General features: G+C 51.6%; 53 protein-coding genes, 1 tRNA gene and 2 pseudogenes (1 of these 56 cut by a window edge). 28 read left to right on the forward strand and 28 right to left on the reverse strand.

Translation table 11 applies throughout. From position 1 onward, the window contains the following. From PsW74_RS12495 to PsW74_RS12515, 5 genes are all read right to left on the reverse strand, one after another. Positions 1-46, reverse strand: the beginning of a protein-coding gene (locus tag PsW74_RS12495) for a nicotinate-nucleotide adenylyltransferase (protein ID WP_082830550.1). Its footprint begins 620 nt before the window's first position; 46 of the gene's 666 nt are visible here — the first part of the coding sequence; the start codon lies at positions 44-46; its stop codon lies beyond the left edge, outside the window. Continuing rightward, positions 43-1,338 carry a glutamate-5-semialdehyde dehydrogenase gene (locus tag PsW74_RS12500; RefSeq protein WP_063286533.1) on the reverse strand — a complete coding sequence of 432 codons (1,296 nt, stop codon included), beginning with the start codon at positions 1,336-1,338 and terminating at the stop codon, positions 43-45. The genes PsW74_RS12495 and PsW74_RS12500 overlap by 4 nt, the downstream gene beginning before the upstream one ends. A 52-nt stretch (positions 1,339-1,390) precedes the next feature. Beyond that, the gene (proB, locus tag PsW74_RS12505) at positions 1,391-2,521 is read right to left on the reverse strand and encodes a glutamate 5-kinase (RefSeq protein WP_063286534.1); all 1,131 of its coding nucleotides are present in this window, start codon (positions 2,519-2,521) and stop codon (positions 1,391-1,393) included. Beyond that, entirely contained in the window at positions 2,521-3,567 is a 1,047-nt protein-coding gene (gene obgE / locus PsW74_RS12510; protein ID WP_057461561.1) for a GTPase ObgE, read from the reverse strand. The genes proB and obgE overlap by 1 nt, the downstream gene beginning before the upstream one ends. Positions 3,568-3,843: 276 nt before the next feature. Continuing rightward, positions 3,844-4,389 carry a GNAT family protein gene (locus PsW74_RS12515; RefSeq protein WP_063286535.1) on the reverse strand — a complete coding sequence of 182 codons (546 nt, stop codon included), beginning with the start codon at positions 4,387-4,389 and terminating at the stop codon, positions 3,844-3,846. A gap of 857 nt (positions 4,390-5,246) precedes the next feature. Between PsW74_RS12515 and PsW74_RS12520 the strand changes: the two genes are divergently transcribed. The 4 genes from PsW74_RS12520 to PsW74_RS12535 all read left to right on the forward strand — a co-directional run bounded on the left by PsW74_RS12520 (position 5,247) and on the right by PsW74_RS12535 (position 7,902). After that, positions 5,247-5,453: a cold-shock protein gene (locus PsW74_RS12520; RefSeq protein WP_057461563.1), complete on the forward strand. Its 207-nt coding sequence runs from the start codon at positions 5,247-5,249 to the stop codon at positions 5,451-5,453. Positions 5,454-5,746: 293 nt separating this feature from the next. Next, the gene (locus tag PsW74_RS12525) at positions 5,747-6,379 is read left to right on the forward strand and encodes a TetR/AcrR family transcriptional regulator (RefSeq protein WP_057461564.1); all 633 of its coding nucleotides are present in this window, start codon (positions 5,747-5,749) and stop codon (positions 6,377-6,379) included. A gap of 100 nt (positions 6,380-6,479) precedes the next feature. Beyond that, a complete protein-coding gene (locus tag PsW74_RS12530) occupies positions 6,480-7,067 on the forward strand; it encodes an OsmC family protein (protein WP_063286536.1) in 588 nt (195 codons plus the stop codon). A 109-nt stretch (positions 7,068-7,176) separates the two neighbouring features. Next, positions 7,177-7,902 carry a hypothetical protein gene (locus PsW74_RS12535; RefSeq protein WP_063286537.1) on the forward strand — a complete coding sequence of 242 codons (726 nt, stop codon included), beginning with the start codon at positions 7,177-7,179 and terminating at the stop codon, positions 7,900-7,902. A 50-nt stretch (positions 7,903-7,952) separates the two neighbouring features. Here the strand turns inward: PsW74_RS12535 and PsW74_RS12540 are convergent, their stop codons facing one another. The 11 genes from PsW74_RS12540 to rplU form a co-directional block, all read right to left on the reverse strand. After that, positions 7,953-8,504: a GNAT family N-acetyltransferase gene (locus PsW74_RS12540; RefSeq protein ID WP_208987957.1), complete on the reverse strand. Its 552-nt coding sequence runs from the start codon at positions 8,502-8,504 to the stop codon at positions 7,953-7,955. A gap of 71 nt (positions 8,505-8,575) precedes the next feature. Next, positions 8,576-9,121: a GNAT family N-acetyltransferase gene (locus PsW74_RS12545; RefSeq protein ID WP_063286538.1), complete on the reverse strand. Its 546-nt coding sequence runs from the start codon at positions 9,119-9,121 to the stop codon at positions 8,576-8,578. Positions 9,122-9,130: 9 nt separating this feature from the next. Further along, positions 9,131-9,697 (reverse strand): GNAT family N-acetyltransferase, encoded by a 567-nt coding sequence (locus PsW74_RS12550; RefSeq protein ID WP_063286539.1) that lies wholly within the window; start codon positions 9,695-9,697, stop codon positions 9,131-9,133. A gap of 5 nt (positions 9,698-9,702) precedes the next feature. After that, positions 9,703-10,251 carry a GNAT family protein gene (locus PsW74_RS12555; RefSeq protein ID WP_063286540.1) on the reverse strand — a complete coding sequence of 183 codons (549 nt, stop codon included), beginning with the start codon at positions 10,249-10,251 and terminating at the stop codon, positions 9,703-9,705. Between the two features lies 1 nt (position 10,252). Beyond that, entirely contained in the window at positions 10,253-10,813 is a 561-nt protein-coding gene (locus PsW74_RS12560; RefSeq protein WP_063286541.1) for a GNAT family N-acetyltransferase, read from the reverse strand. Further along, a complete protein-coding gene (locus PsW74_RS12565; RefSeq protein WP_063286542.1) occupies positions 10,810-11,376 on the reverse strand; it encodes a GNAT family N-acetyltransferase in 567 nt (188 codons plus the stop codon). The genes PsW74_RS12560 and PsW74_RS12565 overlap by 4 nt, the downstream gene beginning before the upstream one ends. Then, positions 11,373-11,939 carry a GNAT family N-acetyltransferase gene (locus tag PsW74_RS12570; protein WP_063286543.1) on the reverse strand — a complete coding sequence of 189 codons (567 nt, stop codon included), beginning with the start codon at positions 11,937-11,939 and terminating at the stop codon, positions 11,373-11,375. Before PsW74_RS12570 ends, PsW74_RS12565 begins: the two co-directional genes overlap by 4 nt. Then, positions 11,936-12,526 (reverse strand): GNAT family N-acetyltransferase, encoded by a 591-nt coding sequence (locus PsW74_RS12575; protein WP_082830551.1) that lies wholly within the window; start codon positions 12,524-12,526, stop codon positions 11,936-11,938. Before PsW74_RS12575 ends, PsW74_RS12570 begins: the two co-directional genes overlap by 4 nt. Before the next feature lie 234 nt (positions 12,527-12,760). Then, positions 12,761-13,366 carry a GNAT family N-acetyltransferase gene (locus PsW74_RS12580; RefSeq protein ID WP_063286544.1) on the reverse strand — a complete coding sequence of 202 codons (606 nt, stop codon included), beginning with the start codon at positions 13,364-13,366 and terminating at the stop codon, positions 12,761-12,763. A gap of 156 nt (positions 13,367-13,522) precedes the next feature. Further along, positions 13,523-13,792 (reverse strand): 50S ribosomal protein L27, encoded by a 270-nt coding sequence (rpmA, locus tag PsW74_RS12585; protein WP_057461576.1) that lies wholly within the window; start codon positions 13,790-13,792, stop codon positions 13,523-13,525. A gap of 46 nt (positions 13,793-13,838) precedes the next feature. Continuing rightward, a complete protein-coding gene (rplU, locus tag PsW74_RS12590) occupies positions 13,839-14,414 on the reverse strand; it encodes a 50S ribosomal protein L21 (protein WP_057461735.1) in 576 nt (191 codons plus the stop codon). Between the two features lie 584 nt (positions 14,415-14,998). On the opposite strand from rplU, the gene PsW74_RS12595 reads away from it, so the two are divergent. Both PsW74_RS12595 and PsW74_RS12600 read left to right on the forward strand, forming a co-directional pair. Further along, a complete protein-coding gene (locus PsW74_RS12595; protein WP_208981647.1) occupies positions 14,999-16,993 on the forward strand; it encodes a HAMP domain-containing methyl-accepting chemotaxis protein in 1,995 nt (664 codons plus the stop codon). A gap of 167 nt (positions 16,994-17,160) precedes the next feature. After that, positions 17,161-17,250 (forward strand) — tRNA-Ser (locus tag PsW74_RS12600). An 8-nt stretch (positions 17,251-17,258) separates the two neighbouring features. Here the strand turns inward: PsW74_RS12600 and PsW74_RS12605 are convergent. Next, positions 17,259-17,864: a class I SAM-dependent methyltransferase gene (locus tag PsW74_RS12605; protein WP_208987958.1), complete on the reverse strand. Its 606-nt coding sequence runs from the start codon at positions 17,862-17,864 to the stop codon at positions 17,259-17,261. 188 nt (positions 17,865-18,052) lie between these two features. Here PsW74_RS12605 and PsW74_RS12610 point away from each other — a divergent pair, with 188 nt between their 5' ends. Further along, complete coding sequence (locus PsW74_RS12610) at positions 18,053-19,249, forward strand: Gfo/Idh/MocA family oxidoreductase (RefSeq protein WP_063286545.1); 1,197 nt, start codon at positions 18,053-18,055, stop codon at positions 19,247-19,249. Between the two features lie 43 nt (positions 19,250-19,292). Here PsW74_RS12610 and PsW74_RS12615 read toward each other — a convergent pair whose 3' ends face one another. The 4 genes from PsW74_RS12615 to PsW74_RS12630 all read right to left on the reverse strand — a co-directional run bounded on the left by PsW74_RS12615 (position 19,293) and on the right by PsW74_RS12630 (position 23,419). Further along, a complete protein-coding gene (locus PsW74_RS12615) occupies positions 19,293-20,738 on the reverse strand; it encodes a nucleobase:cation symporter-2 family protein (RefSeq protein ID WP_063286546.1) in 1,446 nt (481 codons plus the stop codon). Between the two features lie 30 nt (positions 20,739-20,768). Next, positions 20,769-21,272, reverse strand: coding sequence for an ureidoglycolate lyase (locus PsW74_RS12620; RefSeq protein ID WP_063286547.1), 504 nt, complete (start codon positions 21,270-21,272; stop codon positions 20,769-20,771). A gap of 6 nt (positions 21,273-21,278) precedes the next feature. Beyond that, a complete protein-coding gene (locus tag PsW74_RS12625) occupies positions 21,279-22,112 on the reverse strand; it encodes a bifunctional allantoicase/(S)-ureidoglycine aminohydrolase (RefSeq protein WP_063286577.1) in 834 nt (277 codons plus the stop codon). A 365-nt stretch (positions 22,113-22,477) separates the two neighbouring features. After that, complete coding sequence (locus PsW74_RS12630) at positions 22,478-23,419, reverse strand: LysR family transcriptional regulator (RefSeq protein ID WP_063286548.1); 942 nt, start codon at positions 23,417-23,419, stop codon at positions 22,478-22,480. Positions 23,420-23,654: 235 nt separating this feature from the next. On the opposite strand from PsW74_RS12630, the gene PsW74_RS12635 reads away from it, so the two are divergent. The 15 genes and pseudogenes from PsW74_RS12635 to PsW74_RS12705 all read left to right on the forward strand — a co-directional run bounded on the left by PsW74_RS12635 (position 23,655) and on the right by PsW74_RS12705 (position 44,048). Next, entirely contained in the window at positions 23,655-25,001 is a 1,347-nt protein-coding gene (locus PsW74_RS12635) for a nitrate/nitrite transporter (protein ID WP_063286549.1), read from the forward strand. 95 nt (positions 25,002-25,096) lie between these two features. Further along, a pseudogene (locus PsW74_RS12640) lies at positions 25,097-26,449 on the forward strand (NarK family nitrate/nitrite MFS transporter); the annotation flags it as partial. A gap of 25 nt (positions 26,450-26,474) precedes the next feature. Next, positions 26,475-30,224 (forward strand): nitrate reductase subunit alpha, encoded by a 3,750-nt coding sequence (locus PsW74_RS12645; protein WP_063286551.1) that lies wholly within the window; start codon positions 26,475-26,477, stop codon positions 30,222-30,224. After that, positions 30,221-31,762: a nitrate reductase subunit beta gene (gene narH, locus PsW74_RS12650; RefSeq protein WP_057461585.1), complete on the forward strand. Its 1,542-nt coding sequence runs from the start codon at positions 30,221-30,223 to the stop codon at positions 31,760-31,762. The genes PsW74_RS12645 and narH overlap by 4 nt, the downstream gene beginning before the upstream one ends. Beyond that, the gene (gene narJ, locus PsW74_RS12655) at positions 31,759-32,481 is read left to right on the forward strand and encodes a nitrate reductase molybdenum cofactor assembly chaperone (RefSeq protein WP_063286552.1); all 723 of its coding nucleotides are present in this window, start codon (positions 31,759-31,761) and stop codon (positions 32,479-32,481) included. The genes narH and narJ overlap by 4 nt, the downstream gene beginning before the upstream one ends. A gap of 2 nt (positions 32,482-32,483) precedes the next feature. Beyond that, the gene (narI, locus tag PsW74_RS12660; RefSeq protein WP_063286553.1) at positions 32,484-33,197 is read left to right on the forward strand and encodes a respiratory nitrate reductase subunit gamma; all 714 of its coding nucleotides are present in this window, start codon (positions 32,484-32,486) and stop codon (positions 33,195-33,197) included. 6 nt (positions 33,198-33,203) lie between these two features. Then, entirely contained in the window at positions 33,204-34,091 is an 888-nt protein-coding gene (locus tag PsW74_RS12665) for a peptidylprolyl isomerase (RefSeq protein ID WP_063286554.1), read from the forward strand. A gap of 163 nt (positions 34,092-34,254) precedes the next feature. Then, positions 34,255-35,247 (forward strand): Gfo/Idh/MocA family oxidoreductase, encoded by a 993-nt coding sequence (locus tag PsW74_RS12670; RefSeq protein WP_082830553.1) that lies wholly within the window; start codon positions 34,255-34,257, stop codon positions 35,245-35,247. A 610-nt stretch (positions 35,248-35,857) separates the two neighbouring features. Further along, positions 35,858-36,868 carry a BMP family protein gene (locus PsW74_RS12675; protein ID WP_063286555.1) on the forward strand — a complete coding sequence of 337 codons (1,011 nt, stop codon included), beginning with the start codon at positions 35,858-35,860 and terminating at the stop codon, positions 36,866-36,868. An 80-nt stretch (positions 36,869-36,948) separates the two neighbouring features. After that, positions 36,949-38,496, forward strand: coding sequence for an ABC transporter ATP-binding protein (locus PsW74_RS12680; RefSeq protein ID WP_063286556.1), 1,548 nt, complete (start codon positions 36,949-36,951; stop codon positions 38,494-38,496). Further along, positions 38,493-39,584, forward strand: coding sequence for an ABC transporter permease (locus tag PsW74_RS12685; protein WP_063286557.1), 1,092 nt, complete (start codon positions 38,493-38,495; stop codon positions 39,582-39,584). The genes PsW74_RS12680 and PsW74_RS12685 overlap by 4 nt, the downstream gene beginning before the upstream one ends. A 3-nt stretch (positions 39,585-39,587) precedes the next feature. Then, positions 39,588-40,529, forward strand: coding sequence for an ABC transporter permease (locus tag PsW74_RS12690; RefSeq protein WP_063286558.1), 942 nt, complete (start codon positions 39,588-39,590; stop codon positions 40,527-40,529). A 27-nt stretch (positions 40,530-40,556) separates the two neighbouring features. Next, entirely contained in the window at positions 40,557-41,852 is a 1,296-nt protein-coding gene (locus PsW74_RS12695; RefSeq protein WP_063305833.1) for an amidohydrolase family protein, read from the forward strand. 191 nt (positions 41,853-42,043) lie between these two features. Then, positions 42,044-42,772, forward strand: a complete 729-nt coding sequence (locus tag PsW74_RS12700; protein ID WP_063286560.1) for an MBL fold metallo-hydrolase — start codon at positions 42,044-42,046, stop codon at positions 42,770-42,772. A gap of 136 nt (positions 42,773-42,908) precedes the next feature. Beyond that, entirely contained in the window at positions 42,909-44,048 is a 1,140-nt protein-coding gene (locus PsW74_RS12705; protein ID WP_082830554.1) for a hypothetical protein, read from the forward strand. Between the two features lie 10 nt (positions 44,049-44,058). On the opposite strand, the gene PsW74_RS12710 is transcribed toward PsW74_RS12705, so the two are convergent. Continuing rightward, the gene (locus PsW74_RS12710) at positions 44,059-45,222 is read right to left on the reverse strand and encodes a nitroreductase family protein (protein ID WP_063286561.1); all 1,164 of its coding nucleotides are present in this window, start codon (positions 45,220-45,222) and stop codon (positions 44,059-44,061) included. A 100-nt stretch (positions 45,223-45,322) separates the two neighbouring features. Next, positions 45,323-46,309 (reverse strand): nucleoside recognition protein, encoded by a 987-nt coding sequence (locus PsW74_RS12715; RefSeq protein ID WP_208980852.1) that lies wholly within the window; start codon positions 46,307-46,309, stop codon positions 45,323-45,325. A 372-nt stretch (positions 46,310-46,681) separates the two neighbouring features. On the opposite strand from PsW74_RS12715, the gene PsW74_RS12720 reads away from it, so the two are divergent. Further along, a complete protein-coding gene (locus PsW74_RS12720; protein ID WP_063286562.1) occupies positions 46,682-47,284 on the forward strand; it encodes a hypothetical protein in 603 nt (200 codons plus the stop codon). 27 nt (positions 47,285-47,311) lie between these two features. Here PsW74_RS12720 and PsW74_RS12725 read toward each other — a convergent pair. Beyond that, a pseudogene (locus tag PsW74_RS12725) lies at positions 47,312-47,617 on the reverse strand (NIPSNAP family protein). Between the two features lie 1,027 nt (positions 47,618-48,644). Between PsW74_RS12725 and PsW74_RS12735 the strand changes: the two are divergent. Beyond that, entirely contained in the window at positions 48,645-49,433 is a 789-nt protein-coding gene (locus PsW74_RS12735) for a hypothetical protein (RefSeq protein ID WP_063286580.1), read from the forward strand. A 139-nt stretch (positions 49,434-49,572) separates the two neighbouring features. Here PsW74_RS12735 and PsW74_RS12740 read toward each other — a convergent pair whose 3' ends face one another. Then, positions 49,573-50,601: an ornithine cyclodeaminase gene (locus PsW74_RS12740; protein WP_063286564.1), complete on the reverse strand. Its 1,029-nt coding sequence runs from the start codon at positions 50,599-50,601 to the stop codon at positions 49,573-49,575. Positions 50,602-50,638: 37 nt separating this feature from the next. Next, positions 50,639-51,565 carry an arginase gene (gene rocF, locus PsW74_RS12745; RefSeq protein ID WP_063286565.1) on the reverse strand — a complete coding sequence of 309 codons (927 nt, stop codon included), beginning with the start codon at positions 51,563-51,565 and terminating at the stop codon, positions 50,639-50,641. Between the two features lie 120 nt (positions 51,566-51,685). Between rocF and PsW74_RS12750 the strand changes: the two genes are divergently transcribed. After that, positions 51,686-52,138, forward strand: a complete 453-nt coding sequence (locus tag PsW74_RS12750; RefSeq protein ID WP_063286566.1) for an Lrp/AsnC family transcriptional regulator — start codon at positions 51,686-51,688, stop codon at positions 52,136-52,138. A gap of 65 nt (positions 52,139-52,203) precedes the next feature. Here the strand turns inward: PsW74_RS12750 and PsW74_RS12755 are convergent, their stop codons facing one another. Continuing rightward, a complete protein-coding gene (locus PsW74_RS12755) occupies positions 52,204-53,196 on the reverse strand; it encodes a zinc-dependent alcohol dehydrogenase family protein (protein ID WP_063286567.1) in 993 nt (330 codons plus the stop codon). 121 nt (positions 53,197-53,317) lie between these two features. Here PsW74_RS12755 and PsW74_RS12760 point away from each other — a divergent pair, with 121 nt between their 5' ends. From PsW74_RS12760 to PsW74_RS29715, 3 genes are all read left to right on the forward strand, one after another. Then, positions 53,318-54,208 (forward strand): LysR family transcriptional regulator, encoded by an 891-nt coding sequence (locus tag PsW74_RS12760; protein ID WP_063286568.1) that lies wholly within the window; start codon positions 53,318-53,320, stop codon positions 54,206-54,208. Between the two features lie 65 nt (positions 54,209-54,273). After that, entirely contained in the window at positions 54,274-54,789 is a 516-nt protein-coding gene (locus PsW74_RS12765; protein ID WP_063286569.1) for a hypothetical protein, read from the forward strand. Between the two features lie 227 nt (positions 54,790-55,016). After that, complete coding sequence (locus PsW74_RS29715) at positions 55,017-55,172, forward strand: hypothetical protein (protein WP_244271712.1); 156 nt, start codon at positions 55,017-55,019, stop codon at positions 55,170-55,172. Between the two features lie 240 nt (positions 55,173-55,412). Here the strand turns inward: PsW74_RS29715 and PsW74_RS12770 are convergent, their stop codons facing one another. Next, positions 55,413-56,897, reverse strand: a complete 1,485-nt coding sequence (locus PsW74_RS12770) for a hypothetical protein (RefSeq protein ID WP_063286570.1) — start codon at positions 56,895-56,897, stop codon at positions 55,413-55,415. Positions 56,898-57,671 lie beyond the last annotated feature (774 nt).

The raw sequence follows: 57,671 nt of genomic DNA on the forward strand, positions 1-57,671 counted from the left end.
CAAGCTTGCCGTGGCTATCGCACATTTTGGGGTCGGGGTTCGTCATGGACGCGTTTGGCCGTTCCCGCGAACCACGTATTTGAAGCTGGTCAGCTGTTCCACACCAACTGGTCCGCGCGCATGCATACGGCCAGTTGCGATGCCTATTTCGGCGCCCATGCCAAACTCACCACCATCCGCAAACTGTGTGGATGCATTGTGAAGAACGATAGCCGAGTCCACTTCTGCAAGGAATTTGCGGGCCGCAATCTGGTCTTCTGTGATGATGCAGTCCGTGTGATTGGAACCGTAGATCCCGATATGTTCAATCGCATTTTCCAAGCCGCCAACAATCTTCACAGAGATGATCGCATCCAGATATTCAGTCGACCAGTCGTCATCAGTCGCCTCAGAAGCGGTTGGGCAAAGCATCATGACGTCTTCATCACCGCGTATCTGGCAGCCCTTCTGTTGAAGAGCAGCAAGAATTGGCGGCAAAATGGTTGCTGCCACAGCTTCATCAACCAGCAGCGTCTCGGCAGCACCACAAATGCCCGTCCGGCGCATCTTGGAGTTGATGGTGATTTCAATCGCCTTATCCAGATCGGCCTTCTTATCGATGAAGATATGAACCAGACCCTCCAGATGCGCAAACACAGGCACACGTGCCTCATCCTGAACACGGGCAACAAGGCTCTTGCCACCACGTGGAATGATTACATCAAGATTACCGTCCAGGCCTTTCAGCATTTCACCAACAGCAGCACGGTCTTTCACCGGCACAATCTGTATGGCATCTACCGGCAATCCGGCGTCTGCAAGGCCAGCCTGCAAAGCTTTATAGATAGCAAGGTTGGAATTGATAGTGTCTGATCCGCCGCGCAGCACAACAGCATTACCAGCCTTCAGGCACAATGCTCCGGCATCCGCAGTCACGTTCGGGCGGCTCTCGTAGATTACGCCAATTACACCAAGAGGCGTGCGGACACGGGAGATGTCCAGACCGTTCGGGCGCTTCCAGTCTGCAATCGTAGAACCGACAGGGTCGTCCAGTTTGGCAATGTCTTCCAGCGCGCAGGCAATGGCTTCAATGCGCTCTTCGTTCAATGTGCCGCGATCAATAAAGGATGCCAGCTGACCATTGGCCTGCATGCTCTCAAGATCAATCGCATTCGCTTTGAGGATCTCAGGGGTTGCAGAGCGAACGGCAGCTGCCATCGCTTCTAGGCCTTTGTTCTTCTGGCTTGTGGGGGCAATGGCTAGAGTACGTGCAGCAGCGCGTGCCTTTTTGCCAAGAGTTGCCATCAGGTCGCGAACATCGGTGTTGTCCGCATTTGCCACTTCAGAAGTATTCAGCATCTGCAAAACCCTTAAGTCATCACTGGTTGAACTTGGTCAACCTAAACAGTTTCTATGAATTGTCCAAATCAGATGTAGAGAGCACAAGGTCGTCCGTATGGACCATTTCTGCCCGTCCCGGATAGCCGACAATGGCTTCAATTTCTTTGCTGTTGCGCCCGATGATGAGAGAGGCCTCACCGTAATCATAGGCCACAAGGCCGCGACCCACATCATGCCCGTCCGCATCTATAATACGCACAGCATCACCACGTGTGAATGTGCCATCCACTTTGGTCACCCCTGCTGGCAGCAGGCTCTTACCCGCCTTCACAGCTTTCAGTGCGCCTGCATCCAGCTGAATGGTGCCATGCGGCTTCAGGTGACCGCTGATCCACGTTTTGCGGGCACGGGCGGGTGAGGATGGAGCAGGGAACCATGTTGCCCGTGCGCCATTTTCAATTGCGTTAAGCGGGTTCATGGTCTTGCCACTGGCAATGATCATGGACGTACCTGCGCTCTGCGCAATCTTAGCCGCATCAATCTTGGTCTTCATGCCACCGGAGGAGAAGGCCGTTCCCGGCGCACCGGCCATAGCCTCAATCTCCTGCGTCACCTGAGGAACCTCAGGCAGGAAAATGGCATCAGGATCTGTCTGCGGAGCGGCGGTGTAAAGCCCGTCCACATCAGACAGCAGCACAAGAAGATCCGCACTCGCCATAGTCGCCACACGGGCGCCCAGACGGTCGTTATCGCCATAGCGGATCTCAGAGGTCGCAACGCTGTCATTCTCATTGATGATCGGGACAGCGCCCATCTTCAGCAGAGTGCCAATCGTCTCGCGCGCATTGAGGTAACGGCGACGCTCTTCCGTGTCGCCGAGCGTCAGCAGAATCTGGCCAGCCGTTAAACCACGCGCACCGAGAATTTCAGAATACGCCTGAGCAAGTGCAATCTGGCCCACAGAAGCGGCGGCTTGCGCCTGCTCCAGTTTGAGCGGACCAGCTGGCAGACCAAGCACACCACGACCAAGAGCAATGGAACCGGAAGAGACCACCAGCACTTCTTTCCCAGCTTCGGAAAGAGCCTGAAGGTCATCTGCCAGCGATTCCAGCCACTCACGCTTCAACCGGCCTTTTTCTACCAGAAGGGCAGAGCCGATTTTGACGGTGATGCGCTTATAGTCGCTCAGACTTCGAGCCATTACGGGCGCCACTCCTCAATTCCATCAGAAGGAATGGCATTGGCCTCGTCTTGCTTATCCTTGTCAATTGCACGAATGATCATGCGCTGAGCAGTGTCGATGTTTTCACCACTGGCAGACGAAATGATCAAAGGCTTCTGACCGCAGGCTTCTTCAAGAGACTTAAAGCGCTCTTCGCGCAGCTCTTCTGTCAGTGCATCTGCTTTGGAAAGACAAACAATCTCAGCCTTCTCATCCAAACCATGGCCATAAGCTTCCAGCTCACCGCGAATGGTGCGGTAAGAATCTGCCGGGTCTTCTTCGCCAGAGCCATCCACCAGATGCAACAGAACGCGCGTCCGCTCCACGTGGCCAAGGAAACGGTCGCCAAGACCATGACCTTCGTGTGCACCACGAATGAGGCCCGGAATGTCAGCGAGCACAAAGCCGCGGTTGTCGAGTTCACATACACCCAGGTTCGGGTGCAGCGTGGTGAACGGATAATCCGCAATTTTCGGGCGTGCTGCTGATACAGCGGAGAGGAAGGTGGATTTGCCAGCGTTTGGCAGACCCACAAGTCCAGCATCCGCAATCAGCTTCAGCCGCAGCCAGATCCACTTTTCTTCGCCTTCAAGACCAGGGTTCGCATGGCGCGGTGCCTGGTTGGTTGAGGATTTGAAGTGCGCGTTACCGAATCCGCCATTACCACCTTTCAGAAGCAACAAGCGCTGACCAATCTCGGTCATGTCCGCCTGAACGGTCTCGTTGTCTTCTTCAAGAATCTGAGTGCCTACAGGAACACGAAGCACAACATCGTCGCCCTTGGCGCCGGTTCTGTTGCGGCCCATGCCATGCATGCCGATTTTTGCTTTGTAGTGCTGTGCGTAGCGATAGTCGATCAGTGTGTTGAGGCCATCAACGCACTCAACCCATACATCACCACCACGGCCACCATCACCGCCGTCGGGTCCACCTTCGGCAACATATTTCTCACGGCGGAAGCTGACGCTGCCCGCGCCACCATCACCAGACTTTACAAAGATCTTTGCCTGATCGAGGAATTTCATTTTATTCTCTTTCGTCCACCTGTGACGTTCTTTGGAGGACGTCATAAAGCCCTATTGCGCTCCCGCCAAGGGCGGAACGGCAAATCTGGCTAATTTTATTGCTTAAGCGTGTTCCCGAAAAGTGTCTAGCGCTTTCCGGAAAAGAATAAGCAACCTGATTTATGGTTTACTGCCCTGAACAGCCAAAAGGCTCACGAACATCAATTCGCAAGCCTTTCAAAATTCAGATGCGCAAGAACAAATCTCTAAAGACAAGCTGCTTTAGAGACTGGACCGTCAGGCGGCGATCGCCTGCATCGATGTCCATCTGTCCCGGGTCAGCGTAACTGTAGTGTAATCCATTTCAAGATCACCACGTGCGCGGTTCTTCTCTTTAGTCTCGCCAGTCACCTCAAACCCGTTCTTCTGAAGCACATTCAGAGACTTCGGATTGATGGTGAACAGGCCAGTGTTCATCGCAGCCGCATTCAGCCGGTTGAACACGTAATCGCAAACCAGGTTGGTCGCTTCACTGGCATAACCTTTACCCCATTGGGATTTAGCCAGCCAGTAACCGAGGTGCGGTGTTGTCGAGACATTGCGGATGCCGATGACGCCGACAAGGCCTTCGCCATTGTCGATCACCCAGTTGATCTCTTCGCAGTGAGGTGTCGTGCGGCAATGGTCAAACCACCAGTCACCATCATCCTTTGTATAAGGATGCGGAACGACAGTCAGCATCTTGCTCACATCGAAATCGTTCAAAGACGCATTATGAATATCAAAATCACCCTCGCGAAAATCGCGTAGGATCAAGCGCTCGGATTGTAACTCCGGGAACATGACAATCTCTTTTTATTCTTCTTGGAGCGCTTGGCTTATTGTCGCTGGCGCTCTTTCTCTTAAGTACACGAAGATAGCGTCAAACCCGTCGAGCCATGTGCTCGCAACGCGCCGGTGCTATCCAACCCTTGCTTTTGGTTCCTGAGATCTCAAGTGAATCCCTGCCACGAGTGCTGGGTACGATCACAAAGGGACGAGGGAGCGAAAGGCTGTTGCCGCAACCTTGCTCAAAGACCCAATCCTGCCATCTGCTGAAAGTCGCGGAACGCATAAACAGTCGCGCCAGCCAGATCAGAAGAGCAGGACCCATCTTCAATTGTCCGATAAACACACACAGATCGGAGAATCAAAGGTGATCGACGCCTGCATCTTTATTCACAGGGGAACAAAGTAAGCAGACAACAGCATCTTGGAGGTTTCAAAATCCGAGAGGAACTTAAAAGCTTGGGGGCGGTCACTATCTCGGACCACTCCCTATTGCAAGCGCTTAGAGCATGTTCATGGAATTTTTTTCACATAGTGAGGAATATTTGCGCGAATATCGGCAAAACCCGCAATGCAACCACAAGGTGACCTAACATCGGGTTTTCCCTCAACTTTTATGCGTTTTGTGAAAACATCAGGGAATAAGTTAGGATTTGACTCAGTAAAAACACAGAGAATTTAAAAAAATTGGTTCTACAGGCATCAAATGGAAAGCTGGATCTTTACTTATCAGTCAATATGTGGAATGCCGTCTCTACGTTAAGACTATCGACACCCTGTCTCCTTTTTAGGCGTCAGTGCACTCGATTTCGCCCTGACGCAACCAAAGCCATCTGCATGTCGCAGCGGCACACTAACTAGGAGATATCACGATGGCTAAAGGCACCGTGAAATGGTTCAACAGCACTAAAGGTTTCGGTTTTATTGCACCTGAAGATGGAAGCAAAGACGTATTTGTTCACATCTCTGCAGTAGAGCGCTCCGGTCTGTCTACTCTGGCTGATGGCCAGGACGTAACTTACGAACTGGAAGCTGGTCGTGATGGCCGTCAGAGCGCTGTAAACCTCGAAACCGTATAATTCGAGCTGTTCAGTGAAAAAGAGCGCAGCAATGCGCTCTTTTTTTTGTCTGGAATTTGGCCCAGACATCAATAAACCAACAATGAGATAGCCATCAGGCGTCCATTCAGCCAAAACGCCCCTCTACAGAATACGACCCTCCCCAAATCCGGCTCTCAACATCATGCTTCGCCGTGATGTCAGCTGAACGCCTCCACATTCCATTCCCTTGCAATCTTGTTTCTCCTCACCAAACTCACTAGAGCTTAGTGTAAGATACGGTATCGTACCCACGTGAGAGACGGAAAACCTGCATGGAATCAGAGAAAAAGGTATCGCGCGGCGAAAAGCGGAAAAATGAGCTTTTAGAAATTGCAGCTGACGCGATCATCGAACTTGGCTATGCCAACACCTCGATGGATGAGATCGTCAGACGCGCCCGCGCCTCCAAAACCACAGTCTACAGACACTTCAAAAACAAAGAAGCAATGTTGGCAGAGATTGTCAGCAACCTGTCTGAAGGGCCTGTCCTCTCCATTAAACCTCTCGACTCAAACGAAGATGGTGGCTCCCGTCAGGAGCTTGAAGAGATTCTTTTTGTCTTTGGCAAGGCCGTTCTGACCCTCATCTATGATGACAGAACTCTGGGCCTTTGGCGCATGTTGATAGGTGAGGGCAGTCGCGCTCCTCATATTACCAAATCATTCTTCCAGCTTGGCCCCAAACGGGCAACCTCCAGCATTGCACAGCAGCTCCAACTGGCGAGCAGTCTGGGCATCGTCGCCATCGAACATCCTGAAAACGCAGCGGCCATCTTCATGGGTATGTTGCGCGAGGACACTCACCTCGCTCTTCTGCTGGGCGTTCAATCCGCACCGACTCTACAGGAAATCTCAGATCATGTTCGCCAATGTGTGCATGATTTCATGAAAGCATATGGCGCTTGATCTCAGCCAGCGCCGACCAGCTGAAAACAGTCATGCTTGACGAAAGTGATTTTTATCTGCTAAGTGTACGGTACAGTATCGTACACTTACGGAGGTAGAGATGCTTGATAATAACACTGTGACACATCCCATCGTGACCCGGGCAGCGGCCATGCCAACGCCCCAGCACATCAGCTTAAACAAAATCAAAAAGTCGAAAGACGGCATGGAGCTTGAGGTTGATTTCCTCGCAGAGCTCACAGGCGACGGCTTGGTCAAGACCGGTGTGGTCCAGCCCAACGTCCCTGGCTTTGGCGCTTTTGAAGTTCTCTGCGACGAAGGCTCATCCATTGGCGGCACGGATACAGCTCCCGCACCATTGTCTTACCTGGCCGCGGGTATTGGCTTCTGCCTGCTCACGCATGTGCATGGGTTGGCTCAGTCCCGGAAGCTGAACATCTCCTCCATCAAGCTGGAGCAGAAAATGAAGTTCCAGTCCAGAATTCCGGGAATGACCGCTGAAGAAGGCTCGGACATGCTTGGTGTTTCAAAAGGCGTCGAGACAGTCATCATCATCGAATCGCAAGAAGACCCATCTCTGATTGCCTCTTTGGTGGAGGCGAGTGAGAAAGCCTGCATGGCGCTTCAAACCGTCGTAAATGCAGTCCCGGCATCGACCACCATCATCAACAACGGCCAGAAACTCTGAGCCAGAATTGATGTGTAGGGCAGCCTCTCAAGCAAAATCGTTTGAGACGTTGCCCTCCTCTCCATTTCACCTTCTCAACAATGTCTCCGAGAAGGACGGAGGAAATACAATGACATCCTCTTCCCAACACAACTACTTCCCCACTACCTTTCGCAACCAGCTCATGGCAACAATCGTCTGGGCTCAGGCCTTTGTTCTCTATTGCATTGGCCTGTTGGTTTTCACCGAACAGGACACAAGTCAGATTTTCTGGGCAGATCCGTTCATCAAGATTGTGCCGATTTACGTCTCTACCTGGCTCATCATTTTCACCTCACTGCTTTTAGGCTGGTTTTGCTTTAACAAACTCGGCTGGGCAGGCTTGATAAAGCACACGCCCGGTTTGCAGATCGTGAGCGGTGTAAGCACAGCAATCATCATCACATGCATCATCTGGGCGTTTTTCGGGAGTGAACTGCCTGACTTTGTCCCGGCAGAAGAAAGCTCTCGTCCAGGCTATCTCTTTGGCATGGTTGCAGGTTACGGCGAAGAACTCGTCTTTCGCATGTTACTGAGTGCGCTGGTCTTCTTCGGAATGTTCAAACTGCTGTCAGGCGTTGAGTACAGGTATCGTGTGTTCTGGTCTGCTGGCACTGCAATCCTCATCGCAGCACTAGCTTTTGTCTTCCTTCATGAGCTTGGAGAACTGGATAGCATCTTATTGTGGAACCTGATCGCCACACGCATTCTCGTGCCCGGCATTATAATGGGGAGCCTGTTTTTTCTGGTCGGTCCGGGCTTTCTCATCTTCATGCACAGCACCATGCACATCATGATACCGCTGCTATTCGACTGATCCCAAAACTTGTCGCGCGCACCCATCAGCACGCGACAAGCAATTCACCTTCAAACCGTCACCGCCCGCATGGCTTCCCATAAAGGACGGGTGAGCTCCACGTTGATGAGAGTGACTTCTTCTTCTCCGCGAGCGCGACTTTTTTCTGGCTCCGAGCCGATTGTCTGGAAGCCGTTCTTCGCCAGCACATTCAGAGACCCGTCATTTTCTTCAAAGGCGCCGGAAGTCACTTTGCTCACACTCAGTTCCTCAAAACAGTAATTGACCACCGCCTCAGTTGCCTCGCTCATATAGCCTTTGCCCCAGAACGGTTTACCCAGCCAATAACCAATGCGCGGGAAGCCATCTTCTGGGATGCGTATTCCAATGACGCCTGAGAACCCATGTTCGGATTCAATAACCCAGTTCGTCTCTTCGCTTAGCGGTGTTCCCTTGATGTGGTTCAACCACCATTCCCCATCCGCTTTTGTGTAAGGGTGGGGCACCACAGTCAGCATCTTGCTGACTTCAAAGTTGCTGATGTACTCGCAGATTGGCTCCAGATCACCCTGCTGAAACTGGCGGAGTGTCAGGCGGTTTGTTTTGAGTTCAGGAAACATCATTAATCCAACTTGTTGCGTTTTGGAGTACTTGGTCGCTGTGCGGCAAGCACTCTGTAATTCCATAATGGTCGTTAGGCAGGGACATGTCGTGCAGCCCACTTTTCCCGCGTTAAACTGAGAGAAATATTCGGCAGCTTCTCTTCTGGCCGGGAGCGCGGTGTTGAAAAGCCTCTTCCAACCTCCTGAAAACCCAGTTTGGTCAGAACGCGCAGGCTTCCGGGGTTCTCTTCAAGCGCAGAGGTATAAATCGTGGGCAGGCCAAGTGTCTCAAAACCATATGCAGTAACGGCCTGAGCAGCCTCACTCATATAGCCTTTGCCCCACAGATGCTCAGCAAGCCAATACCCAAGAATTGGCTTGCCGCTTTGAAGCTTCATCAGAGTGATCGCGCCGGAAAAGCCAGCTGGCCCCTCAATCACCCAGGCGATTTTCTCTGAGAGTGGAGTGGTCAGGCAGTAGTTGATCCACCATTCTCCGTCTGCCTTGGAATAAGGGTAAGGCACTTCAGAGAGTGTTTTACTAACTGCGAAATTGTCGGTGAACTTGCAAAGTGGCTCCAGATCAGAATGCCTGAACTGGCGCAGTATCAGCCTGTCTGTTTTTAGGTCAGGAAACATCTTGAATACTCACGAATTCACGTCTGAATTAGTCAGTCGAAGAAAGTCATTTCGGGTTATCTGAAGCTGGGTCTCATCAAATTCCACATTGTCCCGCGCACGGCAGGCGTGTTTAGCCTCACCAGTAATCTTGAAACCCATCTTGGTCAGCACCCGCATGGAGGCCGGGTTCTCCTTGAACACGCCGGTCCGCACCACATGCAGCGCCCGCGCTTCAAACAGATAATCAAGAACAACACGCAAAGCCTCACTCATCAGCCCTTTGCCCCAATGCTCGCGCCCAAGCCAGTAGCCAACGCTCGCAGCTCCATGCAACTCCTTCGCTTTAAAACCACCACAAAACTGCCCATCAAGCTCAATTGCCCAGGTCACATTCTCAGCTGTGTTGTTGGCAAGCGCCTGCTCAATATAATCCCGCCCATCCGCTTCCAAAAACGGATGCGGTTGACTGCTCAGCGACTTGGAGACCTCAAAGTCCCCCAGGTATGAACAGAGCAGCGCAAGATCAGCTTCCCGCATCTCCCGTAAAACAAGCCGCTCGCTGCGTAGAACAGGAAAGGTGCTTTGGGTTGTCATGTCGCTCAACCTTCCGCTTCTGCGAGGTCCACAAAATCGGCTTTGGGCAATGTAAGCCGGAGATGTGGAACCATGATATCACCGCGTCCTTTAGAGGGGATAGTTTCTTCGCCCACTTTGCTGAAGCCCATCTTATCCAATAAGTGAGAGGAGGCGGGATTGTCGGCAAACACACCAGCCTCAAAGCTCGTCACAAAGCGCTGCTCAAACCCGAAACGCAGAACTGTGCGCAGCGCTTCGCTCATGTAACCACGCCCCCAATAAGGCTCACCCATCCAATAACCGGTCCAGCCAGTTACATCCTCAAACTTTGACCAGATGCAACCGACAAGGCCAGTTCCATCATCAATGGCCCATAACACAACACTGGCAGGATCATTGGTTTTGCCGCGATGGATGTAGAACCTGCCAGTCTCTTCTGTAAACGGATGCGGCATGCCAGAGAGCATGCTCGCAATCGCATAAGAGTTCGCCAGCTGGACAAGGCGATCCAGATCACCGTCTTCAATCATGCGCAATCGAAGACGGTCTGTTTTCAGCTCTGGAAAAGCCATTCTATCTTATCCCCGCCACGGCAAGCTGTGGTTGCTCAGCAGACTGTGCCAGCTTGAGTTCGAAATTTTGGGTCTCAATTTCGTCGGACTCTCTGGAAGCGCAGGAATGCGTGCAGACAGAGGTTGGAACGAAGCCGTTCTTCATAAGAACGCGGAATGACGCAGGATTCTCCAAAAAAACGCACGCATCAACGTTTTCAACGCTACGCTCATTTTGTAGATAGTTTACAACGGCTTGCACGGCTTCACTCATATAACCCCGCCGCCAGTAGTATTTTCCAAGCGCATAGCCCAAAGAAGCAGATTTGCCGATCCGGTGTGCACCAATGGACCCGATGAAGCCCGTACCATTATCAATCGCCCAAACCACATCCGAATTCAGATCATTAGAATGACTACGAGTGATAAACTCATGCGCCCACTCATTAGTGATCGGATGCGGAAAGCTGGCAGTCATCCGCGCCACATCAAAGTCAGAGAACAGGAACCGCAGCCGAGGATAATCATCCGGCTGAAGTGCTCTTAAAATCAAACGGTTGGTTTGTAATTCCGGAAAAATCATTGCGCTGCCTCCTGCGCTCTGGACTGCTGTGCACTGATGAAATCAAGCGGGGATATTAGGAACTCTTCTGTCGGATAATTGCCCGCGAGGCGGGCACGACTTCGTCCCTCATTCTGTCCGGTATGAACAAATCCAAGTTTTCGGATCAGTGCCTGAGATCCCGCATTGTCGCTAAAGGCATCGGCAAAGATGGAAGGCAGCTCACGTTCCAGCAGCAGGTAGCGAAGAACCTCACTAACTGCCTCATACATAATGCCTTTTTTCCAATGTTCTTCTGCAAGCCAAAAGGCGAGTTCAGGTTTTCTGGAAAGGTGGCCTGCACCAACGCCACCAACCACTTCACCCTGCAGCTCAACGGCCCAGTTCACTCCATGGCCAAGGTCTCTGGGCATAAACCTTTGCAGAAAGACCTCAGCATCCGCTTTGGTATAAGGATACGGAGCACTCGCCAGCATTCGAGTAACATTCTGATTTTGCAGCAGTTTAAGAATGCGAGGCGCATCCGTCTCTCTCCATTCCCGAAGTGTCAGACTGGCTGTTCTCAAACGAGGAAAAGTGGTCATTGTGCTGCCTCCTGCACTCTGAGCTGTTGTGCTGCGATGAAATCAAGCGGGGATATGGCGAACTCTTCTGTAGGATAAGTGCCAGCCAGACGAGCTAGACTGCTCCCCATTCCTTGCCCGGTATTAACAAAACCAAGCTTGCGCATCAGGGCTTGAGACCCTTTGTTATCGTTGAATGCATCCGCAATGATTTTGGGGAGTTCGCGTTCAAGAAGAAGGTAGCGCAAAGCTTCGCTAGCGGCCTCAAACATAATGCCTTTTTGCCAATGTTCTTCAGCAAGCCACCAACCCATGTCTGGTGTTTTATCAAGCGGCCCGGCACCAATACCACCAACCACTTCTCCTTTAAGCTCGACTGCCCAATTCAAAACTTCATTCAAATTGTGAGGCATAGCCTTATGCAAAAAGGCCTGGGCATCTGCCTTTGTAAAGGGATGTGGCTTGGAGGTTAGCATGCGTGTAATATTCTGATTTTGAAAGAGTTTTAGCGCGCGAGGTGCATCCGTTTCTCGCCATTCTCGCAGTGTCAGGCTGGTCGTTCTCAAACGAGGAAAAGTGGTCATAGTGCTGCTCCCATCATCACATGCGCATCACCATGCAACGCCTCAAACCGATCCCGCGGCAGATGCATGATGATATTCTCAACGTCTTGTTGCAGAGATTTGGAGTAACGGATGCAAACTCCAACAGGCTCAAAACCCAGCTTTTTCAGTAGTTTCTGAGAAGGGTAGTTCGTCGCAAACACACGGGCTGCGAAGGTGTCACAGGCATCGCGCGCAAAGCCCCAATGCAGCGCAGCAACACATGCTTCAAGCATAAGTCCATGACCCTGAGCTTTCTGGGAAAGCCAGTACCCAATGGTTGGTAGCTCCGGGAACTCATTGAGATCACCGGGTTTTTGAACATCAACACCACCAATAAGTAGGCCGTTATGTTCAATGGCAAACGGAAAAGTGTCAGTGAGAGGATTAGCGTTCAGTGCGAAGTCTGCCACTGCATTCAGCTCACTCCTCTGTGCAGGCCAGCTTGCACCGGTCAGCCAGCGAATGATTTCATAGTCAGAGTGACCAATCTCCCAATAAGGTTCAAGATCCTCAGGTTTGTAACGGCGAAGCCTCAGTCTTTGGGTATCTATAGTTGTAGTCAACATTGTAAAAGGCCTTGTAAATCAAACTCATATTTCTCTAATCGTTCGTTGGAGTAGGTAAGTGAGGGTAAAACGCAGCATGGCCTTGATGACCCGGATTGCAGACAGAGCGACTGCATCAGGATCAGGTAAAAGCCTGCTGGTTTTGTGTGGTTGAGGGTAAGCCGTTACAGCCAAACAACAATCACGCTGCCGAAAGCAGGTTGCTGTCACTGCAACCTGCTGATCTGGCATCACTTAACCAGCAGAGCCCCATCGCGTATTCGCGATCCATTGGCTGCGGGTCAGTGTAAAGCGTGTGGCATCCACCACGGCCATAGCGCCGAGAGAATGCAGCTTTGTCGTTCCGTCCTGCTTAAAGCCGCACTTTGACAGCACGCGGTGCGAGGCAGGATTGCTCACGCGACAAGAAGCGGAGAGCTCCTTAACGCCGTTAGCAAACGCGAATTCGATAACAGACTGAACAGCTTCTGTCGCATATCCCTGGTTCCAGAATGGCTCGCCCACCCAATAACCCAGGTGCACAGCACCAAAGTCTTCGGCAAGCGGGTTGAAACCGATAGCGCCAATAATACGGCCAGTGTTCTTCATGCGGATCGCGAACGTCGCCTGAGATGGCAACTGCACATCACACCGTTTCACGAGCGCTTTAGCGTCTTCATACGTGAAGGGATGCGGCATGTTCGTCAGTTTCTCAGCGATCCGACGGTTGTTGGCTAAAAACAGGATGTCAGCCAAATCATCCTTGCGCGCTCGGTCGATGACAAGACGCGCGGTGTCCTGCGGCGACCCGGCCGCAACGCAACTGCTTTCTTCTGGGATTTCTTCGTATTCAACTACCATGGTTTTAACTCCGGTCTACTGCCCATCCCACTGGACAAAGAAAAAGGGAAGATGGCGTCCCATCTCCCCTTTTTCTGATCTTTCGATCTGAACCGGATTTTTCCAAATCCGTCGGGGTCTGATGAGACGCCGACGATTTGGATTATCACGTCAGCGTTACTCGGCGGCGAGTGCCACCGGCATCACATTAATAAATGTTCGGCCATTGCGTTTTTCTTCGAATGCAACTTTGCCTTCGACGGTTGCAAAGATGGTGTGATCTTTACCAATGCCAACACCTGCGCCTGGGTGCCACTTAGTGCCACGCTGACGTGCAATGATGTTGCCAGGAATCACGGCTTCGCCACCGAATTTCTTGATACCAAGGCGACGACCAGCTGAGTCGCGACCGTTGCGGGATGAACCGCCAGCTTTTTTATGAGCCATAACGAAGTACTCCTCGTTTAATCTCTAGGACAGAAACTTGCGCGAATTACTTCGCTGCGAGTTCCTTAGCCTGTGCAACCCAGTTATCACGTTCGAAGCGGCCTTTAGTGCCAGTTTCTTCTTCAACGCGGGCGATGTCTTCAGCAGAAAGAGCTGCGATCTGTGCGTAGGTAGAGATACCTGCAGCATTCAGCTTTTTCTCAATTGCTGGGCCAAGACCCTGCAATTTTTTCAGATCGTCGGAGCCTTCAGCAGCTGGTGCGGCGGCAGCTTTCTTAGGAGCAGCGGCTTTTTTAGCTGGCTTAGCGCCACTGGTCAGGATGTCGGTGATTTTCACAGTAGTGAAAGCCTGACGGTGACCATTACGACGACGGGAGTTCTGACGACGACGTTTTTTGAAGATGATGATCTTACGATCACGACCCTGCTCAACAACCTCAGCTACAACAGAAGCGCCTTCAACGGTTGGTGCACCAATGGTGGTTTCAGCATCTGAACCAACCATGAGAACTTCGTCAAAAGTTACTGTTTCACCAGCTTCGGCAGAAACTTTTTCGATCTTCAGAAGATCGTCAGCAGCAACAGTGTACTGTTTACCGCCTGTTTTGATGACTGCGAACATGCGCATGTCCTTCTTATCTAAGCGCACCCTTTGGCGTCGCAGCAAACTGCGAACTTTGTCGACCGTTTCCTTTATGCTCTAGGAACGTCCCGTTTCGGGGAGATCGACCGCAAACTCTGGAAAAAACCAGAAGGCGGTTTCGATGTCTTGCCTCGGACAGCGCGAAAACACGGGTTTCCCCGCAATTTATGAGCTGCTGGAATATACGCAGGCATTCTGGAATGTCAACGCAGAATCTCGCCAATTATATTAGAAATACGAGAGGTGAGATTTATGTCACGAATACTCAACTGTCAAAGAACGCTCCTGCATCGGAGTGATTCGCGCTATGGTTGCGCTGTCAGATTTATACCTACGATCTAATTGTTACGTCCAAATACCTATTCCGCTGCGTTTTAAGGTTCATTCTATGATTGTTTTAAGGATCGATAAACCTTCGCCAGCCAACAATAGCGCAAAGAGATTTGTGCATGTTCCATACAAGTGCTTAGGGGAGAAATGAGCGCCGAATATGGAATGTATGTGACAATCTCGCGATCATTATCATCCAATGAATTAAACCGCATACGTGCGGGGGGCATAAAATGCGCATTCCAAAGTTCGCCTGGATATACTCCGTCGTAACTAGAGTTACAGCTCTTGGGTTGTTGCCGATACTTGTGCTGGGTGGGGCGTTGATTTCCCTCTCCCAAATGAACAGCCAGAATGCTGAGTTTCAAAAAAATACGCAGACCTATAACCAGCTGATGCAAAACGCTCAGGCGATTAGTGCAGCAGTAGATCGTATGCGCGCAATTGGTGGGGAGTTTTTGCTTCATCCAAAAGCAGAGGCATCTGACATTGCAGCAGATGCTCGTGAGCGCGTTGTTGTATTGGTAGAAGAAACACGTGAACTGAATGTTTCAGGCATTGAGGACGAACTCTACGATAACCTGGAAGGCTATGCCTACGGGTTCTCAGAGACGTTTGGCGCAGTGGTTGAAGCGACACTAGAGCGTGGAACCAGCTCAGATGGAGGTCTCATTTCAGTCCTTCAGGGGGCTAGTTCCACAATGCAGCTCGAAATTAATAAGGCACGCCGGAAACTGAACGTCAGCAAAGACACTCATCGTGTCGCTGGTTTGCTAAAAGATCTTCAGGCCATGGAATGGACCATTGGCGTTGACGGGTATGAAATTGAAAAGAGTACCTTCAAAAGCCGCATCGAGCAGTTTGGCATGGTCATTCAAACAGCGAAAATGCCAGAAGAAACATCTCAGGTAGTGAGCGAGCTCTGGGCAACCTACACAGAGACGCTGGAGCAGATTGAAACTCTGAATGCTGACATTCAGGAGGAGATGGTCTTCGCTCTGGAACAACTGGACGAGATGATCCCGGCTGCGCAACAGCTCAATGATTTTGGTGCGGCAGGCGAAGCGGAAGCAACTGCACTTCATAATGAGGCATCAGCGGCAAGCATGCAGCGCTTCTTGTTGCAAGCTGGCGCCATGGGCATTATCGGCCTGATGATTGCGGGCTACATTGCATGGCGCATCTCTCGCCCGCTGGCGAACCTGCATACGGCCATGGGCGTTCTGGCAAAAGGGGATGTCTCAATCAATATCGAAGGCACCAAAGGCCGGGATGAGTTCGCGAAAATGGCGAAGATCCTGGAAGTTTTCCGTGCCAACGCCATTGAACGAAATCAGCTGAACGATGAGCGCGATGAAGACAACAAGCGTCGTCAGGAACGTGAGCAGAAAGTTGCTCTCCTGGTGCGAGAGTTTGAAAAAGCAGCAACGGCCGCAGGCGATGGCTTTAACTCCGCGATCCAGTCTTTGCATGAAGCCTCCTTCGCTTTGAATGTCACTGTCGAAAGTGTCTCTGATAAAGCTGGCAAAGCAGGTGATGCGGTCAGCCATGCATCAACATCAGTGGCAACTGTGGCATCTGCCAGTGAGGAAATGTCTCTTTCCATTAAGGAAGTCGCGTCTGAAGCAGTGAACTCCAAAGACGTTGCCGATGAAGTCGGTGGGCTTGTCATCAACACGTCCAAGACAATTCAGGAGCTGGCTGAAACTGCATCCCGTATTGGAAAAGTTGTTAGCCTGATCAAGGATATCGCAGACCAGACCAACCTTCTTGCTCTCAACGCCACCATCGAGGCAGCGCGTGCTGGCGAGATGGGCAAAGGCTTTGCGGTTGTGGCCTCTGAGGTGAAACATCTGGCAAACCAGACCACCACAGCAACGGAAGAAATCTCGCAACAGATCCATGCGATCCAGCAGGTGTCTACTGATGCCGTTGGCTCCATCGAAAAAGTGACGAGCATGATGGAGAAGCTATCCACCAGCTCTTCAGCAGTGGCAGCAGCTGTAGAACAGCAGTCTGTAACTGTCGGCGAAATAGCGCGTTCTGTGACCGATGCTTCTGATCAGTCTCGTATTGGTGAGTCCGAAATGGGGGAAGTTGCCAGCACTATTGAAAACTCCACCAAAACGGCAGAAGACATCAACAATCAGGCAGACAGCATCTCTGAAGAAGCTGATCAGTTTAACCGCTCGATCAAAGCCTTCCTTGAAAACGTTCAAGCCGCATAACTCTCCAGAAATGGACAGTCATTTCAACGCAGTGGGTTCGCTCACTGCGTTTTTTATTGGCAGGTGATGCGTGAGCTGTGAGTTATCTGCGGCATAGCCGTCGCAGGGCTTGCCGAAGGGAAAGCTTCTTTATATGGTCCCGCAATCCTCACCACGAGGATCAATTAGGAGAGTTGCCGGAGTGGTCGAACGGGGCGGTCTCGAAAACCGTTGAGCACGCAAGTGTTCCGAGGGTTCGAATCCCTCACTCTCCGCCATTTGTTCTTTAGCCTACTTTTTCAATGATCATCGTAAGCCACTTCTCGTGAGGGCTGTAGGGCTTGTTGCTCAGCGTAATGCGGGCATCTCGAAGCTGTAGGTTCGGGACCTGCTGCAGGATGTTGCTGAAGCGGGCTTCGGTCATCATGGAAAAGCGACGCCCGTCATCGCGGTTTACTTCTCCTTCTCCCAATTTGAAAGAAGCAAACAAGGTCCCGCCATTCTTGAGGGCATTGCAGAGATTGGTGAGTGCGAGAGGAAGTTCAGAATAAGGAACGTGAAGCAAAGAGGCATAGGCCCAGATAGCATCGTAAAACTGCTCGCTGTTGAACTCCTGAAATGTGTTTTGCTGGACAGCTATACCGATCAGTTTACTAGCCGATTTCACCATTTCAGCAGATGCATCGAAGGCGTCTACTTCAAAGCCAAGCTGCTTGAAAGCGTAGGCATCACGCCCGGACCCACATCCCGCATCGAGCACTCGCCCACCTGGCGGTACTCTCATGAGGAACCGTTGGTAGTGCTCCTCCATGTCCAGATGTAGTGTGCGCTCGATAAAGCTCTCTGCATTCTTCTCGTAATAGGCTCGGGTGGTCTCTGATGAGTTCGGCATAAGACCTTCAACTCTCCCTTAAGTCAGTAATAAATCAGCCTGGATTTTGAAACAGTTTCTCTGAAATGACCAACACTTTTGCAAAAGAGCATTTGCAATTACCGATCTCAGACTTAATGATCCTACAGGTTCAGGTGGTGCTGTTGCGCTAACCGATATCTGCGCCTGAGAAATATGGAGAATGCATAATGACCGTCGAAGCTGCTGAGCCACAACAAGTGTTGGATATTCCGAAAAAATTGGGACGTAGGCTGCGTCTGGGAATGATCGGCGGCGGTCAGGGTGCATTCATCGGTGCAGTTCACCGCATCGCTTCGCGTTTAGATGATCGCTATGAGCTTGTTGCTGGTGCCCTTTCTTCTGATCCAACGCGGGCAAAAGCGTCAGCTGAAGAACTCTATATCTCATCTGATCGTGCCTATACCTCCTTCGAAGAAATGGCAGAAAAAGAACCGCTTCGGGATGATCCGGTTGATGTAGTTGCCATTGTGACGCCTAACCATATGCACTATCCGGCAGCTCGCGCGATGCTTGAGGCCGGTATCCATGTCATCTGCGATAAGCCGATGACAACGACGAGTGAAGAAAGCGAAAAGCTTGTTCAACTGGTCGAGGAAACTGGCAAACTGTTCCTGTTGACGCATAATTACACCGGCTACCCAATGGTCCGGCAGGCGAAAGCTATGATTGAGGCAGGCGAACTCGGGAGAATTCGTCTGATTCAAGTAGAGTACCCGCAAGACTGGCTGACTGAGCCGATTGAGCAATCAGGCCAAAAGCAAGCCAGCTGGCGTACTGATCCAAAACGATCCGGAGCAGGCGGCTGCATCGGAGATATCGGTACGCACGCCTACAACCTTGCCTCCTTCGTATCCGGCATGAAAGCAACGGAAGTTTTGGCGGAGCTGACAAGTTTCGTAGAGGGCAGAGCACTGGATGATGATGTGCAGATGCTGCTGCGCTACGAAAATGGTGCCAAAGGAATGCTGTGGGCGTCTCAGGTTGCTCCGGGTAACGAAAATGGACTGAAACTGCGCGTTTATGGAGACAAAGGCGGTGTTGAGTGGGTGCAAGCTGACCCGAACCATCTGGTTTACTCACCCTATGGAAAGTCAAGCTACCGCATCACACGCGGCGGCCCCGATGCAAGAGAAGCCGCAAATGCAGTCTCTCGCATTCCAGGTGGTCATCCGGAAGGGTATCTGGAAGCCTTCGCAACAATCTATAACGAGTTTGCTGATGTTTTGGCTGCGCGCATTTTAGGTCAGTCAGAACCCGAGTGCAGCAAACTGCTTCCGACTGTATCTGATGGGTTGGATGGGCTGAACTTCATTGAAACAGCCGTGAAAAGCTCTCAGAACGGCGGTGCATGGCAGAAACTATAAGAGAAGCTCCCCTCGCCATAGCAAAACGGCGAGGGGAGTTTCTTTAGGCTTGGGAGCCTGCTGGTTTTAGTGGTGCATCCTCTTGTGAGGCCATGCCGCCTGAAACTTCTTCCGTTGCTTCGGCAGTAAGCTCTTCTGGCAATACAAGATTGAGCACAATCGCGATCAGAGCTGCAGGAAGCAAGCCACTTGTCATCAATATGCGCAGCGTGTCAGGCAGATACTGAACAGCTTTTGGATCAAGCTGCAAACCAAGGCCGATTGATAACGCAATCGCGAAGATCACCATGTTTCGGCGGTTCCAGTTGACGTCGGAGAGCATGGAGACGCCAGCGGCAACCACCATTCCAAACATAACGATCACACCTCCGCCGAGCACTTCGATGGGAATTGTGCGAATGATCGCTCCAACCTTGGGTATCAGTCCGCACACGATGAGGAACAAGGCGCCTATCGTCACCACGTGGCGGCTCATCACACCTGTCATGGCAATCAGCCCCACATTCTGGCTGAAGGATGTGTTCGGCAAACCACCAAAAACACCGGCTATGGCTGTGCCAAAACCATCAGCGTAGGTTGCCCCCTGGATCTCCTTGTCGGTCGCCTCACGTCCTGCACCGCCTTTGGTGATGCCAGAGACATCGCCAACAGTTTCAACAGCACTCACAAACGCCATGAGACAAAAGCCAACCACAGCAGCAAGGCTGAAATCAAAACCATAGGCGAATGGCATCGGCAGGGCGAAAGATGCAGAGCGACCAATGCTTGTAGCAATCCCATCCACAGTCACCATGCCGACCATCATCGCGTAAAGATATCCTGCAAGGATGCCAATCACCACGGCAGATACTGCTAGGATTCCGCGGGCATAGAACTTCAAGCCAAGCGTGACGAGAATAACAATGAGCGCAGCAGACCAGTTGAGCATACTTCCATACTCAGGCTTGCTAATAGCAGGCACACCACCAGCAGCATACTGAATGCCCACTTTCACCAGCGCCAGACCGATCATGGTTACGACAAGACCAGTCACCAGCGGTGGTAAGGCAAAGCGAATGCGGCCAATGAACATCCCTAGAATGGCATGGAACAAACCACCAATAAGCACGCCTCCAAACAGAGCAGGCAAAGCTTCAACACCTTTACCTGCAACGAGTGGGATCATGATGGGGATGAAAGCAAAGCTGGTACCTTGCACAATCGGTAAGCGGGCTCCAACTGCTCCCATTCCAATTGTTTGAAAAAGCGTCGCTATTCCGGCAAACAGCATGGACATCTGGATCATGTATGTCATGTCCGGGAAGCCCTGCGCCCCTGCATCAGAGCCAAACCCAAATCCGGCAGCTCCGGCAATAATGATCGCCGGAGTAACGTTTGAGACGAACATGGCAAGCACATGCTGAATGCCAAGTGGTACCGCCTTATGTAAGGCAGGTGTGTAGTTCGGATCACGCAGTTGTTCTGGTGTCCCGATGGAATTGCTGGTCATTTAGTCCCCTCCTACTAATGACGCACAGTGTTATTCCGTTATTAAGTAGGCCTCCTTCAGCCAGTGTTCTTCTAGGTTATTTCCGTCCCCAATCCGGTCGACAACAGCGAACAGTCCTGACCCGTTGATGGGAGTCAGAACGCCGTGCCATGTGTTACGTTTGATATTGATGGACTGGGTTGAACTCGCCATAAACGCACGAGGTGATGAAGGCCGTCCAACTTCATCTTCGGCGACTATGACAAGATATTCTGATTGGTTCATTGGAATGAAGCATTGCGACCCCAATGGATGGCGTTCCAACATCGTCAGCGTGTGCGGCAGGCTGTGAAGCTCTGCCTGAAACAGGCTCACACCAGCGCGGCCACCAATAAACTCAACACCAGCCAGATCAGAAAAACGCTCACATCGGCCTTCGTTGATTAGGATAGGTGATGTCCCGCCGGTCTCAATCAGTTCACCAAACGGCATAAATACCGCAGAGGTGAGCTTCTCAATCCGTATGGTGCGCTCTGTTGTGACCTCATTACCCATATCTGATCACCTTTGAAACGAGCCGAGTTGGGCATGACGATTGACGTCTTTGTAAAGCAAGTACCGGAAACGGCCAGGGCCGCCTGCGTAGCAAGCTTGCGGACAAAAAGCGCGCAGCCACATAAAGTCACCGGCTTCCACTTCAACCCAATCGTTGTTCAGTCGGTAGACTGCTTTCCCTTCCAAAACATACAAACCGTGTTCCATTACGTGGGTCTCAGCAAACGGAATGCAGCCACCGGGCTCAAAGTTCACGATGTTCACGTGCATATCGTGGCGCATATCGCTGGGGTCTACAAAGCGCGTTGTCGTCCAGGCTCCATTGGTGTCTGGCATGGGAGCAACCACAGCATTCTTTTCATGAGTGAACAACGCGTCGGGCTTTGCAATGCCTTCGACAGCCTCATAGCGCTTTCGAACCCAATGGAAAGTGGCAGCTAGAGAGCTATTGTTGCGCACTTCATATCGGGCTCCGGCAGGCAGATAGGCGTAGCCACCTTCGGTAAGTGTGAAAGCCTCATTGCCCATTGTGATCGTAATTTCACCTTGCACAACGAACATCACGCCCTGCGCTTCAGGGTCTGGTTCAGGTTTAAGGGAGCCTCCATCTGGCTGAACTTCCATGATGTACTGCGAAAACGTCTCAGCAAACCCAGAGAGTGGTCGGGCAATAATCCAGGCACGCGTCTTTTCCCAGAAAGGCAGATTTGAGGTCACGATGTCCCGCATCACGCCTTTGGGAATAACGGCATATGCATTAGTAAACACTGCCCGGTCTGTCATGACTTGCGTTTGCGGAGGCAAGCCTCCCGAAGGTGCGTAGAAAGAAGAAGGCGACATGCCCTCAGAAGGGGCATCAAAGGTGCGGGGTGGCAGTGTTTGGGTACTCATATGTAAGTTTACTTCCTTGTACGACACTCACGCAATGCCAGTCCGCGTAAGTGCAGCAACCCGAATTATGTTGAATTCCTTGCCGGGGAGGTGCACTCGTCGAATTAGGGATCGACGAGGCACTGTTCGAAGCACTGGGCAAATGTGCCGGTATCAACCGTGTCCTTAAAGCTCGTCAGCTGGCAGGGCCGCCAAACTCCTCCCATCTATCAGTTTAGCCTAATAAATGAGTTGGATTATCAAAATTATTTTGAAAGTATTTCGCGAATAACTGAAAAAAGAAACAGATACATAAACGACTTTCCAGTCGGGAATTACTTGCTCTGAAGGTGATTAGAGTATTGAGAATTCTTGTCTTTTAGATACGCTTTCAATCGCTCACTGATGAAATTCAGAAAAAGCCGGATCTTAGGATCTTGATAGCGTTTGTGCGGAAATAGACATGCCAAATGCACATCAGCAGGAGGGGTGGCAGTACAGACGGCGATAAGGTCTCCGCTGAGCAAATGGTCGACAACATCAAACAAGGGTGCATTGATGAGGCCGTGATGGCCGAGTGCCCAGTTCACCAACACATCGCCGTCATCAGAGGTGAAAGGGCCACCAACTGTGAAGCTCTGTAAGCCCTCAGAAGTTTGAAGCGTCCATCGGCTTTCAGAGGAACCGGGAAACTGAAGCAGAAGACAATCATGCTTCCCATGCTGGAGGTCTGCCCCTTGCAGTGGCTCACCACGCTGTTCCAAATAGGTAGGGGATGCACACAGTACCCGAGGACAGTCCAGCAGGTTTTTCAGCCGCATTTCAGAGTTTGGTAACTGTCCCAGAATGAAAGCCAGATCCAACCCTTCTCCCGTAATGTTGAGAGGACGATCTGAAAGCCTGAGGCGAACATGAATTTTAGGATAAGCATCGTGGAATTCAGGAATAAGCAGCGCGATCAAACGCCGCCCTATCCCGAGTGGAGCAGAAACAAAGATTGAGCCGCGTGGAGTGTGCGTCACCTCCTGCACAGCCGCCTCAGCCTCTTCCATTGCTTCCAGCATCTTACGGGCTCCGGGGTAAAAAATGCAACCTTGCTCAGTGGGTTGGATGGTGCGGGTGGTCCGGTTAAACAAGCGAATGCCCAGGTGCTTCTCAAGCTCACCAATACGAGAGGAAGCAACTGCAGGAGAAACATGCATGTCTCTTGCCGCAGCAGACATGCTGCCAAGCTCAAACACGCGCACAAACATCCTGACGTTGTTGATGTAAGACATTGCTTTAACTTTGAAATCCCCGCCTCTAAACGAAATATACCAGCATCAACGTAGTCTGGATAGGTGTATCTCATTGTGTCGTGAGTTGGAAATAAAACATAATTTTACTCCAAGTTGTATTTCAATTTTACTCGTTTAATCCTGTTCTTTCTATGAGTTGCTCTACTTTTGGGTGCTAAAGCTCCTGAGATTCTATGTGGATTGTCTTACCTGCTAGAATTCAGGATCAAATACTATGCATTCACTTGAGGGTGTTACTCGCTCCGATCAATATAGGGCATTGGGTCTCAGTACCTTTGCTTTTACTATCTGTTTTGCAGTTTGGACTATTTTTTCCATCATTGGCGTGCGCATTAAAGGCGAACTGGGATTGTCCGACACTCAGTTCGGCTTATTGGTCGCCACACCAGTGCTCACCGGTTCTGTGAGCCGCATTTTCCTTGGAGTATGGACAGAGCAGTTTGGTGGACGAATTATGTTCCCGCTGCAGATGCTCCTTACAGCAGTCTGTGTCTGGTTGCTCACCTCAGTACAAACCTATGAAGTGTTTCTGTTAGCTGCCTTGGGCCTTGGATTGGCCGGCGGCTCTTTTATTATCGGCGTAGCCTATGTCTCCCAGTGGTTTGAAAAAGAGAAACAAGGCACTGCACTTGGCATTTTTGGTGCCGGTAATGTCGGCGCAGCAGTTACCAACTTCGTAGCACCATTTCTGGTAGTTGCAGTTGGCTGGGAAGGCACAGCCCGCGTTTACGCAATTGTTTTGGCAGTCACAGGCGTTCTGTTTTTTCTGCTCAGTAAAGATGATCCGTCTCAGCAGGAGCGCAAGAAAGAAGGCAAGCAAGCTGTATCTACAGCAGAGCAGCTTGCACCTTTAAAGAACCTGCAAGTCTGGCGTTTTGCGACCTACTACTTTTTCGTCTTTGGTGCCTTTGTCGCGCTCGCGTCATTTCTCCCGCGGTACTACACCGGGGCTTACGGATTGGAGCTGACGACGGCTGGCGTTTTCGCTGGTCTCTATTCATTACCCGGGTCAGTATTTCGAGCGCTTGGTGGATGGATGTCAGATAAGTGGGGGGCACGTTTTGTCATGTACTTCACCTTCATAGTCTCCCTCTTTTGCCTCTTCCTGCTGAGCTATCCAGAAACCTCATATGTTGTCAGCGGTATTGACGGTCCCATTGAGTTTAACTTCGGTCTCGGTGTTGGTGCCTTCGTCTCTGTGACCGTCGTTCTTGGTTTTGTCATGAGCCTTGGTAAAGCAGCGGTCTACAAGCACATACCGGTTTACTACCCCTACCATGTTGGTGCTGTCGGAGGCCTCGTAGGCATGATCGGCGGCCTTGGTGGCTTCTTCTTGCCAATCGCCTTTGGAGTTCTGCTCGACTGGACTGGCGTTTGGACGGCACCCTTCATGCTTCTCTTCATCATTGTTGCGGTCTCAACTGTGTGGATGTACGTCGCCATCCGCAGGATGGAGCGCAAGCGTTATCCCGAATTGCAAGACGAAACAGATCTGTCTGATCTTCCGGACGAACCGGTTGAAGGTCCGGACGGACCTGCAGGCGTAGAAAAGTATCCGTAACCAGCGAAACCCTTTCTGGACATTCGGTCTGGGGAGGGCATGTAGCCAAAAGGAATGAATGTATGTCTGATAACAACACTCAACAAGGGCACACACTAATTGAATGGCGGCCGGATGATCCGGAGTTCTGGGAAACCAAAGGGAAGGTGATTGCCTCTCGAAACCTTTGGATCTCTATTCCGGCACTTTTGCTTGCCTTCTCAGTGTGGCTCGTTTGGAGTGTTGTTGTTGCAAGGCTACCCGCCATCGGTTTTGATTATACGACAGACCAGCTCTTCCTGCTGGCTGCTCTGCCAGGCCTTTCTGGCGCGACACTCAGGATCTTTTATTCCTTTATGGTCCCTATCTTTGGTGGTCGCCTTTGGACAACGCTGACCACAGCATCGCTGCTTCTTCCGGCTCTGGGTATCGGGTACGCAGTTCAGGACCCCACCACGCCTTACAGCATCTTCCTTCTGTTAGCCCTGCTTTGCGGTTTCGGGGGTGGTAACTTCGCCTCTTCAATGGCAAATATCGCGTTCTTCTATCCAAAGAAGGAAAAAGGGAACGCGCTTGCGCTCAATGCAGGCCTAGGAAATCTTGGCGTTTCCGTCATGCAGTTTGTGGTGCCGCTTGTCATCACAGCTGGTGTTTTCGGTGCGATCGGTGGCGCTCCTCAAATCCTTGAGGATGGATCCCAACTCTGGATCCAGAATGCTGGCTTTATCTGGGTTCCATTCCTCATCATCGCGACGCTGGCCGCATGGTTTGGCATGAATGATATCGCCGATGCCAAAGCGAGTTTTAAAGAACAATCCATCATCTTCTCAAGAGCGCACAACTGGATCATGTGCATTCTCTACACGGGAACCTTCGGCAGCTTTATCGGCTATTCCGCAGGCTTCCCGCTGCTCATGAAGACACAGTTTCCGGAAGTAAATGCACTCACCTTCGCATTCCTTGGACCTCTCGTTGGTGCACTCTCCCGGGCTGGTACGGGTTGGGTTTCCGACAAGTACGGCGGTGGCCGTGTAACCTTCTGGACCTTCCTGTTTATGGCGGTTGCTGTTGGTGGCGTGCTGTTCTTCCTGTCCATCAAAACAGAGCCGGGAGCTTTCTGGGGCTTCTTTGCCTGCTTCATAGCACTGTTCTTCCTAACAGGTGTAGGCAACGCTTCTACATTCCAGATGATCCCGACCATCATGCGCCAACAGGTCGGCCTCTTGATGCCTGAGCTGGATGCAACAGCTCACCTGCGCCAGTCAGAACGTGAAAGTGCGGCCATCATCGCCTTTACCTCTGCAATTGCAGCCTACGGTGCCTTCTTCATCCCCAAAGCCTACGGAACATCCATCGCCTACACAGGTGGTCCGGATGCCGCGCTTTGGGCCTTTGGCATCTTCTACGTGATCTGTTTGGTGATCACGTGGTTCTTCTACACCCGCAAGGGTGCCTCCGTTCCGTGCTAAGCAAATAACGTGAAGGGCATTTCAGATGTCTCTACTACTCGATAAACTGAACTTCTTCGCAAAACAGGACACTGGTACCTTTGCAAACGGGCACGGTGTTACAACCAATGAGAACCGAAACTGGGAAGACAGCTATCGAAAGCGATGGCAATACGACAAAATCGTACGCTCGACCCATGGTGTGAACTGCACTGGTTCCTGTTCCTGGAAGATCTATGTCAAAGGCGGGATTGTCACCTGGGAAACCCAGCAGACGGATTATCCGCGTACGCGCCCGGACCTGCCAAACCATGAGCCACGGGGCTGTTCTCGTGGTGCCAGCTATAGTTGGTACATGTACTCCGCAAACCGGGTGAAGCATCCACTCATTCGCTCCCGCCTGCTCAAGTTATGGCGCAACGAGCGGACAGTGAAATCGCCGGTCGCTGCGTGGGCAGCCATTCAGGATGATCCCGCAAAGCGCGCAGATTACCTGAAAGTGCGCGGACACGGCGGTTTTGTGCGAGCCACTTGGGAAGAAGTCAACGAAATTATCGCAGCAGCAAATGCTTACACTGCGAAGAAATGGGGCCCTGACCGCGTTGTTGGCTTCTCGCCAATTCCGGCTATGTCCATGATTTCTTATGCAGCTGGAACCCGCTATCTGTCTTTGCTCGGTGGCACATGCATGTCGTTTTACGACTGGTACTGCGATTTGCCTCCTGCCTCACCACAAACATGGGGTGAGCAAACCGATGTGCCTGAATCCGCTGATTGGTACAATGCGGGCTTCCTGATGTTGTGGGGCTCCAACGTTCCACAAACGCGCACACCGGATGCGCACTTCTACACCGAGGTCCGCTACAAAGGCACCAAGTCAGTCGTGGTCTGTCCGGATTACTCGGAAGCGGCCAAGTTCTCGGATCTCTGGCTCCATCCAAAGCAAGGCACTGATGCTGCTCTGGCGATGGCCATGGGCCATGTCATCCTGCGTGAATACCATTTGGACAGGCAGGCAAAATACTTCGAAGATTACTGTCGTAAGTACTCCGACATGCCGCTACTGGTTCGCCTCGTCAAAAAAGACGGCAAATACATCCCGGAACGCCTCCTGCGTGCTTCCGAATTTGCGGACAAGCTGGGGGAAGAAAACAATCCAGAATGGAAAACCGTCGCCCTGGACCACAAATCGAAGAAGATTGTGGTTCCGCATGGCTCCATCGGCTTTCGCTGGGGGGAGAAAGGCAAATGGAATCTTGAAGAAAGAGACGGCGCCGGCAAAGACACGGATCTCGCCATGTCTTTCATTGACAAAGCTGATCATGATGAAATCGCTGACGTGGCTTTCCCATACTTCGGCAATCGTGAGCATGACCACTTTGCGGGAACCAACCATGAAAGCGTAATGGTGCGCAAAGTCCCCGCAAAGAAAGTGAAGCTGGCGGAAGGTGAAGCGCTTGTAGCGTCCGTTTTCGACCTCTTCATTGCCAACTACGGTCTGGATCGTGGATTGGATGATCCAAACTCCGCCAAGTCCTATGATGAAGAGCTGCCTTATACCCCCGCATGGGCAGAAAAAATCACTGGCGTTCCCCAGGACCATATCATCACGACAGCCCGTGAGTTTGCGACCAATGCTGAAAAGACCAACGGACGCTCCATGGTCATCCTCGGTGCCGGGCTAAATCACTGGTACCACATGGATATGAACTACCGCGGCATCATCAATTTATTGGTGATGTGCGGCTGCGTCGGTCAATCCGGCGGTGGCTGGAGCCACTATGTTGGGCAAGAAAAACTCCGCCCGCAAACCGGGTGGACAGCACTCGCCTTTGCATTGGATTGGACACGCCCACCACGGCATATGAACTCAACATCCTTCTTCTATGCGCATACAGATCAATGGCGCTATGAAACGCTCAAGGTGGATGAGATCTTATCGCCAACCGCGCCCGATGGGGATTGGGATGCGTCGCTGATCGATTACAACATCCGTGCAGAGCGTATGGGGTGGTTGCCGTCAGCTCCACAACTTGAGGCCAACTCACTTCAGGTTGCTAAAGCGATAGAAGAGAGTGGCAAAGAAGCAAAAGACTATATTGCTCAGGAGCTAAAATCAGGCAGTCTCAAACTGTCCTGTGAAGACCCCGACAACGAGGCCAACTGGCCACGTAACTTGTTTGTCTGGCGCTCCAATCTGCTAGGCTCTTCCGGTAAAGGTCACGAATACTTCCTCCGTCATCTGCTCGGCACTGAGCATGGTGTGCTGGGCAAGGATCTGGGAGAGGAAGGCCGCCAGCGTGCGAAAGAAGCTGTCTGGCATGACAATGCACCGGAAGGCAAACTGGACCTGTTGGTCACGCTGGACTTCCGCATGTCAACGACAGCGGTCTATTCAGACATCGTACTGCCAACGGCCACATGGTATGAGAAAAACGACCTCAACACCTCGGATATGCACCCCTTCATTCATCCCCTCTCCAGTGCTGCTGATCCTGCATGGGAAGCCCGCAGTGACTGGGAGATCTTCAAGGGTATTGCCAAGTCCTTCTCTGAGGTCTCACAAGAAGTTCTCGGCAAGGAAAAAGACGTCGTCCTTGTCCCGATCCTGCACGACACAGCTGGTGAAATCGCCCAGCCATTCGACGTAGCGGATTGGAAGAAGGGTGATATTGAACCGCAACCCGGCAAGACTATGCCAAACGTTGTTGTTGTCGAACGAGACTATCCAAACATCTACAAGCGCTTCACGGCTCTTGGCCCACTGATGAGCAAACTAGGCAACGGTGGCAAAGGCATCAGCTGGAACACCGAACACGAGGTAGACCTCCTCAAAGGCCTAAATGGTGAGGTATTGGAAGACGGGCCAACCAAAGGCTTGGCTAAGATCGAAACGGATATTGATGCAAGTGAGGTTGTCCTGTCTCTGGCCCCGGAAACCAATGGTGAAGTGGCTGTCAAAGCATGGGCTGCTCTCTCTGAGTTTACTGGCAGAGACCACACCCATCTGGCACTGCCGAAAGAAGAAGAGAAAATCCGCTTCCGCGATATCGTCGCTCAGCCACGAAAGATCATCTCTTCGCCGACATGGTCCGGCATTGAATCTGAGCATGTTTGCTACAACGCAGGCTACACCAACGTGCATGAGCTGATCCCGTGGCGAACGATCTCCGGTCGTCAGCAACTCTATCAGGATCACCTCTGGATGCGTGCATTTGGCGAAGGCTTCTGCGTGTACAGGCCGCCGATAGACACCAAAGGCGTCAAACCGGTGATCGACGATAAATCTCTCGGCAGAAAGCAGTTGGTCCTTAACTTCATCACCCCGCACCAGAAGTGGGGCATCCACTCCACATACACCGACAACCTGTTGATGCTCACGCTCAACCGTGGTGGTCCGGTGGTTTGGATCTCAGAGGTTGATGCGCAAAAAGCTGACATTGAAGACAATGACTGGGTCGAAGTCTTCAACATCAACGGTGCGCTTGTGGCGCGTGCGGTGGTCTCTCAGCGCATGAAGGAAGGCACGATCTACATGTATCACGCTCAGGAAAAGATCGTGAATACACCGGGATCAGAGCTCACCGGACAACGCGGCGGTATCCATAACTCGGTGACCAGAACCGTCACCAAACCAACACATATGATTGGTGGGTACGCGCAGCAATCCTACGGCTTCAACTACTATGGAACGGTTGGCTCCAACCGCGATGAGTTCGTTGTGGTTCACAAACTGGAAAAAGTGAACTGGATGGAAGAACCACTGGATGACAGTGGTCAGGAGGCAGCAGAATGAAAGTCCGCGCTCAAGTCGGAATGGTGCTGAATCTGGATAAATGCATTGGCTGCCACACCTGTTCAGTGACCTGTAAAAACGTTTGGACCAACCGAGAAGGCGTTGAATACGCCTGGTTCAACAACGTGGAAACCAAACCCGGTATTGGTTATCCCAAAGACTGGGAAAACCAGAAGAAATGGAACGGTGGCTGGGTTCGCAAACGCAATGGCAAGATCATTCCCAAGATGGGTGCCAAATGGCGCATTCTGGCGAAGATCTTTGCTAACCCTGATCTGCCAGAAATTGACGACTACTACGAGCCGTTTGATTATGATTACGAGCATCTGCAGGGCGCTCCTGAAAGTGCTCAGTTCCCAACAGCCCGCCCAAAATCAGCGATCACCGGCGAGCGGATCGAAAAAATTGAATGGGGACCCAACTGGGAAGAAATTCTCGGTGGTGAGTTCTCCAAGCGCTCAAAAGATTACAACTTTGAGGGCATCGAGAAGGAAATCTATGGCGAGTTCGAAAATACTTTCATGATGTATCTGCCACGTCTGTGTGAGCACTGCCTCAACCCAACATGTGTTGCTGCGTGTCCATCAGGTGCCATCTACAAGCGTGAAGATGACGGTATCGTCCTGATCGATCAGGAAAAATGCCGTGGCTGGCGCATGTGCGTCTCTGGCTGTCCTTACAAGAAGATCTACTTCAACTGGTCCTCTGGCAAATCAGAAAAATGCATCTTCTGCTATCCACGCATCGAGTCAGGGCAGCCTACAGTCTGTTCAGAAACCTGTGTAGGCCGTATCCGATATCTGGGTGTCATCCTGTACGATGCGGATAAGATCGAAGAAGCTGCCTCAACCAAGGATGAGAAGGACCTCTACGAAGAGCAACTGAAGGTCTTCCTTGATCCGCATGACCCAAAGGTAATCGAACAGGCCCGTAAAGATGGTGTTCCAGAGGATTGGCTCAAGGCTGCCAAGGCATCGCCGATCTATAAGATGGCAATCGACTGGAAAGTAGCCTTCCCACTTCACCCGGAATACCGCACACTTCCGATGGTTTGGTACATTCCACCTCTCTCCCCAATCCAATCGGCCGCAGAAGCTGGTAAGATCGGCTGGGATGGTGACCTGCCGGATGTCCGGAGCATGCGTATTCCGGTCCGTTACCTCTCCAACCTCCTCACAGCAGGCAAAGACGAGCCTGTCGTCACGGCGTTGGAGCGGATGCTCGCCATGCGCTCCTACATGCGCTCCAAGTCAGTTGATGGCGTAGTCAACGAAGCTATTGCTGAACGAGTGGGTCTGACTTCTGAGTTGATTGAAGACATGTACAAGATCATGGCGATAGCCAACTATGAGGATCGCTTCGTCATCCCAACCACACACCGTGAAGTGTCCGAGGATGCCTACGATGTCCGCGGCTCCTGCGGCTTCTCCTTCGGCAATGGTTGCTCTGGCGGCAGTGATGGAACTGACCTGTTCGGTGGTTCCCGCAAGAAAACTGTCGAAACCCCAACGGATATATTTAAGGAGATGCGCGGATGATCGTCTCCTTAAAAATCCTCTCGCTCTTGCTCAACTACCCGACGCAAGAACTGCTAGATGACCTGCCAGCACTGAAAAAAGCAGTAAACTCAGATCGCTTGCTTTCTGCAAAAGGCCAGAAAATGATCTGCACTCTTTGCGATGATCTGGCTGGTAAAGATCTCTATGAGGTGCAGGAGCGATACGTGTTCCTGTTTGATCGGACCCGCTCACATTCACTACACCTGTTTGAGCATGTGCATGGTGAGAGCAGAGACCGCGGTCAAGCTCTTGTCGATCTGCGTGAGATGTACCTGACAAACGGTTTCGCGGTAGAGACCACGGAACTACCGGACTACATCCCATTGTTCCTCGAATATCTGGCGCATCAGCCGTTTACAGAGGCACAGGAACTGCTTGGCCAGACTGCGCATATCTTTGAGGCCCTTCGTTTGCGTCTCAAAAAGAAGGGCTCAATCTACGCCAATGCGTTTGGGGCTGTTGCTGAAATCAGCAAAGCGGCACCGTCCAAGGAGCTCCTTTCCAATATTCTTGCAGAGCCCGAAGATGATCCAAATGATCTCGAAGCCATGGATCGCATTTGGCAGGAAGAGGTCGTCAAGTTTGGTGGCAATGCAGGAGAGGGCAGTTGCGGCCCTGATCGCTTAAGAATGCAAATGAGAGCTGCGGACAGACGCCCGCCTGATGCCACGACCCAGAACATTCAAGGGGAGAACTAGAAATGTCTGGCTTCTTCAACACGTTGTTCTTCGGAATATATCCATACATCGCCCTCTCTGTTTTGATTGTAGGCACAATCATTCGTTATGACCGTGAGCCTTATAGTTGGCGTGCTGGTTCAAGCCAGCTCCTGTGCCGCAAGCAGTTGGTCTGGGGTTCAGTGCTCTTTCATGTAGGCGTGCTGATCATCTTCTTTGGCCACTTGGTTGGATTGCTGACCCCAATAGTCCTGTTCGATCTGGTGGGTATCAGTCACGGTGCTAAGCAGGTTCTTGCTGTCGTCGTCGGCGGTATTGCTGGCCTGATGGCGATTGTTGGTGCAGGGATGCTCATTCATCGTCGCTTGTATGATGCGCGTGTACGAGCAGTCTCCAGCACAATGGACACCTTCATTATATGTCTGCTGGGCTTCCAGTTGCTTCTGGGGCTTGGAACTATACCTGTTTCCCTCATGCATCTGGACGGTGAGGAAATGGTCAAATTCATGAGCTGGGCACAAGGCATCTTCACATTCCGTGGGGATGCAGCAAACTATGTCGTTGATGCCTCATGGATCTTCAAATTGCACCTGTTCGTGGGGTTGACGATCTTGCTCATCTTCCCGTTCACACGCTTGGTGCATATGCTCAGCGTCCCGGCAAGATACTTGTGGCGTCCTGGTTACCAGATCGTGCGTGAGCGCAACTCCACCAATTCACGCCATCCTGCTGAGTGAGGTGAAATGGCTAATCTCTACACCAACCCAAACTTGAGTGAAGGTGCTCAGGCAGATGCGGATCTGCCGAGCACTAAGGTGCCTCCCAAAAGCAAACCGATCATCACCGATGTATCGGTCAACGGGGTCCAAATCTCAGAGCAAAACATTCTGGCAGAAGCCCAAAACCATCCGGCTGAGAACCCAGGTCAGGCAGTGCAAGCTGCTGCGAGAGCGTTAGTCGTCCGCGAACTGTTGTTGCAGCAAGCCAAGGCCTTGAACATTGAGGCTGCACCAGAACAGATGGATGACGGGAGTGAGACACCTGAAGATGCGGCGATCAGAGAACTGATTGAGCAGGAGGTCGAGATCCCGACAGCTTCCAAGGATGAGTGCCAGCGTTACTACGAAAACAACAGGACCCGCTTCAGTTCAGAGCCAATCTATGAAGCCAGCCATATCCTGTTTGCAGCTGGGCCAGATCAACACACTGCCCGCAGCATAGCCAAAGCTTGGGCCCACGATGTCATCAAACTGCTTCAGGATAAACCAGAGGCCTTTGCTGATCTGGCGTTGGATTACTCCGCTTGCCCTTCTAAGGAAACTGGCGGAAATCTGGGTCAGCTGACAAAGGGCAGCACAGTCCCCGAGTTCGAAAAAGCACTTCAGTCCATGCGATCTGGTCAGCTGAGCGAGCAGCCGGTTGAGACTAAGTTCGGCTATCACATCATTTTCCTGAACAGGAAGATCGAAGGGAATATCTTGCCATTCGAGCATGTTGAGGAAACCATCAGAGCATGGTTGGAAGCCGCAAGCTGGTCTAAAGCAGTGTCTCAATACATCACTATCCTGGCAGGGTCTGCTGAGATAAAAGGTATTGCTTTACTTGGTTCTGACAGCCCGTTGGTTCAGTAAAATTGTAAGTACTTAACGACGAGTACCTGCTCTTTTATCGATAAACTTGGATAAGCAGTAAGCTATTGATCTCTGGTATTTTCTCCTTCCTTAAATGTGATTAGGGTTATTTCCGGAGTTCTTCCCGTGATGTTCTCGGGATCCTGTGTTCTGGAGAAAAACAATGTCGAAACTGAACTGGGGCTTTCTCGGAACAAGCTTCATCTCGCTGACAATGGCAGACGCTATACAAGCGGAAGGATCGACGCGGATACATTCCGTGGCAGGCCGGTCAGAAGTGCCTCTGAAAGTCTTCGCAGAAAAGTACGATGTTGAGCATACCTTTGATGATTTCAACGAGCTGATTGAAGACGAAGCCGTTGATATCATTTACATCGCTCTCCCAAACCACATTCACCACGAGTACGTGGTCAAGGCAGCAAATGCGGGGAAAGCAATCCTCTGCGAAAAGTCGCTGTCTATCGACATGGATAAAACCGATCAGGCGCTGAAAGCGGTTGCCGAGAACGGTGTATTCTTCGTGGAAGGGTTGATGTATCTGAACCACCCGTTTGCAGCTGCTATTCGCGATGTGGTTGCCTCTGGGGAGTTGGGTGAGATCCAGTCGATTACAGCTCAGTACTGCGCGTCAATTGCCAGGTTCGTGAACCCACACAGCAAGGGGGCACTTTATAACCTTGGTTGCTATCCGACCTCGCTGATGCATCTTTTGTTACAGACTGCATTCCCGACCCATATCTTTGATAATTATAACATATCGGCAATGGGCCGTCGTGGTGCTGATGGGAACATCTGCGAGTCAGCAGCAACGTTGCGGTTGAATAACGGTGTTGTTTGCCAGCTTCACACGGCGGAAGACTACGGTCTGCATGCTGGTTTCACAGTGCTTGGCTCCAAGGCAAGTCTGGTGTTGAATTCCAACCCATGGCTACCGGAAGCTGAGGGGAATATCTACACAGTTACCCCATACGAAAAGCCGGGCGACACGCGCACAGTTACGGCAGACGGCAACGCCTTTATTTATCAGGTCAGAGCGATCCGCGAAGCGATCGAAGCTGGCAACAAGGCGCTGGAAAGTCCGGCTCCGAGTGTTGAGGACAGCCGTCAGATCATGCAGATTCTGACTGACTGGGAAGCTGCAACCGTGACTGCCTAAGCGACATGATATTGCAATGTGAGGGGTGCGATTGCACTCCTCTGTGCAGCCTGCGAGGGGTGCCAAAATACTCGCAACTACAACAATTCCCAAATTTTTCTCAGTGATCCGTTGAGGCTCGTATTGCCTGCTCCATGAGCAGCAAGCGTCAATTCCTGCATAAAATCAGCTTGCTACGTGGATGCAATTTAGGCAGTCAGAGCAAAAATTAGACGTTGTGTGCTATTTTTCAATCCATGGAAAATATTGCAAAATAATATTGATTGAAATTATTTGACCGAAAAGTAAAATTTCATAATGTTGCTTCGATTCGAGTGTTTTGTCGTCATTTAGCTCAATCCACAGCTATATAGTGGTCCAATAATATTTATACAGTCGATAAATAGCTGAATACCATAAGAAAAGTACTGTGTGATCTGCATTAATTTACGGGCCGTCACGCAAAAAATACTTCTGAGGCATCTAGTCATTAGCCGCTTTGTCTCGTATACAGCCATTTTTAATGCCTTCGTCCTGCTCAGGACCTTTTCACTTAAAATGCGAGATAGGGCAGATTGCGGCTGCAGTCTGATCTGCAGCCCTGCACAATTATTGATTTCAGGGGGTGTGCATGTTTGCGACACGTTTGAACGGTTTGGTGAGACGCCATGTTCTCGCAGCCGTAGCTGCTTTTGCGGCCATAATCGCGGTTTATTCTCCAGCAAAAGTTTTAGCTGCCGAACCTCTCAAGGTTGCAGCGATTTACACCGTTCCTGTTGAGCAACAATGGGTTGGCCGCATCCACCAAGCGCTCAATGCAGCGGCGGAGCGTGGTGACATCACCTACGTCTACTCCGAGAACACAGCCAACACCGACTATGAGCGCGTTATGCGTGAGTACGCCGAAGCTGGTCATCAGCTCATTGTTGGCGAGGCGTTTGCAGTAGAACGCGCAGCGCGCAACGTGGCTGCAGAATACCCGGAAACAGCTTTCCTCATGGGCTCGTCCTTCCCGGCAGCTGAGCCAAACTTCGCGGTATTCGACAACTTCATTCACGAACCATCCTACCTGTCCGGTATGATCGCAGGTGCGAAGTCCAAGTCTGGAAAAATCGGCATGATCGGCGGCTTTGCTATTCCGGAAGTGAACCGTCTCATGCACGCATTCATGAATGGTGCTAAGGCAACCAATCCAGAGGTGACTTTCACAGTCAACTTCATCAACTCCTGGTATGATCCGCCAAAAGCGAAAGAAACCGCTTACGCCATGATCGATGCTGGCGCGGATGTTTTGTATGCAGAACGCTTCGGTGTGTCTGATGCGGCTATGGAAAAAGGCATCTTCGCGATTGGCAATGTGATCGACACCGCTGCTGACTATCCAAACACCATCCTTGCCTCTGCCATCTGGCATATGGAGCCAACAATCGACACTGCGATTGCGGCTGTAAAGGCGAATAACTTCAAGGCTGAAGACTACGGCAAGTACTCCTTCATGGGCCATGCTGGTGGTTCGCTGGTGGTTGATGAAACGCTGGTGGATGCAGAGCTGCTTGGTAAGGTCAAAGCTGTCGAAGCAAGCATTCTGGATGGGTCCTTTACCGTTGAGATCAACGACGAAGAGCCAAAATCCTCCAATTAACGCTGATCGGGTCGGGGGGATATCCCGGCCCGTCTTCTCCGCCTGCTACGCGCATAACCTCGTCAGTCCAAGGGTATCCCATGCCAGAAACTGAGAGCGGGCATCCGCTTTTATCTCTTCAAAACATAACCAAGACCTTCGGTGATCTGGTTGCCAATGGAAACGTCAATCTGGACCTGCATGCCGGGGAAATCGTTGCGTTGCTGGGTGAGAACGGAGCGGGGAAAACCACGCTCATGAATATCCTGTTCGGTCATTATGTGGCTGATCAAGGACGTGTCATGGTACGCCACTCCTCCGGTATTTTGGTAGATTTGGAGCCCGGTGCTCCTCAGGCGGCCCTTGAAGCGGGGATAGGTATGGTTCATCAGCACTTCACGCTGGCTGAGAACCTGACGGGTCTTGAGAACATCGTTTTGGGCACTGAGAGCCTGTTTTCACGCCGCTTCAGCCGCTCCAAAGCGCGGGCAAAACTGCAGGAGCTGATGCAGAGCTCCGGCCTAGAAGTTGATCTGGATCTGCGCGTCTCCAAGCTCGCTGTTGGTGAAAGACAGCGTGTCGAAATCCTCAAAGCGCTCTACCGCGACGCCCGCATTCTGGTGCTGGACGAACCCACAGCGGTTCTCACACCTCAGGAATCCGACAGTCTTTTCAAAACCTTGAAGCTGCTCGCCGCCAAAGGCATGGCGATCATCTTCATCTCCCACAAGATGGCCGAGGTGCTGGGCGCGTCTGATCGTGTTGCGGTTCTCAGAGGAGGCCGGATGGTTGCTGACCTGCCGACATCGCAGTGTGATCGCCACCAATTGGCTGAGGTGATGGTCGGGCATTCCGTCCAAACCGCAGAACGCAAACCCGGCTATCCGGAAGACGAAGCGCTGGTTTTTGCCGGTGTCAGCGCTGGGGATGGCCGCGAGCAGATCGAGAACGTCAATCTCGCCCTCCGTAAGGGGGAAATCATCGGCCTCGCAGGCGTCTCCGGCAACGGCCAAAGCACGCTGGCTAAGGTCATCTCAGGACTGGAAATCCCTACCTCTGGCTCCGTCCTGCTCAACGGCAAACCGCTCAAGGCCAGTGCTGCGGCTGCCATCAAATCCGGCGTCGCCCGCATCCCGGAAGACCGTCACCACGACGGCATCGTTGGCGCCATGTCGGTAGAGGAAAACCTCGTTCTGGAGGAAATTCGTGGGGCCGCCTACCAACGCTTCGGCCTTCTTCGCTTCAACGAAATTCGCAAGCGCGCTCAGGAGGCTATCAAGGCCTATGACATCCGTTGTTCTGGCCCGCTTGCTGTCTCCCGTTTGCTTTCCGGCGGGAACATCCAAAAAATCGTCCTCGCCAGAACGCTGGATCAGCAACCTGATATCGTCCTTGCCGCCCAGCCCTCCCGCGGGTTGGATGTTGGCGCAACGGCTGATGTGCACCGCCGCCTGCAAGAGGCGCGAGACAGAGGCGCTGGTGTCCTTCTCATCTCTGAAGATCTGGACGAACTCTTCCAGTTATCCGACAGGATTGCCGTGATCCATCGCGGGCATATCTGCGAGCCAATGGAGACGGAAAAGTTGGATAAGAAACAGGTTGGCCTGATGATGGCAGGACATTCCGCAAAAGGGGAACAAGCAGCATGATCCGGTTTGAACCTCGTACCAATGTTTCTTCGCTCTTCGCGTTTGCCCTGCCAATTATCGCAGGAATCACCGCGCTCGTGCTTGCCGCGATCCCCATTGCAGCAGCAGGGGGAGAAGTTTTCGCCGCCTACGGGCACACCTTCAAAGGCGCATTCGGCTCCAAGTTCGCATTCTCTGAGCTTTTGGCCCGCGCAACCCCACTCATTTTCACGGGTCTGGCAGTAAGTGTCGCCTTTCGTGCCAAACTCTGGAACATTGGCGCAGAAGGCCAGCTCTATGTGGGCGCACTCGCAGCAGTAGCCATCGGCACCGGCGCAATCTCCGCGCCCGCCTACATTATGATCCCGCTGATTATACTGGCAGGCATGATTGCTGGCGGCATCTTGATGCTCGTCCCAACTCTGCTGAAAACAAAGCTGGGCGCGGATGAAGTGGTCACCACACTGCTACTCAACTTCGTCGTGCTGCTGTTTGTGCAGATGATGCTGGAAGGGCCAATGAAAGATCCCATGGGTATGGGCTGGCCACAGTCAGAACCCATGACCAGCGCCGCCACACTGCCCAAGATGTTCGCCCGCATGCGCATCCACTGGGGCCTCGTGATCGCACTGGCATCAGCCCTGATCATCTACATCATGATGAAGCGCAGCGTCTGGGGTTTTGAAATCAGGGCTACGGGAGAAAATGTCTCCGCCGCAAAACATGCTGGCATTCCGGTCACCTCCACGTTCATCAAAGTCGGCCTGATCTCCGGCGCATTAGCAGGCCTTGCCGGTGTCAGCGAAGTGGCTGGCCTCAAAGGGTATTTGACTGCCGATATCTCTCCGGGCTTCGGCTACACCGGCGTCGTGGTCGCCATGCTTGCAGGCCTCTCACCCGTTGGTGTGGTTGTGGCTGCTGTCTTCATCGCCGCAGTCTTTGTGGGGGCAGATAGCATGAGCCGCGCCATGGGCGTTTCCAGCTACATTGCTGATCTTGTGGTCGCCATGTCTTTGATCTGCGTATTGATTTCCAGCCTCTTTGTGCGCTTCAAAATCCGCTTTGTCAGGCCCAAAAAGACACCACTTGTCGCCAAAGGGGAGGCATAAGACATGGAATATATTGATATTCTTCTCTCCGCAAATTTCTGGGCTGCTGCCATCCGCATCGCAACCCCGCTCATCTTTGGTGTATTAGGTGCCTTGGTCTGCGAGCGGGCAGGGGTGCTCAACCTCGGTATTGAGGGCATCTTCGTGGTTGGCGCCATGTGTGGCTGGATGGCTGTTTGGCTCGGAGCTGGCCTCTGGGGCGGCATCCTCGTCGCAGCACTGGCTGGGGCATTTTTCGGCTTGCTCCACGGCATCCTCACGGTGCCGCTGGGCTTGTCTCAGCACGTGTCTGGCCTTGGCATAACTATGTTTGCAACCTCGGTCAGCTACTTCACCTACCGCACAGCTCTGCCAAAAGTGTCTAGTCCACCACGGATCGAGGCATTCCAGCCGCTTGATATTCCGGTTCTTTCAGACCTGCCTTTTATTGGCCCAGCCCTCTTCCAGCAAACATCCATGACCTTTCTGGCACTCGCCATGGTCTTGCTGGTCAGCTACGTGCTCTATCGCACCCCGCTGGGTCTCGCCATCCGCGCCGTGGGTGACAATCCATCCGCTGTTGAAGCACAAGGCCTCTCGGTCTTTGCGCTACGTATCGGGGCGATCATGGCCGGGTCTGCGTTGATGGCGCTGGGCGGTGCCTTCCTCACCATGTCCGCCTTTGATGCCTTCTTCTTCGGCATGATCAACGGACGCGGCTGGATCTGCATTGCACTGGTGGTGTTTGCAAGTTGGAGACCGGGCAAGGCTTTGCTGGGTGCACTGCTGTTTGGCGCGTTTGATGCCTTCCAGATCCGCCTGCAAAACGAGGTCGGCGCGGTGATCCCATCGCAGGTCTTCCTGATGATCCCGTATCTGCTATCCATCGTGGCGCTGGTGCTTGTGGCTCGCAAGGCAGACTACCCGCGCGCCCTGCTGCAACCTTATTTCCGTGGTCAGCGTTAAGCTGGAAAAGCAAGAAAGGCACCACTCATGTCTCTGGATCTCCTTGTCCAAAACGCAGTTCTGACCACTGGCGAAGCTGGTGTAGATGTCGCGGTGAAAAACGGCACAATCACCGCGATTGAAAAGGGCATCACCGCAGAAGCGGAGCGTGTGATTGATGCTCAGGGCCAGCTGGTCTCAGCGCCATTTGTTGACCCGCATTTCCATATGGATGCCACCCTTTCCCTCGGTTTGCCAAGAATGAACGAGAGCGGCACCTTGCTGGAAGGCATCAGCCTTTGGGGAGAGCTGAAACCGTTATTGACCATTGATGCGGTTGTCGAACGTGCTCTGCGCTATTGCGATCTGGCAGTCTCGCAAGGCCTGCTGGCTATCAGAAGCCACGTAGATGTGTGTGATGATCGTTTGCTCGGCGTGGAAGCTCTGCTGGATGTGAAGCAACGCATTGCGCCTTATATCGATTTGCAGCTGGTCGCCTTTCCGCAGGATGGCTTCTACCGTTCACCAACGGCGGAAAACAACCTGCTCCGCGCACTGGATATGGGTGTAGATGTGGTCGGCGGCATCCCGCACTTTGAGCGCACTATGGAAGACGGTGCCCGCTCCGTGAAGGCCCTCATGGAAATTGCAGCACAACGCGGCCTGCGGGTGGACGTGCACTGCGATGAATCCGATGATCCTCTCTCACGCCACATTGAGACACTGACTTACGAGACCCAGCGCTTGGGCATGCAGGGCAGGGTGACAGGATCGCATCTCACCTCCATGCATTCCATGGACAATTATTACGTTTCCAAGCTGCTGCCTTTGATGGCGGAAGCCGATGTCTGTGCCATTGCCAACCCGTTGATCAACATCATGCTTCAGGGTCGTCACGACACCTACCCAAAACGCCGTGGCCAGACCCGCGTGCGCGAAATGCGCGAACTCGGCATCACGGTCGGCTTCGGTCATGACTGTGTGATGGATCCCTGGTACTCGCTGGGCAATGCAGACATGTTGGAAGTTGCCAGCATGGGCCTGCATGTAGGCCAGCTCTCCAGTCGTGATGACATCCGCTATTGCTATGAGGCAGTCACAACAAACTCCGCAAAGATCATGGGGCTGGAAGGTTACGGCGTCAAAGTCGGCGGCAACGCAGACTTCGTGTTGCTTCAGGCACAAGATGCCATTGAAGCCCTCCGCATGAAAGCAACCCGCCTCGCCGTGGTCCGCCGCGGCAAGGTCATCGCCGAAACTGCCCCACGCATCACCAACCTCTCTCTGGATGGCCGCCCAAAATCTGTGAATGCCGCGGATTACTCCCCAAGCAGCAACGCCTAAAACGGGGACAACCCCGCAAAACCGCGCTTGCGTTGCTATGTGCGTTCATTTGCGTTGATTGCGTTTTTCCTGCGTTCCTCCGTCCCGCAGCATTTTGCGGGGCGGAATAGACCCCTTTCAAAATAAGTTATCCCCCTGCACACCAGAGCTGGCTATGATGAACCTCTCTGATCAAGCAGGAGGGATGAGCGGTGGAACGCATTCCGGCCCAAAAGTGGTATCGCACTACGAAACTGGCAGATGACATTACGCTGATTGATGAGCCCTACATCAAGCAGTTCTACCGCTGCAACATCTGGCATGTGCGTGGACGCCACAAGGATCTGTTGATGGACAGCGGCATGGGCGTGGTCAGCCTGCGCGAGCATGTTGCGCTCACCGCTGAAAAGTCCGTCATGGCCGTTGCCAGTCACACCCACTTTGACCATATCGGCTGCCACCACGAATTCCCGCATCGCTTGATCCATATCGCAGAAGCTGACCTGTTGGCCCACCCAACCCGTCAAAACACGCTGGCTGATCCTTACGCAACTGACGACATCTTCGATGCGCTTCCGCCAGAGCCCTACAAGTCTTCCGAATACGCCGTTAAACCAGCCCCTGCCAGCCACCTGCTGGAAGATGGCGAAGTGCTCACCACCGGAGATCGAAACTTCGAGGTCATCCATACACCCGGCCATTCCCCTGGCGGTATCGCCTTATGGGAAAAAGCGACAGAAACCCTGATCGCAGGAGATATCGTCTATGACGGCCCACTGGTGACCGACTGCTACCATTCCAACATGGCGGATTACATCGCCAGTATGAAGCGTCTGTTAGACATCCCCGTCCGTACCATCCACGGCGGTCACTTCCCCAGCTTCGACGGCAAACGCCTCCACGAAATCATCTATGCCTTCCTGAAGGAGCATGACAAATAGTGCCAACTCCGTAGTCTTCCCTATAAAATCCAGTCATCTCCTGTGACGCTCAGAACAGCAACCTGCAAAGTCATTGCTTACTCTGGAAGGTGGGAGGGCAGTACGCCCGGGCCGCTGACATCATGGGAGTTGGACAATGACAGCGATTGGTTTGAACAGTTTTGTCTCCGCCGCACACACCATCCCGCAGGAGGGCAAGCTCACGGTTGCTGAGGGACAGGTGAAGACCCACTCCAGCACCGCAATCGCTGGCCGGCTCGTCACATGGGTCAAGCAACAGGCCGAAGGCGCTGAGCAAAAGCAAGTAGATCAGGGCGCCTTCCGTCTGGCGCTCACCAACCACTACGGCAAAACGCTGGGCGAGAAAGCCTATCAGGCCGCCTGTCGGGCTTGCGACCAGAATCCTGGCACAAGCCACAGCCTGACATCCCGGCAAGTGCAGGAAGGCGTCACCTTTGCAGAACATCAGGTGCTGAGAAACGAAAGCTCGGCAGTGCGCATCAAGGCCCTCTCTGAAGATGTGAAGCACAATCCGATCAACAATCTGGTTCAGAACAAGGCCCATCAGACGGTTCCTTCGTTCCAAAGTGAGATCATTGAGACCCCGGAGACAAACACCGAACTTCTCGCTGCTCGCGCAGATGGCAAATACACGGAGCGGAACCCCTTCCACGTAGAACGGGAACTGATGGCCCGCCTCAGCACAGAAATTGCCGGGAAGTATGATCCACTCCTGGCCGAAAATGCCACCTCCAAGGCTTGGGGCAATGAACTGCTGCAGAGTATCTACCGTAATGTGCTGCGAGACCAAAGACCTGTCGAGAAGGGGGAGGCTCTGAGAGTTTCCGAGACACCTCATCCGATGAAGATCGCCGTTGAGCGCTTTGAAAAGCAGGTCTGGAAATACGCAGAGCAAAGCTTCCTGCACTCTCTGCCAGAAAATGCAGAAGTCGCCATCCATGATCTGTCGCGACTGCTGAACTGGGAGAATTTCCCCACACTGGCCGAGCAGCACGGCGTCCCTGGCATTGGCTGGGACAGCGAGGCGACAGGCACCTACTTTGCAGCCAACATCCCGCCAATCCGCGATCTCGCTATTGAGCGGCTCATTGAGAAGCGGGAGGATGAGACGTTCCTGAGCTCCGTCACCGTCGAGAGTTTCAACGATATCATCGAGGATGCGTTGAGCGAGCTGAAATCACCACAACAAAAACACGCCAGCCCATCAACAGCCGACCACACCAGCCACACCACAAAGCACGTCCGCTGGGTCTAAGCCGATAAGCTCAGCCTGAGGAGCCCATCTCCTCAGGCATCCACGAGATGACATAGCGCGGCAGATCCGGAAACGGCCCTTCACCACGTTTCTCAGAGGAGAGCTGCTCAAACCGCCCCGCCTTGCCAAGCACCTCACACCCGCATTCCCAGTTCGCCAGCCAGATCCCCAAGGCCACCATGGCGTAGTACCGTGAATGCGTCGCCGCACAAAAATCCACCCGCCGTATCCGCGCATTCTCCGCAAGCATGACACCCCGTGTCGGCTGTGCATTATAGGAGGAGGGCGACCATTGGCACATCTCATAGCATCGCCCGAAATCCCGATAAGGCCGTGCGTTCGTGTTTAGCGGTTTGGTGAAACCAGTATCTGCAAAGAACAAGTCCTGCACATCCAGCCGATGCCGCTGTGTCTTCTGAATGAGGCGGATCGCCAGCGGGGTGTAGCGGGAGCGATACCCAAACCCGCAAACGCAGATGATGTGATCCTTCTCAGGATCAAACCGTTCACCCAGGTGCTTGATGATGCTCTTGTGGTCCGCTCCCGGCCCAATCCAGCAGGTTGCCAGCCCTTGCCGTGTGGCCTCAATCACCACCTTCTGCAAACTGCGCCCCACATCCACCACCGCCATCTCATGATACGCACGCGGTGCAATAGCCACCAAAAACTCATGCGTCCCAACAGCAGGCCAAACCACAAGCGGATTGTCGACATACTCAAAGCGAATGGGGTGAGGGCTCAGACAATGCTCTGGCCTGCTAGTCCGCTCTGCCAATGAAAGCACCATTTGGCGATGCTCTTCGCTCATCAACCGCTTTTGAAAGGACCGGCACGAGACCCGCGCCCGCAGCAACTCAAAGGCACCCAGATGCTCAAGGCTGGTTGGCAGTGGCTCTTCCGGGTGAAAGCTATACCGAACTGTAACCACATCGAAAATCAGATTGAGAAACAGCAGTCCAGCAAGAACAAGCGGCAGATCCACCAACAGAAATGGCCAGCACCCGACCAGCGCACCGATCCCAGCCAACACCAGCAACAGCACCACAGCCACCAGATTGGGCAGGTACTGCAGCCAGCTGGTCCACTGCAGCCACATCTTCACCCGCCACCACCACCTGGTTTCAAACCAGGCCTCGTTAGGGGTGCGCGTCTCTTGAGGAGGTGTTTCGTTCATGCACGTGTTCCGCAATCAGACCAGAGGAGGCTCACTGCAAAACATCTTAAGCGAGGCGTGTTCCTGAAACGTAACTATGCATCAGGAACAGGATAGAGTATCAGCCAACCGCCTTGGCTGTTTTCGCTGGGCGGTAAAGGAACCGGTTGAATGCGTCCTCCGGCATCATCTGGATCAAGCGACCAATCAGCGCCATCGCTGCAACGCAGAACACAAAGCGCCCAACCAGTGCGCCGGACCAGTGCGCGCCAAATGCCATCATCACCAGCGGATCCTCAATCAACCCATGGCAGATGCCCATGAAGGAGAGCGACAACACAACATCGCGAGAGGATAACTTGCCTTCCTGCGCTTCTTTGATGATGAGACCACCACCGTAAGAAAGCCCAAGCAAAACACCAACCATGGTGATCGGCGTTGCCGCCTTGCTGATGCCCATGAGGCGCAGCAATGGAGAGAGCAGCCAGCCAATCAGGTCGGTGATCTTCATCAGTTCCAGCAGTTTCAGGAAGATGATCAGCCCCATGATAATCCAGAACATGGTGAAGAGCAGAGACGCACTGGAATAGCCCCACTGCAACCATGTCTCTTCAATCGTTGGCGCGAAAGGTAGCCAGTCAAGCTGGATCGGCTGCTGCAGCCAGCCACCCGCAGAGTAAAACAGGTTCAACACCATGCCGTAGGTGATGCCCACCACGAAACGCAGGCTGGAGGAAAACACAAAGCTGATCCCGGCACGGCGGGAGATACTCTGCTCGAGTGGCAAAGCATGGGCGATCAGGACCACAGAAAGCAGCACGGTCACATCAGCAACACTCAGCGACACCAGTGGTAAAATCGTCAGCATGACAGCCACGGCAGAATAAGTGCTCACCAGCAAACCAACAGCAAGAACAAGCCCCGTCGCAGCAGGCAGTCCCATCAGGCCCATCAGCGGTTCAAGCGCAACGCCAAGATAATCAACCAGCCCTAATTCCATCAGAATGCGCACAAGGATCATCACGGGAACCATGGTCTTGACCATAATCCAGAACAGACCGACGGAGTCTTTTGCAATCTTTTGACAAGCGGCGGTGAAGCTTTTCATTTTTTGACAAACCAATGCTGCGCGCGCTTTGTCTTGCTCAAAGCACTGCGAGTGAACGGAGGTTGGGAAAATCAAAAGGGTCGGCCCTTGCTGCATTGCCCAGCAAAACTACTAGGATATTTCAGGTTTTAAGGAAATAGTATTTTACTCAACCCACCCACTTTAAATTCTCAAAGGAACGTTTGTGCGCGGGGGAAGACCTGTGCCGTTTCCGGCTTAGTCTTTCAGACAGACCAATACGAATTGTCTCGCTGTAACTCTTGCTTTTGTCACCTCCGGTTCTGCTTTGCTTAACTAATGAAAGACCTCTTCCTTTTGAGCTTGCCTGTTTTGCATTAGCGTTTTTTGAAAGAGCAAAAGCAGGTGAGAAAAATGGCCGGAAAAACCCTGAAAACCTTTAAGAACCTTTCTGATTTCCGCAGTGGCTTCTCTGATCTCAAACAGAAGATGGACCACAAACACGGCATTCACCTGCTGGACATTACCAAGTTTGACAAAGAGTTGGGCAATAAGACCTTCCTTGAAAAAAGTTATGAGGCAGCTGTTGAGGACTCCCCAAAAGTCTCCAAAATCTCTGAAGCGCACGGAAAGCTGACGCGGCTCAAAAACTCATTGGAGCGCGAAAGCAGCGGTTTTGAGGACCTCGACAAGCTTTACAACAAGCTGGTCACCCAGTTGAATGAGGCAAGCAAGAAAAACAAAGGCGACGTCAAAAAACTCAGTGAAGACAAAGAGTATGATGAAGCCCAAGCCAACCTCCTAAAGCTTGCCCCTCATTGGAAAAAAGCTAGCAAAAAACGGAATGACTTCCGGAAAGCCGAACGTGAACTCGCCGCCCTCGACAAAAAACTCACGGAAATCAAAGCCGAAGCCTCCAAGAAATGCCCTGTTGAAGTGAAACGAGACTCCAAGAAACTCCTCTTGCTTATCGCAGGCGACAAGGTGGTCGAATACTCTTTGAAACACACAAAGTAGGCTTCACCTCAGGCACTACTCCCCGGGTTACTTCAGCACAGGCCGCAAAAATTGGCGGTCATACCGGCGGATGCACTGTGTCTCTTCAGCATAGGCAAAGGCCTTCTGGCAGTCTTCATCTTCCATGCTGTCTTTGCGATACTACTCATAGGCTGCGAGCGATGGAAACGAGAACAAAGCCAACGCCAAATCATTCGCGCTTTCATGGGGCAGAAAATACCCGTGATGCTGGCCACCAAACTTCTCAACCAACGGAATCCAAAGCCGGGCATAATGCTCAAACTCAGCAACCTTTGCCGGGTTCAACTCATAATGCACATAACAAGTAATCATAGCCGCACGAGCCCCTTTAAATTTCAGCGATAATAAGAGGACGCAGTCTTATATCAGAGCGGGTATTCCGGCAAGGTTGTGCCTGAAGTTGTAATTTGCTTCTAACGAGATTTTAGCGCCGTCGCCATGTTGTGCCTCTCACTTTTTGTGGTATCCATGCCGTCGATTTTCGGCATGTCAGAAGCTCAGTAACGCTCATTTTGAAGCAACCAAAATTGGCGCATTCAAGAGCACTGGCTTTGTCGTAAACGTGAAGCGATCAAATCATAAGAAGTGTCACCCAAACAACGAAAGCTCTGCTTTATGAAAATGAAATCTGCGCCCCTCGTGCTGGCCTCAATCGCAATGCTCAGCCTTCTGGGCGCTTGTGGCTCAAGCGAACAAAGTAAGCGCGCCTTTATCTCTTTCAAAGCGTACGGGTCATGCTTGAAAGAGATCAAACCAAATGCACCTCAGGGGTTTCGTGCTGATGCTGGCCGTAGCGAAACATTTGAGTTTGATATCTATCGTCCAAAAGCAAAGTTAAGCTCTCGTGAGACAGCAAAAATGCGGGCTTGCTACAATCAGCGCAACAAGTGAGTGAGGATGCATCCAGAGCCCGCATAGGTAAAGTGGCATGGGTGTAACTTGGTGAGAGCATGAAGAAAGACTGCTTTGGGCTCTCACTCACGATTGTCATGCTTGCCTTTAAACTCTGACTTCAATAACTGGCAGATTTGAGTTGCGGCTTAATTCGGAACTCTCCAACAACGCCAAACTGAACAAAACAGCTTGGGTTGGCTGAAATTGATTCAGTTATTCACGGTTTTAGGCGGGCGTGGTCAAGTTCGCGTCGCCTCTCATAAAGTCAAAGCCTTTCAGCTCCTTACTCCATAAAAATGGCCAACAATGACTGCTTCTCATCCCCTATCTGACAGAGTTGTTACTCAGGTGTCATGAGCGCTGTGATGAATAAAACAGGGGCGTTTCTGACTTAGCGTTAGCCTGATCCCATTACAAAAGAAACCAGCAGAATGGGATGGACACTATGACTTCAGTTAGCTTGAGCAATTTTCAGAATATCGCGGTCGATTCAGCGCCTTCTCAAAAGCTGACGGTTGCGGATGGGAATGTGCAAACCCGTCAGGCAAGCACGTCTATACAGGGTCGTTTTGTCTCCTGGCTTGCTCTGCAGGGCAACCTAGATTCTCAAAAAGCAGCAGATCAGGGAGCGTTCCGGACTGCCCTTCAGGACAAGTATGGCGCAACCCTTGGAACACAAGCGTACGATCAGGCCTGCAACGCCTGCGGTTTCTCAGCTGGCCAAAACCACAGCCTGACATCAAGACAGGTCGTAACCGGTGTTCACTATGCAGACGAAAAATTGAATAGCGATCCACTCGCCGCGTTAATTTCCGATCACGAAGTAACAGCTGCAAAATATGCAGCGTCGAGTTCTAACGGCGCTATACAAGATGAGGAAACTGCAGCGTTTATTTCGAAAGTCGAAGCAAAAGCAGCAGAGCCGGAAAACCATGACGTGGCCTCTGTGCTTCCGGCAAACTTGCTGACTGGAGATTTCTCTGTCCCGGACATTGAGATCAGGCAGGCAGCCGTGGATACACTTGATGTGATCACCGAGTTCATCGCACAAAAGTACACCCCTGAGATTGCGGAGGTCGTGGAAGGCCGAGTTGTAGAAGCAGGATTGTTTGATGAGCTCCTTGCTGAACAGGTCGATCCAAACAACAGCGTTGAACTGCGCGAGACCATCAGTATCTTCATTGATGCGATCTGGGAAGAAGCAAAGAAAGTTCACATCGAGTCTATCCTGTAAATGATCAGGAAAAGCGCCGAACCTTAGTCGCCTGCCTTTGCTAAGCTCCTAAGCCAACAAAGCAAAAAAGAAGCGCCTGCTAGGTGGGCAGGCGCTTACAAACCCCGGGCAAGGGATAGTTTAACGATGACCGCTGCTCTTACTCGGCAGCTTGTTTAACTTCTAAAAGGCCAAAGAGATTGCGCGGATCAGCCGGTTCAGCAATGATCTCCAGCTCCTCAGTTGTTTCGTCCTGCTTCACAAGATCATAGATGTAGCGCAGGCCGGAAAAGTCCTCGATGGCAAAGCCAACAGAGTCGAACAAGGTAATATCGCGCTCGGTGGTGCGGCCCTCAGCAGCTCCTGTAATCACTTCCCAAAGCTCAACAACCGGATAGTCATCATCCAGCTGTTGGATCTCGCCTTCAACGCGGGTTTGCTCCGGGTATTCAACGAAAATCTTGGAGCGCAGCAAAATGTCCTTGTGCAGCTCGGTCTTGCCAGGGCAGTCGCCACCAATCGCGTTGATATGCACACCAGCCCCAACCATGTTGTCGGTCAGGATGGTGGCTTGCTGCTTATCCGCCGTCACCGTGGTGATGATATCCGCACCCGTGATCGCTTCTTCAGAGCTGCGGCAGATGGTGATGGTAAAGCCTTTACCATCAAGGTTCGCCGCACACTTCTCTGTCGCTTCCGCATCCGTATCAAACAGGCGCAAGTTGGTAATACCCATCACTGCCTTAAACGCCAGCGCCTGAAACTCGGACTGAGCCCCATTGCCGATGATCGCCATGGTTTTGGAATCTGCTCGCGCAAGATGCTTTGCCGCCATAACAGAGGTCGCAGCAGTACGCAGAGCAGTCAAAACAGTCATCTCGGAGAGGAAGAACGGATAGCCCGTGTCCACATCAGCAAGCATGCCAAACGCAGTCACTGTCTGCTTGCCTTCCTTGGTGTTCTTCGGATGACCGTTCACATATTTGAAGCTGTACAGCTCCCCGTCGCTGGTCGGCATCAGTTCGATAACGCCAACTTTGGAATGGCTCGCAACACGAGGTGTTTTGTCAAACAGAGACCAGCGGCGGTAATCTTCCTCCACATACTCGGTCATGCCTTTCAAAACAGTCTCGACACCGTGTTTGTTGACCAAATCCAAAATTTTAGAAACGCTTACGAACTGGACCATATGGGACTTCCTAAAGTTTTTATTATGTTGCTTGAGGTCAGGCGCGAGTTGGATGGTCCAGCACCTGCTTGCCAAACAAGCTGGAAACCAGATCTGCCATCAAAGTCGCTGTCCGGCCACGTACATCCAGGAATGGGTTCAGCTCAACCAGATCCACAGAGGTGACCAACTGACTGTCGCAGAGCATCTCCATAATCAGATGCGCTTCACGGAAGGTCGCACCGCCTGGAACAGTCGTGCCCACTGCTGGTGCAATGTCTGGGTCCAGAAAGTCCACATCAAAGCTCAGGTGCAGACGGCCATTGGCGGCCTTCACACGCTCCAGAAACTCATTGATTGGCTTGACTACACCGTTCTCATCAATCCGGCGCATGTCGTAGGTCTCAATGCCGGTTTTCTGCAGGGCAGCCCGCTCTGCATTGTCGACGGACCGCAAGCCCATCATGCAGATATTCTCTGGCTTGATCGTTGTGTTCAGCTCCGGATAATACCCCTCAAAACCGGAGAGACCACAAAAGTAAGCCGCGGGCGTGCCGTGCAGATTGCCGCTGGTCGTTGTGCTGAGATTATGGAAATCAGGATGCGCATCCAGCCAGAGCACAAACTGCTCTTCGCCAGCTTCTGCCGCCGCACGGGCAATACCGCTGACAGTTCCCGCTGCCATGGAGTGATCACCACCGAGGAAGACGGGCAGATGACCTTCACGAATTTCCGCTAAAGCAACGTCATGGAGCTTCTCAGTCCAGCTGATTGTCTCACTCAAATGGTGGACAGCGCTGTTGGAATGAACCCGATCCCGACTTGCCTCTGGTAAAATGTTGCCTCGGTCTATAACGGAGTAGCCCAGTGCTTCCAGGGAGTCTTGCAGTCCGGCAGTTCGCAGAGCATCCGGGCCCATCAAGCAGCCCTGAATGTTGGTTCCTGTCTGTACAGGTGCCCCGACGAGCACAACGGTATTCTTCATTCCCACTTCCCGATTAAATCCGATATGGGGTATTATCCTTGTGGAAGTGGCGGTAAAAAGCTGGCATTGTGATCAAAATGGTGGTCGCATTGGCCAGATTGGTAAGTAAGGTTACGCACTTTGGATGATATAGATCAAAAAATCATCGCGACACTACGTAGAAATGCGCGTGCGAGCGTTTCTGATCTAGCCCTTGAGCTGAAGATTTCTCGCTCGACTGTGCGCTCACGTATGGAGCGTTTGAAGTCCATCGGCGACATTCTCGGCTACACAGTCGTGCTGCGGGGCGATGTCTTTGAACAACCTGTTCGTGGCATTATGATGATCAAGATCGAAGGGAAGGGCACCCAGCGCATCGTCGATCATCTGAACAAGATGACCGAGGTCACTGCCTTGCACACAACAAACGGCAAGTGGGATCTGATCCTGGAACTGGGAACTGACACGCTGGTCCACTTCGATGATGTTCTGCGCCGTATCCGTCTGATTGACGGCATCTCAGCCAGTGAAACCAACCTGCTCCTCTCCACCAAACGCACCAACGAAGCCCGCCGCAACGTGATGCTGGATTAGGTCACTCAACGCTTGAGATGAAACCGCCAGCACAAGAAATCCACACTGGCGGTCGCTTAAGCTAACTAAGCTTTTGCGTGGAAGCCTTCCATGACAACCTTGCCAACCGCAGCGCCGGATTGAAGCCGGTCATGAGCCTTTGCCACATCTGTTATTGAGAACTCAGTCTCGTCCAGCAGAGGCGTGATCTTGCCATCGTCAACCAGCTTGGCAATCTGCTCCAAAATCTCACCATGCACACGCCGGCTCTTGCCCGTCACCATCGGGATTAACATGAGCACACTGTGGAAGCTGAGGCCTTTCAACGCCACCTGCAAAACATCTGCAATCGGCAGGATCGTAGCAACTGCGCCATTCATGCGAGCAGCTTCAAAGCTCTTCTGAATATGCTCTCCGGCAATGGTATCAAAGACAGCATCAAACCCTTCGCCTCCGGTGTGCTGAGCAACGTACTCGGCAACGGATGTCTCGTCCGCATTCACCACATGGTCTGCACCAAGCTTCTGAGCTGCTGTGAGTTTCTTGGAACGTGAAGTCGTTGTCACCTCACTCCCCAAAGCCTTGGCAAGCTGCACTGCAATGTGACCAACCCCACCGGTTGCACCATGCACCAGCACTTTATCGCCCGCTGAAATCCTCAGCTTCTGCACCAATGCTTCCCAAGCGGTGATGGAGACCAATGGCAGTGCCGCTGCCTGGCGCATGGTCAACGAAGTGGGCTTGTGGGCCATCAGGTCTGCATCAACCAGCATGTACTCACTCAGCGCACCATTAATGCCTGCTACACCACCAGCACAGCCATAAACCCGGTCTCCCACTTTAAACCGTGGAACGTCCGCACCAACCTCTTCTACAATACCTGCAACATCTCCGTGCAGAACCTGAGGCAGGTTTTCAGACCACGGTGTCTCTGTGGATCGCAACATTGTGTCCAGAGGGTTCACACTGGCCGCGCATACCTTCACGACCAGATGTCCGGCACAGACCGTTGGTTTTTCAATCTCAGCCAGCTCAAACACATCGCTCGCGCCCAGCCCGTTCAAAATCATCGCTTTCATGGGAAGCCTCATTTGTTATTCGTGAGGCAAACTTATTTTTGCAATTAGCGCAGAACAATACGGCAACAAACAAATCATTTATGCGTATAAAGCAATAATAGAAATTGAGGAGGATGCTGTCATGATGAAACGGATCGCTTATTTCAACGCGGTGATGGAAGCGCACAGCATCACGGAGGCCAGCCGCCGTTTTGACCTGCAGCCCTCCTCAATCTCTCGGCAAATTGTGAGCCTTGAGGAAGAGCTTGGCGTTCGGTTGCTGAACCGGAACACAAGAAAAATCTCACCAACTGAGGCTGGACTGCGCTTTTACAGCTACTCACGGCAAATCCTCTCGGACCTTGATGAAGCCAAACGCGCGATCAGTGATCTGCAACAGGAGCCTCAGGGCACCCTCACAATCAGCTCGACCGTTGGTTTTGGTGAAACCGTCATCCTGCCGCTTGTGCCAGAGTTTCTTGCGAACCATCCCAAACTGAACATCAAGGTGGAGCTCACTGAGCGTGTCGTGGACTTGATTGAGGAAGGCGTCGACGTTGCAATCCGAAGCGGAAAACTGTCAGATTCCTCACTCATTGCCCGGCATCTGCTGCCCAACAACTTCATCATTTGTGCCAGCCCAACCTATCTACAACGCGCAGGCACACCAGAAACCGCAGATGACCTTTCACATCACTGCTGCATCAAATACGGCTATGCGGGATGGGCCAACTGGTTTCAAATCTCGGAGAAAATTGAAAGGCTGACATTGGGCGATGCGCTTGAAACAAACAGCGTCAACGGACAAAAGCAGCTGATCCTCAATCATGGGGGACTGGCACTTATCCCTCACTGGGCCGTACGCCCCGAGCTTGATAAAGGCGATCTCGTTCAGGTGCTGCCCGATCTGACCTTCAGTCCCCACGGTCAGCAAACCTCGACCTATGCGATCTACCTGAAACGCGAACAGATTTCTCCCAAGATCAAGGTCTTCACCGACTTCATAATCAGGCAAATCAAAGCGTCGGATTAATACTGGAATTGACAAGAGAACGATGTTCACTTAGTTGAAGCAGCGATAACTCATCGAGGTGCCAAATGGACTTCATTCACTACACCCTGCAATGGTGCAAAGGCGAGATTCTGGAAGCGTCGCTCTTCGGCGCGTTTGGCTTGACATTATTGCTCTCAGGCATTGCCTTTGGCTGGTTTGGCACCACACCACATGCCAAGGCTATGATGATCCCGCTCATTGTGCTGGGTCTCATTGGTGTTTCAACAAGTGTCTTTGGTGTCGTCAGCAACACCCAGCGAATGACCACGTTTGCTGAGCAATACGAGACTGATCCTGCTGGCTTCATTGCAGAAGAAAAACAGCGCGTGGAAGGATTTGAGCAAATCTTCCGTATCACCTATCCGCTTGCAATTGCGTTTGCTCTGGGCGGTCTCGCGCTCTTCTTCCTGTCCAGCAACGCGCACCTTCAGGCAATTGGAATAGCGCTCATGATCCTCTCTGTGCAGACCCTCACCATCGACATGTTCGCCGCAGAGCGTGGTGAGATCTACTACAAGCACATCCTGCAAGCGCAAGTTTTGCTCGTAGGCGTACGCTAAAAGTCTTATTACATCCATTTACTAATCCCAAATACCTTCAAACCTGCGCTATCTATCACAAAGACAGAAGGAGTTTGCTTATCCTTTAACTTAGGGTGTGAAAGCTTTAATCCTCCAGCTCAACTGGACAGGGTGGAGCAATAATAAACCGGCAATGCTAGCTTCATTAAGCCCAATATGGAGCGCATAAATCCTTGCAACTGGCTTGGAGCAAGACTGATGATAAAATGAACTATCAAACAGGTATTACTGGTACGATCAGAGTATATGATGGGTCGATCACACTGCTGGCCCGCAAAAGACAACCAACTGTTGGCAAAGCTGGTGTCCATCCAGAGGGAAATGTCACTACGCAAGGCAAACTCTTGCTACATGCCGACTAGTTCTTCACCTTGCGTTCGGATTAGCAAAAATTGTGACGAGGATCAGCATAGTGTTTAATCGGCATAAACTAAGCTTCAGAACTAGAGATCGTCATAAAGCTACGTAGAAAAAACTACTTCATACAACAATCCCGTGATGGCAGCTGCCTAACGGATCAATGTCTTGAACTTGGCAAAAGCCATCTCAATTTATGACCGGCAATCTTGCTCCGCGAGAAGGAAAATTGGGCATACAAGCTATTACTTTTTTTGCCATTCTATGAATGTTGAAGGATTTAGAGGATTTCCAACGATATTGTTAATCAGATTTCCTGCCGTGTGATGCTTTACTATCTTTTTAAGACAAATATCTCCTTGGGCTTCCAATGCTTTCAATAAAGAGATCAAATTAGTGTTATAGCTCTTATGATAAGACCACCATGCACTATTATAAGACACTATATTTTTAGAGTACCTTCTACCAAATATTTCTTCTTCTTGCACCGTTGTTTTGATAGGTTGTGTAGTCATATTGTCTTTTATTTTGGCGAAAAACGCCCTGTCCATATTCTTCCGAGCTTCAACCAATGCAGGTAATAACTGCCAACCGACTGGTTCATTGTGGACGCAATAACAGTCATTTGTCTCGGTAATCATCTTTTTAAAGAATGAAGCAGGCAGCAGCGGGATCTGTTCGATTGAATGGTTAGAAAAGAAAAAAACGTTTTTGGATTTCAGCTCGTTTAAAAATGAGAAATCAGGTTCATAGTAGTTAAACGCAACGCTTTTAAAATTCATGTCCGGCTGTAGGCTGTGAATCAGGTCGGCGGCTTTACGACCTTGCTCGGTAAACTCTGCACCAATAAAAGTAACATTATCTCTATAATTAAAATCAAGTGCATGAAAGCAATGAAAGAGATTAGAACTAGAACCCGACCCTAATTCAACGACGACATCAACTTTTCCAGCTTCAATCAATTTTTTTGCAGAGCTAATTGCGCTCTGGAAACTAATAATCTGGTAGTTCTCTCCACATACACCAATGCGATAGGCTGTTTCGATTCCGTTGAATGGCAAATCTGCGTCCATGAAGTCTTTTCTTAACAATTCGCCAATAGCCGCATCTCCTAAAAGGCCCCATCTAGGTAGAGCCTCATATGCCTTGAGATAAAGCATCGCTAAAGAATTTGCTGCTCCATCGTGTGAACATCTATTAATTCGTCTAACTTCGGCGTCCCAAGTCTTTTTGTATTCGTCCTCAACACGGCTGACGCCCCTACTGCTGGGTGCTTCGTTTTGGCTTGGTACATTCAGAATAATACTACCGTGAATTGCAATTTCTCCGGTAGATTCTTCTAAATCTCCAAACTGTTTGCAATGGGCTTGCAATATTTTCTCAATCGCTGCATCTTCCAAGCTTGAATAACTCGCTGATGACAGTATCTCTCTAAGAAGACGGTGATTGCCAACACGATTAAGGTATTGAATTAGTAGACGCTTAATACGGATATCATCATCACTGTAACTATCAATGAATTTTGCCAATTTATACTTGAAATCCAAAATGTGTTGTTTTTTCCAAAGAAATAGAATTGTTCTGAATTTGGCTTCCCTAACACTATTGAGGAAGAGAAGATATTTTCCTTCAAGCGCAAAAATTTTCTCTTCATTTATTACACCAATTTCCAAATTATCTAATTCATTGATGTTTTCTACAATCTCAATTGGCAGTAATTCTTGATTCATTTTCGATGACCCTTTTATCTCGCCGAGGAGTTCAATCGTTCACTTGGATTATTTGTAAATAAACTTAAATATTTAGAATTTATTTCCCATAAAGTTCTGCTCTCAAAATTTCCTTCACTTTTGGCGAGCATCATTTGCTTGTATTTAAGATTCCCCGGCCTTCATTTCCACCCCGTTCAGTCTTTCAGCTTAAGGTTGGTCTACTTGGTCCAACTGGATTGAGCGTGCATATTGGGCAAGGCATCATCAATCAGACATAGCTACCTCGCATCTAATGGAAATGCCACCCTGCTGGGGGCCACGCATTTGACATGGGGAAACAACAACGCACAGCATTGTTGTTTATTGCAGCACAGGAGGAACACATGATTATAAGATTCAAAAGTCTTTTCTAGCATTGCGAGTTTGTCTGAAAGTTTGTCCCTTTACAACACGTTGTAACCAGCGAAAGCCAGCCTGATACATTAAAAACCCGCGTGTGCCACGCTGACATGGCGTGAAACACTCGATACGGTTCGTCTGGCTCAGAAGCTGAACTCTTCATTGGAAGTGGTTTGCATCGCTCCGCAAATATATTCATTTTTTGAATGGTTTACTATTCGCTGGTCGCTAAAGTTGTGACCAAAGGGCCGTCTAGTCATCGTTGATCACGTTCGTTTGCGGGTCTAGTTTCTTGCCCAATATGCAATTTGCTTCATAAGCAGAAAAGTTAACAACAGCATCTATACGGGCAGCATTCTTCACATGCCAAGCTGTTGGTTGATTGACTCCTAA

The organism is Pseudovibrio sp. W74, assembly GCF_001623085.1.
In the GTDB taxonomy this organism is placed as follows: Bacteria; Pseudomonadota; Alphaproteobacteria; order Rhizobiales; family Stappiaceae; genus Pseudovibrio.

Excerpts from the sequence above, each read along its gene's own strand:
- PsW74_RS12500 (WP_063286533.1), bottom strand. The coding sequence starts at position 1,338 with ATGCTGAATACTTCTGAAGTGGCAAATGCGGACAACACCGATGTTCGC.
- proB (WP_063286534.1), bottom strand. The coding sequence starts at position 2,521 with ATGGCTCGAAGTCTGAGCGACTATAAGCGCATCACCGTCAAAATCGGC.
- obgE (WP_057461561.1), bottom strand. The coding sequence starts at position 3,567 with ATGAAATTCCTCGATCAGGCAAAGATCTTTGTAAAGTCTGGTGATGGT.
- PsW74_RS12515 (WP_063286535.1), bottom strand. The coding sequence starts at position 4,389 with ATGTTCCCGGAGTTACAATCCGAGCGCTTGATCCTACGCGATTTTCGC.
- PsW74_RS12520 (WP_057461563.1), top strand. The coding sequence starts at position 5,247 with ATGGCTAAAGGCACCGTGAAATGGTTCAACAGCACTAAAGGTTTCGGT.
- PsW74_RS12525 (WP_057461564.1), top strand. The coding sequence starts at position 5,747 with ATGGAATCAGAGAAAAAGGTATCGCGCGGCGAAAAGCGGAAAAATGAG.
- PsW74_RS12530 (WP_063286536.1), top strand. The coding sequence starts at position 6,480 with ATGCTTGATAATAACACTGTGACACATCCCATCGTGACCCGGGCAGCG.
- PsW74_RS12535 (WP_063286537.1), top strand. The coding sequence starts at position 7,177 with ATGACATCCTCTTCCCAACACAACTACTTCCCCACTACCTTTCGCAAC.
- PsW74_RS12540 (WP_208987957.1), bottom strand. The coding sequence starts at position 8,504 with ATGATGTTTCCTGAACTCAAAACAAACCGCCTGACACTCCGCCAGTTT.
- PsW74_RS12545 (WP_063286538.1), bottom strand. The coding sequence starts at position 9,121 with ATGTTTCCTGACCTAAAAACAGACAGGCTGATACTGCGCCAGTTCAGG.
- PsW74_RS12550 (WP_063286539.1), bottom strand. The coding sequence starts at position 9,697 with ATGACAACCCAAAGCACCTTTCCTGTTCTACGCAGCGAGCGGCTTGTT.
- PsW74_RS12555 (WP_063286540.1), bottom strand. The coding sequence starts at position 10,251 with ATGGCTTTTCCAGAGCTGAAAACAGACCGTCTTCGATTGCGCATGATT.
- PsW74_RS12560 (WP_063286541.1), bottom strand. The coding sequence starts at position 10,813 with ATGATTTTTCCGGAATTACAAACCAACCGTTTGATTTTAAGAGCACTT.
- PsW74_RS12565 (WP_063286542.1), bottom strand. The coding sequence starts at position 11,376 with ATGACCACTTTTCCTCGTTTGAGAACAGCCAGTCTGACACTTCGGGAA.
- PsW74_RS12570 (WP_063286543.1), bottom strand. The coding sequence starts at position 11,939 with ATGACCACTTTTCCTCGTTTGAGAACGACCAGCCTGACACTGCGAGAA.
- PsW74_RS12575 (WP_082830551.1), bottom strand. The coding sequence starts at position 12,526 with ATGTTGACTACAACTATAGATACCCAAAGACTGAGGCTTCGCCGTTAC.
- PsW74_RS12580 (WP_063286544.1), bottom strand. The coding sequence starts at position 13,366 with ATGGTAGTTGAATACGAAGAAATCCCAGAAGAAAGCAGTTGCGTTGCG.
- rpmA (WP_057461576.1), bottom strand. The coding sequence starts at position 13,792 with ATGGCTCATAAAAAAGCTGGCGGTTCATCCCGCAACGGTCGCGACTCA.
- rplU (WP_057461735.1), bottom strand. The coding sequence starts at position 14,414 with ATGTTCGCAGTCATCAAAACAGGCGGTAAACAGTACACTGTTGCTGCT.
- PsW74_RS12595 (WP_208981647.1), top strand. The coding sequence starts at position 14,999 with ATGCGCATTCCAAAGTTCGCCTGGATATACTCCGTCGTAACTAGAGTT.
- PsW74_RS12605 (WP_208987958.1), bottom strand. The coding sequence starts at position 17,864 with ATGCCGAACTCATCAGAGACCACCCGAGCCTATTACGAGAAGAATGCA.
- PsW74_RS12610 (WP_063286545.1), top strand. The coding sequence starts at position 18,053 with ATGACCGTCGAAGCTGCTGAGCCACAACAAGTGTTGGATATTCCGAAA.
- PsW74_RS12615 (WP_063286546.1), bottom strand. The coding sequence starts at position 20,738 with ATGACCAGCAATTCCATCGGGACACCAGAACAACTGCGTGATCCGAAC.
- PsW74_RS12620 (WP_063286547.1), bottom strand. The coding sequence starts at position 21,272 with ATGGGTAATGAGGTCACAACAGAGCGCACCATACGGATTGAGAAGCTC.
- PsW74_RS12625 (WP_063286577.1), bottom strand. The coding sequence starts at position 22,112 with ATGTCGCCTTCTTCTTTCTACGCACCTTCGGGAGGCTTGCCTCCGCAA.
- PsW74_RS12630 (WP_063286548.1), bottom strand. The coding sequence starts at position 23,419 with ATGTCTTACATCAACAACGTCAGGATGTTTGTGCGCGTGTTTGAGCTT.
- PsW74_RS12635 (WP_063286549.1), top strand. The coding sequence starts at position 23,655 with ATGCATTCACTTGAGGGTGTTACTCGCTCCGATCAATATAGGGCATTG.
- PsW74_RS12645 (WP_063286551.1), top strand. The coding sequence starts at position 26,475 with ATGTCTCTACTACTCGATAAACTGAACTTCTTCGCAAAACAGGACACT.
- narH (WP_057461585.1), top strand. The coding sequence starts at position 30,221 with ATGAAAGTCCGCGCTCAAGTCGGAATGGTGCTGAATCTGGATAAATGC.
- narJ (WP_063286552.1), top strand. The coding sequence starts at position 31,759 with ATGATCGTCTCCTTAAAAATCCTCTCGCTCTTGCTCAACTACCCGACG.
- narI (WP_063286553.1), top strand. The coding sequence starts at position 32,484 with ATGTCTGGCTTCTTCAACACGTTGTTCTTCGGAATATATCCATACATC.
- PsW74_RS12665 (WP_063286554.1), top strand. The coding sequence starts at position 33,204 with ATGGCTAATCTCTACACCAACCCAAACTTGAGTGAAGGTGCTCAGGCA.
- PsW74_RS12670 (WP_082830553.1), top strand. The coding sequence starts at position 34,255 with ATGTCGAAACTGAACTGGGGCTTTCTCGGAACAAGCTTCATCTCGCTG.
- PsW74_RS12675 (WP_063286555.1), top strand. The coding sequence starts at position 35,858 with ATGTTTGCGACACGTTTGAACGGTTTGGTGAGACGCCATGTTCTCGCA.
- PsW74_RS12680 (WP_063286556.1), top strand. The coding sequence starts at position 36,949 with ATGCCAGAAACTGAGAGCGGGCATCCGCTTTTATCTCTTCAAAACATA.
- PsW74_RS12685 (WP_063286557.1), top strand. The coding sequence starts at position 38,493 with ATGATCCGGTTTGAACCTCGTACCAATGTTTCTTCGCTCTTCGCGTTT.
- PsW74_RS12690 (WP_063286558.1), top strand. The coding sequence starts at position 39,588 with ATGGAATATATTGATATTCTTCTCTCCGCAAATTTCTGGGCTGCTGCC.
- PsW74_RS12695 (WP_063305833.1), top strand. The coding sequence starts at position 40,557 with ATGTCTCTGGATCTCCTTGTCCAAAACGCAGTTCTGACCACTGGCGAA.
- PsW74_RS12705 (WP_082830554.1), top strand. The coding sequence starts at position 42,909 with ATGACAGCGATTGGTTTGAACAGTTTTGTCTCCGCCGCACACACCATC.
- PsW74_RS12710 (WP_063286561.1), bottom strand. The coding sequence starts at position 45,222 with ATGAACGAAACACCTCCTCAAGAGACGCGCACCCCTAACGAGGCCTGG.
- PsW74_RS12715 (WP_208980852.1), bottom strand. The coding sequence starts at position 46,309 with ATGAAAAGCTTCACCGCCGCTTGTCAAAAGATTGCAAAAGACTCCGTC.
- PsW74_RS12720 (WP_063286562.1), top strand. The coding sequence starts at position 46,682 with ATGGCCGGAAAAACCCTGAAAACCTTTAAGAACCTTTCTGATTTCCGC.
- PsW74_RS12735 (WP_063286580.1), top strand. The coding sequence starts at position 48,645 with ATGACTTCAGTTAGCTTGAGCAATTTTCAGAATATCGCGGTCGATTCA.
- PsW74_RS12740 (WP_063286564.1), bottom strand. The coding sequence starts at position 50,601 with ATGGTCCAGTTCGTAAGCGTTTCTAAAATTTTGGATTTGGTCAACAAA.
- rocF (WP_063286565.1), bottom strand. The coding sequence starts at position 51,565 with ATGAAGAATACCGTTGTGCTCGTCGGGGCACCTGTACAGACAGGAACC.
- PsW74_RS12755 (WP_063286567.1), bottom strand. The coding sequence starts at position 53,196 with ATGAAAGCGATGATTTTGAACGGGCTGGGCGCGAGCGATGTGTTTGAG.
- PsW74_RS12760 (WP_063286568.1), top strand. The coding sequence starts at position 53,318 with ATGATGAAACGGATCGCTTATTTCAACGCGGTGATGGAAGCGCACAGC.
- PsW74_RS12765 (WP_063286569.1), top strand. The coding sequence starts at position 54,274 with ATGGACTTCATTCACTACACCCTGCAATGGTGCAAAGGCGAGATTCTG.
- PsW74_RS29715 (WP_244271712.1), top strand. The coding sequence starts at position 55,017 with ATGAACTATCAAACAGGTATTACTGGTACGATCAGAGTATATGATGGG.
- PsW74_RS12770 (WP_063286570.1), bottom strand. The coding sequence starts at position 56,897 with ATGAATCAAGAATTACTGCCAATTGAGATTGTAGAAAACATCAATGAA.